This window comes from Aminobacterium sp. EBM-42, assembly GCF_001896635.1.
GTDB lineage: Bacteria > Synergistota > Synergistia > Synergistales > Aminobacteriaceae > Aminobacterium > Aminobacterium colombiense.
The window spans coordinates 1-56,488 of sequence record NZ_MPPC01000017.1; the positions used below are offsets into that span (position 1 = coordinate 1).

The 56,488-nt window shown below is 42.3% G+C and carries 60 protein-coding genes and 2 pseudogenes (1 of these 62 cut by a window edge); 38 read left to right on the forward strand and 24 right to left on the reverse strand.

Annotation, left to right across the window (positions count from 1 at the left end):
• A partial coding sequence (locus BUC50_RS04640; protein ID WP_286677196.1) for a DNA primase family protein occupies positions 1–676 on the forward strand: 676 nt, incomplete at its 5' end.
• Positions 677–752: 76 nt separating this feature from the next.
• On the opposite strand, the gene BUC50_RS04645 is transcribed toward BUC50_RS04640, so the two are convergent.
• Positions 753–1,223: a methylated-DNA--[protein]-cysteine S-methyltransferase gene (locus tag BUC50_RS04645; protein ID WP_273015402.1), complete on the reverse strand. Its 471-nt coding sequence runs from the start codon at positions 1,221–1,223 to the stop codon at positions 753–755.
• A 181-nt stretch (positions 1,224–1,404) separates the two neighbouring features.
• On the opposite strand from BUC50_RS04645, the gene BUC50_RS04650 reads away from it, so the two are divergent.
• Both BUC50_RS04650 and BUC50_RS04655 read left to right on the forward strand, forming a co-directional pair.
• The gene (locus BUC50_RS04650; RefSeq protein ID WP_273015403.1) at positions 1,405–2,199 is read left to right on the forward strand and encodes a mechanosensitive ion channel family protein; all 795 of its coding nucleotides are present in this window, start codon (positions 1,405–1,407) and stop codon (positions 2,197–2,199) included.
• Between the two features lie 200 nt (positions 2,200–2,399).
• Positions 2,400–2,612, forward strand: a complete 213-nt coding sequence (locus tag BUC50_RS04655) for a hypothetical protein (protein ID WP_013047884.1) — start codon at positions 2,400–2,402, stop codon at positions 2,610–2,612.
• Between the two features lie 47 nt (positions 2,613–2,659).
• On the opposite strand, the gene BUC50_RS04660 is transcribed toward BUC50_RS04655, so the two are convergent.
• On the reverse strand, positions 2,660–3,568 hold the full coding sequence (locus tag BUC50_RS04660; protein WP_013047885.1) for a DMT family transporter: 909 nt from the start codon (positions 3,566–3,568) through the stop codon (positions 2,660–2,662).
• A 211-nt stretch (positions 3,569–3,779) separates the two neighbouring features.
• Between BUC50_RS04660 and BUC50_RS04665 the strand changes: the two genes are divergently transcribed.
• The 8 genes from BUC50_RS04665 (at position 3,780) to BUC50_RS04700 (ending at position 10,897) form a co-directional block, all read left to right on the forward strand.
• Positions 3,780–4,472, forward strand: coding sequence for a hypothetical protein (locus BUC50_RS04665; protein ID WP_013047886.1), 693 nt, complete (start codon positions 3,780–3,782; stop codon positions 4,470–4,472).
• A 70-nt stretch (positions 4,473–4,542) separates the two neighbouring features.
• On the forward strand, positions 4,543–5,046 hold the full coding sequence (locus BUC50_RS04670; protein ID WP_013047887.1) for a L,D-transpeptidase: 504 nt from the start codon (positions 4,543–4,545) through the stop codon (positions 5,044–5,046).
• 115 nt (positions 5,047–5,161) lie between these two features.
• On the forward strand, positions 5,162–5,833 hold the full coding sequence (locus tag BUC50_RS04675; protein WP_013047888.1) for a phenylalanine--tRNA ligase beta subunit-related protein: 672 nt from the start codon (positions 5,162–5,164) through the stop codon (positions 5,831–5,833).
• A 220-nt stretch (positions 5,834–6,053) separates the two neighbouring features.
• Positions 6,054–6,383 (forward strand): cupin domain-containing protein, encoded by a 330-nt coding sequence (locus tag BUC50_RS04680; protein WP_013047890.1) that lies wholly within the window; start codon positions 6,054–6,056, stop codon positions 6,381–6,383.
• A 147-nt stretch (positions 6,384–6,530) separates the two neighbouring features.
• Entirely contained in the window at positions 6,531–7,805 is a 1,275-nt protein-coding gene (locus BUC50_RS04685; protein ID WP_013047891.1) for a TolC family protein, read from the forward strand.
• On the forward strand, positions 7,802–9,007 hold the full coding sequence (locus BUC50_RS04690; RefSeq protein WP_013047892.1) for an efflux RND transporter periplasmic adaptor subunit: 1,206 nt from the start codon (positions 7,802–7,804) through the stop codon (positions 9,005–9,007). The genes BUC50_RS04685 and BUC50_RS04690 overlap by 4 nt, the downstream gene beginning before the upstream one ends.
• On the forward strand, positions 8,985–9,680 hold the full coding sequence (locus BUC50_RS04695; protein ID WP_013047893.1) for an ABC transporter ATP-binding protein: 696 nt from the start codon (positions 8,985–8,987) through the stop codon (positions 9,678–9,680). Before BUC50_RS04690 ends, BUC50_RS04695 begins: the two co-directional genes overlap by 23 nt.
• Positions 9,674–10,897, forward strand: a complete 1,224-nt coding sequence (locus BUC50_RS04700; protein WP_013047894.1) for an ABC transporter permease — start codon at positions 9,674–9,676, stop codon at positions 10,895–10,897. Before BUC50_RS04695 ends, BUC50_RS04700 begins: the two co-directional genes overlap by 7 nt.
• 56 nt (positions 10,898–10,953) lie before the next feature.
• Here the strand turns inward: BUC50_RS04700 and BUC50_RS04705 are convergent, their stop codons facing one another.
• The 3 genes from BUC50_RS04705 to dps form a co-directional block, all read right to left on the reverse strand.
• The gene (locus tag BUC50_RS04705; RefSeq protein WP_013047895.1) at positions 10,954–12,210 is read right to left on the reverse strand and encodes a hypothetical protein; all 1,257 of its coding nucleotides are present in this window, start codon (positions 12,208–12,210) and stop codon (positions 10,954–10,956) included.
• A 61-nt stretch (positions 12,211–12,271) separates the two neighbouring features.
• Positions 12,272–13,300: a homoserine dehydrogenase gene (locus BUC50_RS04710; RefSeq protein WP_286677197.1), complete on the reverse strand. Its 1,029-nt coding sequence runs from the start codon at positions 13,298–13,300 to the stop codon at positions 12,272–12,274.
• Positions 13,301–13,615: 315 nt separating this feature from the next.
• Positions 13,616–14,167 carry a DNA protection during starvation protein gene (gene dps / locus BUC50_RS04715; protein ID WP_286677198.1) on the reverse strand — a complete coding sequence of 184 codons (552 nt, stop codon included), beginning with the start codon at positions 14,165–14,167 and terminating at the stop codon, positions 13,616–13,618.
• 234 nt (positions 14,168–14,401) lie between these two features.
• Here dps and BUC50_RS04720 point away from each other — a divergent pair, with 234 nt between their 5' ends.
• The 7 genes from BUC50_RS04720 (at position 14,402) to BUC50_RS04750 (ending at position 19,882) form a co-directional block, all read left to right on the forward strand.
• A complete protein-coding gene (locus BUC50_RS04720; protein WP_013047899.1) occupies positions 14,402–14,602 on the forward strand; it encodes a cold-shock protein in 201 nt (66 codons plus the stop codon).
• Positions 14,603–14,729: 127 nt separating this feature from the next.
• Positions 14,730–15,764: a metallophosphoesterase gene (locus BUC50_RS04725; RefSeq protein WP_273015212.1), complete on the forward strand. Its 1,035-nt coding sequence runs from the start codon at positions 14,730–14,732 to the stop codon at positions 15,762–15,764.
• Positions 15,765–15,785: 21 nt separating this feature from the next.
• On the forward strand, positions 15,786–16,553 hold the full coding sequence (gene pxpB, locus BUC50_RS04730) for a 5-oxoprolinase subunit PxpB (protein WP_273015210.1): 768 nt from the start codon (positions 15,786–15,788) through the stop codon (positions 16,551–16,553).
• Positions 16,550–17,629, forward strand: a complete 1,080-nt coding sequence (locus tag BUC50_RS04735; RefSeq protein ID WP_273015209.1) for a 5-oxoprolinase subunit C family protein — start codon at positions 16,550–16,552, stop codon at positions 17,627–17,629. Before pxpB ends, BUC50_RS04735 begins: the two co-directional genes overlap by 4 nt.
• Positions 17,630–17,652: 23 nt before the next feature.
• Positions 17,653–18,426, forward strand: a complete 774-nt coding sequence (locus BUC50_RS04740) for a LamB/YcsF family protein (RefSeq protein ID WP_273015213.1) — start codon at positions 17,653–17,655, stop codon at positions 18,424–18,426.
• Positions 18,423–19,220, forward strand: coding sequence for a putative hydro-lyase (locus BUC50_RS04745; protein ID WP_273015208.1), 798 nt, complete (start codon positions 18,423–18,425; stop codon positions 19,218–19,220). The genes BUC50_RS04740 and BUC50_RS04745 overlap by 4 nt, the downstream gene beginning before the upstream one ends.
• Before the next feature lie 20 nt (positions 19,221–19,240).
• Entirely contained in the window at positions 19,241–19,882 is a 642-nt protein-coding gene (locus BUC50_RS04750) for an L-fuculose-phosphate aldolase (RefSeq protein WP_273015207.1), read from the forward strand.
• A 43-nt stretch (positions 19,883–19,925) separates the two neighbouring features.
• Here BUC50_RS04750 and BUC50_RS04755 read toward each other — a convergent pair whose 3' ends face one another.
• From BUC50_RS04755 to BUC50_RS04795, 8 genes and pseudogenes are all read right to left on the reverse strand, one after another.
• Positions 19,926–20,279 carry an aldehyde ferredoxin oxidoreductase C-terminal domain-containing protein gene (locus BUC50_RS04755; protein WP_041459314.1) on the reverse strand — a complete coding sequence of 118 codons (354 nt, stop codon included), beginning with the start codon at positions 20,277–20,279 and terminating at the stop codon, positions 19,926–19,928.
• A gap of 8 nt (positions 20,280–20,287) precedes the next feature.
• Entirely contained in the window at positions 20,288–21,007 is a 720-nt protein-coding gene (locus tag BUC50_RS04760) for a maleate cis-trans isomerase family protein (protein WP_013047906.1), read from the reverse strand.
• A 10-nt stretch (positions 21,008–21,017) separates the two neighbouring features.
• The gene (locus tag BUC50_RS04765) at positions 21,018–21,899 is read right to left on the reverse strand and encodes a polysaccharide deacetylase family protein (protein ID WP_013047907.1); all 882 of its coding nucleotides are present in this window, start codon (positions 21,897–21,899) and stop codon (positions 21,018–21,020) included.
• Positions 21,900–21,969: 70 nt separating this feature from the next.
• On the reverse strand, positions 21,970–22,623 hold the full coding sequence (locus BUC50_RS04770) for a lactate utilization protein (RefSeq protein WP_013047908.1): 654 nt from the start codon (positions 22,621–22,623) through the stop codon (positions 21,970–21,972).
• Between the two features lie 53 nt (positions 22,624–22,676).
• Complete coding sequence (locus BUC50_RS04775; RefSeq protein WP_013047909.1) at positions 22,677–23,402, reverse strand: maleate cis-trans isomerase family protein; 726 nt, start codon at positions 23,400–23,402, stop codon at positions 22,677–22,679.
• Between the two features lie 28 nt (positions 23,403–23,430).
• Positions 23,431–25,388, reverse strand: a pseudogene (locus BUC50_RS09645) (TRAP transporter permease).
• A 50-nt stretch (positions 25,389–25,438) separates the two neighbouring features.
• Positions 25,439–26,419 (reverse strand): TAXI family TRAP transporter solute-binding subunit, encoded by a 981-nt coding sequence (locus tag BUC50_RS04790; RefSeq protein WP_273015765.1) that lies wholly within the window; start codon positions 26,417–26,419, stop codon positions 25,439–25,441.
• 40 nt (positions 26,420–26,459) lie between these two features.
• Positions 26,460–27,368, reverse strand: coding sequence for a DUF6282 family protein (locus tag BUC50_RS04795; protein WP_013047912.1), 909 nt, complete (start codon positions 27,366–27,368; stop codon positions 26,460–26,462).
• Positions 27,369–27,954: 586 nt separating this feature from the next.
• Between BUC50_RS04795 and BUC50_RS04800 the strand changes: the two are divergent.
• From BUC50_RS04800 to BUC50_RS04810, 3 genes and pseudogenes are all read left to right on the forward strand, one after another.
• Positions 27,955–28,509 (forward strand): annotated as a pseudogene (locus tag BUC50_RS04800) (IS256 family transposase); the annotation flags it as partial.
• A gap of 4 nt (positions 28,510–28,513) precedes the next feature.
• A complete protein-coding gene (locus BUC50_RS04805) occupies positions 28,514–28,642 on the forward strand; it encodes a hypothetical protein (protein WP_273015766.1) in 129 nt (42 codons plus the stop codon).
• Positions 28,623–29,090 carry a transposase gene (locus BUC50_RS04810; protein WP_273015768.1) on the forward strand — a complete coding sequence of 156 codons (468 nt, stop codon included), beginning with the start codon at positions 28,623–28,625 and terminating at the stop codon, positions 29,088–29,090. The genes BUC50_RS04805 and BUC50_RS04810 overlap by 20 nt, the downstream gene beginning before the upstream one ends.
• A 265-nt stretch (positions 29,091–29,355) precedes the next feature.
• Here BUC50_RS04810 and BUC50_RS04815 read toward each other — a convergent pair whose 3' ends face one another.
• Positions 29,356–30,018, reverse strand: a complete 663-nt coding sequence (locus tag BUC50_RS04815; protein WP_013047914.1) for a GntR family transcriptional regulator — start codon at positions 30,016–30,018, stop codon at positions 29,356–29,358.
• A 236-nt stretch (positions 30,019–30,254) separates the two neighbouring features.
• On the opposite strand from BUC50_RS04815, the gene BUC50_RS04820 reads away from it, so the two are divergent.
• The 8 genes from BUC50_RS04820 to BUC50_RS04850 are packed head-to-tail and all read left to right on the forward strand — an operon-like array spanning position 30,255 to position 36,203.
• A complete protein-coding gene (locus BUC50_RS04820) occupies positions 30,255–31,412 on the forward strand; it encodes a 2-oxoacid:acceptor oxidoreductase subunit alpha (RefSeq protein ID WP_286677201.1) in 1,158 nt (385 codons plus the stop codon).
• Complete coding sequence (locus BUC50_RS04825) at positions 31,412–32,227, forward strand: thiamine pyrophosphate-dependent enzyme (RefSeq protein ID WP_273015367.1); 816 nt, start codon at positions 31,412–31,414, stop codon at positions 32,225–32,227. Before BUC50_RS04820 ends, BUC50_RS04825 begins: the two co-directional genes overlap by 1 nt.
• On the forward strand, positions 32,224–32,502 hold the full coding sequence (locus tag BUC50_RS09700; RefSeq protein WP_273015366.1) for a 2-oxoacid:acceptor oxidoreductase family protein: 279 nt from the start codon (positions 32,224–32,226) through the stop codon (positions 32,500–32,502). The genes BUC50_RS04825 and BUC50_RS09700 overlap by 4 nt, the downstream gene beginning before the upstream one ends.
• Positions 32,496–32,789 (forward strand): 2-oxoacid:acceptor oxidoreductase family protein, encoded by a 294-nt coding sequence (locus tag BUC50_RS09705; protein WP_273015365.1) that lies wholly within the window; start codon positions 32,496–32,498, stop codon positions 32,787–32,789. The genes BUC50_RS09700 and BUC50_RS09705 overlap by 7 nt, the downstream gene beginning before the upstream one ends.
• Positions 32,776–33,909: a succinate--CoA ligase subunit beta gene (locus tag BUC50_RS04835; RefSeq protein ID WP_273015364.1), complete on the forward strand. Its 1,134-nt coding sequence runs from the start codon at positions 32,776–32,778 to the stop codon at positions 33,907–33,909. The genes BUC50_RS09705 and BUC50_RS04835 overlap by 14 nt, the downstream gene beginning before the upstream one ends.
• Before the next feature lie 2 nt (positions 33,910–33,911).
• Entirely contained in the window at positions 33,912–34,778 is an 867-nt protein-coding gene (gene sucD / locus BUC50_RS04840; protein WP_273015363.1) for a succinate--CoA ligase subunit alpha, read from the forward strand.
• Positions 34,779–34,783: 5 nt separating this feature from the next.
• The gene (locus tag BUC50_RS04845; protein WP_013047920.1) at positions 34,784–34,984 is read left to right on the forward strand and encodes a 4Fe-4S dicluster domain-containing protein; all 201 of its coding nucleotides are present in this window, start codon (positions 34,784–34,786) and stop codon (positions 34,982–34,984) included.
• Positions 34,985–35,000: 16 nt separating this feature from the next.
• Complete coding sequence (locus tag BUC50_RS04850; protein WP_286677202.1) at positions 35,001–36,203, forward strand: pyridoxal phosphate-dependent aminotransferase; 1,203 nt, start codon at positions 35,001–35,003, stop codon at positions 36,201–36,203.
• Positions 36,204–36,271: 68 nt separating this feature from the next.
• On the opposite strand, the gene BUC50_RS04855 is transcribed toward BUC50_RS04850, so the two are convergent.
• Entirely contained in the window at positions 36,272–37,303 is a 1,032-nt protein-coding gene (locus tag BUC50_RS04855) for a homoserine dehydrogenase (protein WP_286677203.1), read from the reverse strand.
• Positions 37,304–37,426: 123 nt separating this feature from the next.
• On the opposite strand from BUC50_RS04855, the gene BUC50_RS04860 reads away from it, so the two are divergent.
• From BUC50_RS04860 to BUC50_RS04870, 3 genes are all read left to right on the forward strand, one after another.
• Positions 37,427–37,939: a YeeE/YedE thiosulfate transporter family protein gene (locus BUC50_RS04860; RefSeq protein WP_013047923.1), complete on the forward strand. Its 513-nt coding sequence runs from the start codon at positions 37,427–37,429 to the stop codon at positions 37,937–37,939.
• A gap of 6 nt (positions 37,940–37,945) precedes the next feature.
• The gene (locus tag BUC50_RS04865) at positions 37,946–38,476 is read left to right on the forward strand and encodes a DUF6691 family protein (protein ID WP_013047924.1); all 531 of its coding nucleotides are present in this window, start codon (positions 37,946–37,948) and stop codon (positions 38,474–38,476) included.
• Positions 38,477–38,583: 107 nt separating this feature from the next.
• Positions 38,584–39,498, forward strand: a complete 915-nt coding sequence (locus BUC50_RS04870; protein WP_273312289.1) for a DMT family transporter — start codon at positions 38,584–38,586, stop codon at positions 39,496–39,498.
• 44 nt (positions 39,499–39,542) lie between these two features.
• Here BUC50_RS04870 and BUC50_RS04875 read toward each other — a convergent pair whose 3' ends face one another.
• The gene (locus BUC50_RS04875; RefSeq protein ID WP_273015359.1) at positions 39,543–39,941 is read right to left on the reverse strand and encodes a RidA family protein; all 399 of its coding nucleotides are present in this window, start codon (positions 39,939–39,941) and stop codon (positions 39,543–39,545) included.
• Between the two features lie 386 nt (positions 39,942–40,327).
• A complete protein-coding gene (locus BUC50_RS04880; protein ID WP_041459315.1) occupies positions 40,328–41,266 on the reverse strand; it encodes a YeiH family protein in 939 nt (312 codons plus the stop codon).
• Positions 41,267–41,387: 121 nt separating this feature from the next.
• Between BUC50_RS04880 and BUC50_RS04885 the strand changes: the two genes are divergently transcribed.
• Positions 41,388–42,284: a LysR family transcriptional regulator gene (locus BUC50_RS04885; RefSeq protein WP_273015358.1), complete on the forward strand. Its 897-nt coding sequence runs from the start codon at positions 41,388–41,390 to the stop codon at positions 42,282–42,284.
• A gap of 53 nt (positions 42,285–42,337) precedes the next feature.
• On the opposite strand, the gene trpB is transcribed toward BUC50_RS04885, so the two are convergent.
• From trpB to BUC50_RS04910, 5 genes are all read right to left on the reverse strand, one after another.
• A complete protein-coding gene (trpB, locus tag BUC50_RS04890; protein WP_286677204.1) occupies positions 42,338–43,516 on the reverse strand; it encodes a tryptophan synthase subunit beta in 1,179 nt (392 codons plus the stop codon).
• 392 nt (positions 43,517–43,908) lie between these two features.
• The gene (locus tag BUC50_RS04895) at positions 43,909–44,040 is read right to left on the reverse strand and encodes a hypothetical protein (protein WP_013047930.1); all 132 of its coding nucleotides are present in this window, start codon (positions 44,038–44,040) and stop codon (positions 43,909–43,911) included.
• A gap of 25 nt (positions 44,041–44,065) precedes the next feature.
• Positions 44,066–45,313 carry a phenylacetate--CoA ligase family protein gene (locus tag BUC50_RS04900; protein WP_273015356.1) on the reverse strand — a complete coding sequence of 416 codons (1,248 nt, stop codon included), beginning with the start codon at positions 45,311–45,313 and terminating at the stop codon, positions 44,066–44,068.
• 584 nt (positions 45,314–45,897) lie between these two features.
• Positions 45,898–46,995 (reverse strand): class I SAM-dependent RNA methyltransferase, encoded by a 1,098-nt coding sequence (locus BUC50_RS04905; RefSeq protein ID WP_273015355.1) that lies wholly within the window; start codon positions 46,993–46,995, stop codon positions 45,898–45,900.
• On the reverse strand, positions 46,970–47,134 hold the full coding sequence (locus BUC50_RS04910) for a hypothetical protein (protein ID WP_286677205.1): 165 nt from the start codon (positions 47,132–47,134) through the stop codon (positions 46,970–46,972). Before BUC50_RS04910 ends, BUC50_RS04905 begins: the two co-directional genes overlap by 26 nt.
• 278 nt (positions 47,135–47,412) lie before the next feature.
• On the opposite strand from BUC50_RS04910, the gene BUC50_RS04915 reads away from it, so the two are divergent.
• Together BUC50_RS04915 and BUC50_RS04920 are read left to right on the forward strand one after the other, a co-directional pair.
• Positions 47,413–48,822 (forward strand): HD domain-containing phosphohydrolase, encoded by a 1,410-nt coding sequence (locus tag BUC50_RS04915; RefSeq protein ID WP_286677206.1) that lies wholly within the window; start codon positions 47,413–47,415, stop codon positions 48,820–48,822.
• A gap of 120 nt (positions 48,823–48,942) precedes the next feature.
• Positions 48,943–49,410: a hypothetical protein gene (locus tag BUC50_RS04920; protein WP_013047935.1), complete on the forward strand. Its 468-nt coding sequence runs from the start codon at positions 48,943–48,945 to the stop codon at positions 49,408–49,410.
• Positions 49,411–49,416: 6 nt separating this feature from the next.
• Here the strand turns inward: BUC50_RS04920 and BUC50_RS04925 are convergent, their stop codons facing one another.
• Entirely contained in the window at positions 49,417–52,029 is a 2,613-nt protein-coding gene (locus BUC50_RS04925) for an ABC transporter substrate binding protein (protein ID WP_273015353.1), read from the reverse strand.
• A 16-nt stretch (positions 52,030–52,045) separates the two neighbouring features.
• Positions 52,046–54,202, reverse strand: coding sequence for a Tex family protein (locus BUC50_RS04930; protein WP_013047937.1), 2,157 nt, complete (start codon positions 54,200–54,202; stop codon positions 52,046–52,048).
• 115 nt (positions 54,203–54,317) lie between these two features.
• Between BUC50_RS04930 and BUC50_RS04935 the strand changes: the two genes are divergently transcribed.
• The 3 genes from BUC50_RS04935 to hisS all read left to right on the forward strand — a co-directional run.
• Positions 54,318–54,932 carry a metallophosphoesterase family protein gene (locus BUC50_RS04935; RefSeq protein ID WP_013047938.1) on the forward strand — a complete coding sequence of 205 codons (615 nt, stop codon included), beginning with the start codon at positions 54,318–54,320 and terminating at the stop codon, positions 54,930–54,932.
• A gap of 172 nt (positions 54,933–55,104) precedes the next feature.
• Positions 55,105–55,365, forward strand: coding sequence for a stage V sporulation protein S (locus BUC50_RS04940; protein ID WP_013047939.1), 261 nt, complete (start codon positions 55,105–55,107; stop codon positions 55,363–55,365).
• 219 nt (positions 55,366–55,584) lie between these two features.
• Positions 55,585–56,488: the 5' portion of a histidine--tRNA ligase gene (gene hisS / locus BUC50_RS04945; RefSeq protein WP_013047940.1), read on the forward strand. 359 nt of this gene lie beyond the right edge of the window; only the first 904 of its 1,263 coding nucleotides appear in the window; the start codon lies at positions 55,585–55,587; its stop codon lies beyond the right edge, outside the window.

A 56,488-nucleotide genomic window follows, 5' to 3' on the forward strand; every position in this document is an offset into this window, starting at 1 on the left:
AAGTGAAGATATTGCCCGGCTTGCAGGAGTACGCTTTGTGAATATCTCCGAACCTAGCAGAGGACTTGTCCTAAATGCTGCACAGGTAAAAAGCATGACAGGTGGTGACACCATCAATGCAAGGTTTCTACATGAGAATTCTTTTGACTTTTCACCAAAGTTTAAGCTGTATATCAACACCAATTATCTGCCCGTTATTACGGATATGACGCTGTTTTCCAGTGGCAGAGTGGTAATTATCCCTTTTGAACGACACTTTGATGAAAGCGAGCAGGATAAAAACCTAAAACGTGAATTTGCCAAACCGAAGAATCAGAGTGCTATCCTCAACTGGCTAATTGAAGGCTATCAGTTGTTAAAGAAGGAAGGCTTGACTTTACCTGATTCCGTTAAGACAGCAACGGAGGCTTATAAGCGTGACAGCGATAAAATAGCATTATTTTTCGAGGATGTCTTGGAAGAAAGTCCTAACAGTGAGGTGCGGACATCCGAAGTGTATGCCCGGTATCAGCGTTGGTGCAGTGCCAATGGCTGTTATTCGGAAAATGCAAGAAACTTCAAACAAGCATTAACAGCTATCGCCCGTGTAGAACGGAAACGACCACGTTCTGGTGGTGGAATGACCACAATGCTTATCGGCTATAAACTGACTGAAGAAGAATTTTTTCTTATTTAAACACAGTGTAGCAGCTTGTAGCAAGAAAAACAGGTTATATAAAAAATCACTCTCGTAAGGGGCCCTTTTTGTAGACTTAATTTTTATATTCCATTTCCAGCTTTAAGAGAAAGGATTTTATGTGGAGTCCTCCTCCATACCCAACAAGTTTGCCATTAGCACCGATAACGCGGTGGCAGGGGATAAAAATAGGAATGGGGTTACGATTGTTGGCAAGACCGACTGCCCGTGAGGCCTTTTTGTTTCCGATACTTTCAGCTATTTCCTTATAGCTTCGTGTTTCACCGTAGGGTATGGCACATAAACTTTTCCACACACGAATCATAAATTCAGTGCCGACTGGTGCAAGGGGGAGAGTAAATTCTTTTCGTTTCCCCTCCATATATTCCTTAAGTTGTTTTCCAGCCTCTTTAAGAATTTTAGTTTCATGGATTGTCATGTCTTTAAGAATATCTTTACTTTGAAAGCAGAGGCGGGTTATTACATCGTTTTCTTCAGCTATGGCTATTTCTCCTATAGGGGTTTGGTAAAAAAACAGATGTCTCATTTTTAAAATCACTCCTCTTGGTGAGGGTTTTGTTCCCTTTTCATATTATCAGAAAGATCATATTTTTACTTGAGTTCAGTGACATCTCCAGTGGCTTTATGGGGAGGCAAATTTGTTTAATTGACAATCCATTGTTTTTTTGTTGTTATGGATAGTATCAAAGGAAAAGGGAGAGTGTTTTATGAATAGTTTTATTGATTTGTCCATGCCAGTCATTAAAAGCGTAGCTTTGGCTATTTTAGCGGTGTTAATTGGATTAAAGGTTATTCATTGGATTACCAAAACAGTAGAAAAGATTATTGAAAGATCATCTCTTGATAAGACTTTGAAGCCATTTATTGTTTCTCTTGTCAATGCCTTATTGAAGGTTCTTTTGGTCATATCAATTATTAGTATTCTTGGAATAGATACCACATCCTTTGTAGCTGTTATTGCGGCAGCAGGTTTTGCCGTAGGTTTGGCTTTTCAGGGCTCTTTGTCTAATTTTGCGGGAGGAGTATTGCTTTTGGCCTTGAGGCCTTTTAAGGTGGGGGACTATATAGAAGCAAGCGGATTCAGTGGAACTGTCCAGGCTATACAGATTCTCTATACAGAACTTGTCACCGTTGATAATAAGGTGATTTTCATTCCCAACGGAAGCCTTTCAAATGCCAGCATCGTAAACTACTCTGTTAAGAGCACTCGCCGTGTGGATTTCAAGTTTGGCGTCGGGCATAAGGCAGATTCTCATAAGGTTATTGAGGTGTTGCAGGGAGTTGTGGGGAACCACGCGTTAATTTTAAAAGAGCCAGAAACCTTTGTGAGAATGTCAGAGCATGGGGAAAGCGCAATTTTCTTCACGGTCCGAGTTTGGGTAAACGCCCAGGATTACTGGACCGTCTATTTCGATATCATTGAAACAGTGAAGAGACGTTTTGATGAGGAGAGCATATCAATACCATATCCTCAAATGGACGTGCATTTAAAGCAGCAGTAAGTTATTGATTTCGGCCAAGAGAAGCTTCACCTTTGTCTTCCACCAGCTTGGGACGTAGCTTTAGTGGTGTTGCAAGGAGCAGATACAGCAGAGATAGGAAAAATATTTCATTTCGTTATAAATCTTATTTATTATCTATATTTATCGAATAGCTCAAGTGATATAATCCTTTTTATGTTTTGGAAAGGAGGTTTGTAACGATGAGCAAGGCGCAAGAAATTATCGATAAAATAGAAAAAACTGCGAAAGATCCAAACGTTTCCAATGCTGTCATTGACGGATTGCTCAATGAAATGGTGTCTCTTCTCAATAAGGAGCCTGAGGCATGGGATCTGTGCACAGACAGGGTTCGTTTTTTGCTGAATGAACGTTTCTGCTATACAGGCCCCTCTTCTTACGGATCATATCGTTAAATTCAAGCCCCCCTTGGGGGGCTTATTCTTTTTGCCAACGTCGACTTTCATCTCAAGGCACATGCTTTGAGAGCTAAAAAAGACCCAGCAAGCACGAGAATCCCCCCCAGATATTGAAGAATGGTCAGGTACTCCTTAAAGATTAATAGAGATAAAACTACAGTTACAAGGGGTTCTGCCATGCTGAGAATGGCCGCTATTGACGGGGTTGTTAGTTTCACCCCAAGAAAAAACGCGAGGAAACCAGAAAGGGAAACAAGAGAAATAATGCAAAATAGCAGCCATGTAGAAGTAGTGTGAGGAAGAATAAGATTATGAGTTGCTTTTCCTACTATAAAAAAAGACACGGCTGAAAAGAAACAGACAAAGGCAACAACTACTTGATATGGTGTCTTTTTCATGAGAGAGTTTCCATAAAGGATATAGGATGTGTAAGAAAGAGCAGCAAAACCTGCTAAAAGAACACCTTTCATACTAACCGAAGCGTCAATCTTTCCAGAAAGAAATATAAGACCCACAGTAGAAAGCGTAATAGAAAGAATAATCTTTGTTGTAAGAGGTTCTTTATTGACATACAAGGATCCAATAGCAACAAGAGCTGGATAAGAGTAAAAAATAAGCGCTGCCATGGATGCCGGGATATACTGAAAACTAGAGAAGTAGCTAAAACTTGTGAGAGTGAAAAGAATACCGCCAAGTACAAAAAGCTGTAAAAAGTTCTTCTTGCCCACCATTACTACCTGATGGCCCTTCTGAAAATAAAGCAGGCAGAAAAGAGCAATTGATGCGATGATAAATCGCATGAAGTGAAAAGTCATGACGGTAATGCCTTTTTTATAGGCAGATACTGCTAGAATAGGGATAAAGCCAAACAAAAAAGCTGATAAAAGTGCCGCTGCTGCCCCCTTATAATGATCAGGCAATTTCGATTGTTGAGTATTTGTGGCATTATTCATCTCATCAGCCTCTTATCTTCCATAATATTTTTAGAATATACAAATTTGATAAAATAAACAAGTTTAATTTACATTGATTTTTTCAGTGTTAAAATTTGTTTGAAGAAGGTGGTGGAGAGATGAGTACACTGCATAGCGACCAGATAAGGGAATTTTGTAAATATGAGAGGGGTATGTGGCTTAAGAATTCATATAGAGAGGGGCGCTAGTAATGAAGAATAAGTTTTTTAAGGGAGCAATATTTTTTGTATTGTTTGTAACCTTTATTTTTTGTTATGCCCAAGAAGGGATCTCAAAAGTTACACCCCCAGTAAAATCGGCTCATATAGAGTACGAACTCTCAGGACAGACAGTGGGGAAAAAGACGGTTTTCTTTGATAGTTATGGGAAAAATTATTATGAATTACGAGATGAGGAAACAACTATTTCTTTTGGTGGGACAAAAGAGGTAACGCAAAACAAAACACTTTTTATCCGTACTGATAGCTATACATATAACATTGACCTTTTGACGAACACGGGGACAAGGATGAAAAATAGCGATATGGAAAAAATGGCAGCTATGTATTCAGGTGCCATGACCCCCGAGCAAATGAAAGAAAAAGGGGAGGAAATGTTTAAGGAAATGGGCGGGAAAATCCTGGGAAAAGAGAAGTTACTCGGGTATGAATGCGTGGTAGCAGAGGTTTCAGGCGTGAGAACGTGGGTATATGAGGAACACATCACCTTAAAGTCTGCGATGAGCTTGGGAACTATGGAACAGAAAGAGGAGGCCACTCTTTTCGAGGTGAATCCTTCCATTCCTTCATCCCAGTTTACCCCCCCTGGAAACATAGAGTACGAGGATATAGATTTGAGTTCCATGGGAATGCCTCCTGGGGTGAGCATGCAGCCGCAAGATTGATAATGGTTAAGAAAGCAGCACCCAGACAACGTGGGATATGGAGCATAAATCTAAACTGGAGGACTAGGCAATGAAGATTAAAAACCTTATTCTGTTGACATTTTTCCTTTGCTTTTTCGCAGCGGCCAACAATCCAGCCCTGAGTGGAGAAAAGACTTATGCTCATGAGCCTCCAGACAGGATTGTCGTGGAAAAAAGAAAATTTGTTCTCACCCTCTACAGAGAAGGGAAAGAAGTATTGTCTTTTCCCGTAGCAGTGGGGCGAAATAAGGGTAATAAACAGCGAGTCGGAGATTTGCGAACTCCCGTGGGAACTTTTATGGTAGAAAGAATTCATGACTCAAGCCATTGGGTTCACGATTTCAAGGATGGGAAGGGACCCATTAAGGGGGCATATGGCCCATGGTTTATCCGGTTGAAGACCGGCTGGTCAGGCATAGGCATTCACGGAACCCATGATCCGGGTTCTATTGGACAAAGGGCAACGGAAGGATGCGTTCGGCTAAGAAATGATCATCTTGAACTTTTAGTTAAGCATGTAGAGCCGGGTTTGGTTGTTGTTATTGAGGAATAAAGCCTTTGTTTTTTATTGTTGAATGACAGTTAATTATTAACCTCTTGACATGGCAGCAAACGGTTAGAATTAACAAGGAGGGATTGGGGAAGAGCGTGAAGAGGAGGGAAAGAAAATGATCACAACAACTGATGCTTTTCTAAAGAAGTTTCCGAAAGCCCATATTGGTATTTTAATCATTAAAGAAGTCAGTAACGGGTCATGTCATGATTGCCTTAACCGCGTGAGAGAGAACCTGGAAGAAGATTTACGAAGCAAATTTAGTATGATGTCTCGGGCAGAATTGCGAAATCAACCAGTACTTCGTGTCTATGACCAGTATTTTAAGTTGTATGGTCAGAATTATCCTGTGCTTTACCAGATTGAGTCTGTAGCAATAAAGGGGAGAAGTATCCCCATTGTCAATTGTCTCGTTACCGCTATGTTTATAGCTGAGTTAAAAAATATGCTGCTTACGGCAGGGCATGATTTCGACAAAGTTGAGTTTCCCATAGTTGCAGATATTGGAGATGGTGATAGATACTACACGTTAATAAATGATACGGAGAAACTCGTTTGTGATAACGATATGCTTATCTGTGACGATAAAGGTGTCATATCAAGTGTCATTTATGGCCCTGATAAGCGCACAGCCATTACTGCTGAAACGCAAAACGTTCTTTTTGTAGTGTATGCGCCGGAGAATATAGATAAACAGGACACCTTATCCCACTTGGAAGATATAAAAAATAATGTACTTCTTTTTTCTCCGAGAGCAAAAATCGATTTCATGGCTGTTTCCCCATAATAGTGGAGGGCGCAGTCAGTGGATTCATTGCAAATCAAAGAGGTTCACCTCTCACACAGGCTTTTTATTTTGATAGAGGAAAAATTCAGGGTTCATTCGCAACTGAGCCTTCTCAGCATCAATTTTGATATTTAAAAAACACTAGTAAAGTAGTAGGAATTATGGTAGCATGTCAAAAATACACAGTGCATATTTCTATTACTAGAGGAGGAGTGAAAAAATGAACCACGGGACTTTTGAAAAAGGAGAAAAATTTGAAGCGGGAAAAATGGTTGAGGTTCAAGAGGGCGCGATTGTCAGCCGTACTCTTATAGACTATCCTACAGGAACAGTGACCCTCTTCGCATTTCATAGAGGACAAGGTCTTAGCGAGCACACTGCTCCCTACGATGCGTTGGTACAGGTACTCGAGGGGAAAGCGGAAATAAGCCTTGCTGGAACACCACAAATAGTTGAGAAGGGGGAATGGCTTATTATGCCAGCAAATGTTCCCCATGGGCTGAGGGCTATTGAAGATTTTAAAATGGCCCTAGTAATGATCCGTTCGTAATCTAAAAGAGGCTAGACTTAATAAGGTCAGCCTCTTTTTCATAAATATAAGCATATTCCACGATGATAAGACGGGTTCCTTTTTGTATAAATAGACGGCATGTACCCTATATAAAGATAATAAAGATTATTTTTGAAGGAGCTTGGGATGAAAAAGTACGTCTTTTTGGTTTTGACAGCTTTTCTTTGTATGTGCCATTCTACTGAAGGATTAAGTGAAGAAAAAATAATATTCACTACCCCTCTCAGTCTTGAACAGTGTCTTGCCATAGCGGAGGTACACCACCCGAATCTTAAAGCATCCAGGGCTAAAATTGATGTAGCTGACAGCCAGATGGGGCAAGTTGCTTCAAAAGAACGCCCTCAGGTTGATGTTTCGAGCAGCTACAGCCGTCAGGAGTCTTCTGCTGCTCGGGATGGCGATACTTATTCTACAAGTGCTGGAATTTCACAGTTAATTACAGACGCTGGGAAGACGAAGGCGGAAAAAAGCATCGCTCGTTTGAAGAAAGAGAGTGCTTCTCAAAACTATAAAACCATTGAGTGTCAAGTTCAATATAATGTTAAAAAAACCTATTTTGATGCCCTGGAGGCACAGAAAGATCTCGAAGTAGCCGAAGAAACTTTGAATCTTTATACTCTTCTTCTCACCCAGGCCCAGGCCTTTTATGACGTGGGCTCTGTTCCAAAATATGATGTGACTACTGCGGAAGTGGAACAAAGCAAGGCTAGGCTTGGGGTGGTGACTGCGAAAACAGCAATAAAAAAAGCGAGGGCAGAGCTCAATAATGCCATGGGGGTTACAGAAGCACCGGAATATGTACTCAAAGATGTAGAGGAGCGTGTTTCGTTCTCTATACCTTTCGACGAAGTTTTAAAAACAGCGTTAAGGAAAAGGGCAGACCTTCTGGCCAGTGAGATAGGTGTTAAGGCAGCCAAGGAGAGCATTCGCCTGGCTGCGAAAGGAAATGCACCAGAGGTAAGAGCATCGGGAAAATACGCCATTGGCGGCAGTCATCCTACCGAAGATGATAACTGGTCTGTTGGAGTTACACTTCAGATCCCCCTTTACGATGGAGGACTTGAGGGGGAGAAAATAAACCAGGCCAGGGCGGAGTTGGTTGTGGCCGAAGGGGAGGAAGAGTCTCTTCGATCTGATGTTCGTAAAGAAGTGGAACAGGCTTATATGGAGTTTATCGACTCTGATGAGGTTTTGGCAGTTGCGCAAAAAACGGTGCAGCAGGCAGAAGAGAATCTGACGATTGCGCAAAACAGATATAAAGTAGGCGTAGGCTCTCCAATTGAAGTGGCCGACGCTACAGAAAAATTTAAAGAGGCTAAGCAAGGGTACTGGTCGGCACTCTATTCTCATCACCGGTCCTGGGCTGCTCTTGAAAAGGTGGTAGGGGGAACGGTGGAATGAAAAAGTGGATAGTTGTCCTTCTTTTACTTCTTGCTTTGGGCGGTTATTTTATCATATCCCGTAAAGACGCTTCAAAAGCCATGGTTGTGGAAACAACTCCTATTACTCGTGGCAAGATCATAAAGACAGTTTCCGCAACGGGCAGCCTTCAGGCGGTCAATACTGTAAATGTTGGAACCCAGGTTTCCGGCACGGTCAAAGCTATCTATGCCGATTTCAATTCTATTACAAGAAAAGGAGCGCTCATTGCAGAGATAGACCCTGCTCTTTTGCAGGCCAACCTCGAGACAGCAAAGGCTGACGTTCTTTCCGCTCAGGCAGACCTTGCAAAAGCCGAGGCCACTGTTAAAAACACGAGGAAGAACAGGGATAGAAAAAAAGAGCTCTATTCCAGAGACCTTATCGCAGAAAGTGAGCTTGATGCAGCTCAGACAGAGTACGATACGGCTCTTGCCCAATTAAAGGCCGCTAAAGCAAGTTTGGCCCAGTCTCAAGCTAATTTGAGACATAAGGAGGTAAGTCTTGGCTACACGCGTATAACCTCTCCTATTAATGGAGTCGTTATTGACAGGACAGTGGAGGTTGGACAGACTGTGAATGCGAGCCAGTCTGCTCCCACTCTCTTTACTATCGCAGAAGATCTGACGAAAATGAAAGTGGAAGCGAACATTGATGAAGCTGATATTGGACAGATAGAAGCAGGACAAAGGGTTGAATTTACTGTTGATGCCTATCCTGAGCTCTTTTTTATAGGTAGTATAGAGGAGATCCGCCTTGCTCCTAATGCCGAAGGCAATATAGTTACATACACAGTTATCATTATGGTTCAGAATCCGGATCTTAAACTTATGCCTGGTATGACAGCTAATGTTTCGGTCATTGCCAAAGAAAAGATTGACGTGTTTAAAGTATCTAATGCTGCCTTGCGTTTCAAACCGAGTCCAGATTTTCTCGCTTCCAATGGAAATGGGCAAAATTTTAATTCGGCTAGACGAAACGCTTCTTCAAACCAGAAGACACTTTGGCTTTATGACGGCAAGGAATTCAAGCCCCTTCCCGTATCTATAGGAATATCTGATGGTTTGTACACTGAAATTTCTGGCAATGTTAATGAGGGAATGAATGTGGTTACAAGCATTCTTTCTGGTAAAACCAATAGCAATGGAGGAGGGTCTCCCTTTGTACCTGGTCCGCGTCGATAATATTTACAAGACCTACTCTATGGGAGAGGTAGATGTTACGGCTCTTCAGGGAGTGTCTTTTTCCGTTAAAAAGGGAGAATTCCTTTCGATTATGGGGGCATCGGGGTCTGGAAAATCAACGCTTATGAACATTATAGGATGTCTCGATACCCCAACGGAAGGGCATTATTATCTTGATGGAACAGACGTGAGCACCATCGACGAAAACCAACTTGCGGATATCCGGAAGAATACTATTGGTTTTGTCTTTCAGGGTTTTAACCTTCTTCCCCGTATGACAGCTCTCGAAAATGTAGAACTCCCTATGCTCTATAGCGGCATATCGGCAAGGAAACGTCATGAGCGAGCTCTCCATGCCCTTCAAATTGTGGATTTGGAAGACAGGGCAAATCATCAGCCGCAGCAGCTCTCAGGAGGCCAGCAGCAGCGTGTGGCTATAGCGAGAGCTCTTGCCAATGATGCACCCCTCATTCTGGCTGATGAGCCTACCGGCAATCTCGATAGCAAAACGGGGATAGATGTGATGAAACTCTTCGTGCGACTTAATGTTGAGTCCGGTAAAACTATTATACAGGTTACTCATGAGCGGGATATGGCACTATTCGGCTCCAGAATTATTACGGTAAAAGATGGAACCATAGTGCACGATGAAAGAGTGAACCCGACATGCTGAGTTTGTATGAAACTTCAAAAATATCCTTTAGGTCTCTTCGCGCCAATAAAACCCGTTCGGCTTTGACCATGCTTGGAATCGTCATAGGCGTTATGGCGGTGATCATTATGTTCGCTGTGGGGAGCGGTGCCAATAAAGAGATTGCAGAGCGTTTTTCGAGTCTTGGCAGCAATATGATTGTGGTGCGTCCCGAAACAATTACCTTTGGAGGTTCACGAAGTTACATAGCTCATAATCTTACAATTGATGATGCGATGTCCATTGGAGAGGAATGCAGCGCGGTGGCTTACGTTGCTCCCTATTACGGCGGAACGGCTCAAGCGGTCTATGGAAATGAAAATTACCCGGCCCGGGTGACAGGGACGACCTCTGACTATCTTTTTGTTCGTGATTTGAGCCTTGCCTCAGGGAGAACTTTTACAGATCAGGATGTACGGAGCGCGACAAAGGTTTGTATTGTGGGGCAGACCATTGTAGATAATTTATTCGTGACGGAGGACCCTATTGGTAAGATCCTTCGTCTTAAAGGTGTGCCCATGGTTGTAATCGGCCTTCTGAACAAAATAGGGGAAAGCGCTATGGGGCGGGACGAGGATGATATTGTTCTTGTTCCAATTACTACCGTGCAGCGACGGTTGTTTAGCCCCCAAAGGATGGGTATGGCTTCGTCCATTTCGGTAAAGGCCCTTTCTGAACAGCACCTTGATTTGGCTCAGGAACAGATAGAAGCGCTTCTTGCTCAGCGCCATCGGATAAAACCAGGGGAATCAAATGATTTTACTGTGCGCAACCTGACACAGATGGTGGAAAGCGCCAAAAGTGCGACTCGGGTCATGAGTTTGCTTCTCACTGCAGTGGCAGGGGTGTCCCTTTTAGTGGGGGGCATTGGCATTATGAATATCATGCTTGTCTCGGTTACTGAACGGACACGGGAAATTGGCATTCGAATGGCTATAGGGGCCAAAAGAGCAGATATTCGATTGCAGTTTCTTGTGGAAGCCCTTACTCTCTCTCTTTTAGGGGGAATTACAGGTATTATTCTTGGTATCGCAGGGGCTGAAGTCATTTCGAAGGCGTTGGGATGGACCGTTGATATCTCTCTTCTATCTGTGGTCCTTTCCTTTGGATTTTCTGGCTGTGTGGGCATCTTCTTTGGCTTTTACCCAGCATATAAGGCTTCGTTGCTTAATCCCATCGAAGCGTTAAGATACGAATAATAAAAGAAGGGGCTATCGAAAAATGACAGCCCCTTCTGACTTTCTCGAAAAAAGAATCAAAGGCGGTGAACACCTGCTGCAATGAAGGAAAGACCTGCTTTGGTGAGGGCTTCGGCCGTGGTGTTTACTGCTTTGTGCTTAAGAAGATAATTGCGGGTAAGTGCCTCCCAATCTCCAGTGCCTACTATTTCCTTTTTATCCCTAAAGTAGTCGAGTATATCTGACTGGTGATAAAGCTGCTGTTCGTCTTCTGGATTTCCTCCTTCATGTTTGGCTGAGATGTTAGGAATAGTTTTTGCAAGCTCAAGGAGTTCGTCTCTTCTATCGTATGGCTGGCGAACGATGCTTTTCCACGTTTCTGTAATATGGTGTTCTATGCGAACATCATCTTCTAGACCGAGTTCTCTTCGAATCTCTGCAGATTTTGCGATATGCTCTCCATCAATAGAATTAGATAAGTTAAATCCAGCAAGAGGGGTAGTCCCGTCATCTCTGGCGAAAAGACGGGCAGCCAGCAATGTCCACAGTACAGAATAGGGGTTGTCATTTCCCATGAAAACCGAAATTTTGAATCTGATGTTTACACCGAGACGGTAGAGGAGATATCCTAAAAAAACTGTTCCTGGATTTATATTCAGCACTTCGTCTACTCCATAGTTTACATAGTAATAGAGAAGCTCATCGATCCATTTTAGAGGGTGGCTGTTGGGTTGCCCGATGCCGCCGAAATATCCAGTGATGGTATCTGGCCCTCCCAGATGTATGTTCGATCCGTCTGTTCCTTTAGTATCGAGAGTCTCTACACAACTGGCTCCAAGAATTTTAATGGCTGCTCTTACCGCTGGTAAGTCCCCATTATCGGCTTCCTGCTCTTTCATCTTACGAACTCTAATGAAACGGCCGGGAAGAATTTCACCCTTTTCTTTGGCCTGTTTCGCTTCAGCTATCAGCCAGGGGAAATATTGCATGGCACTGATCTCAAGAGTCACAGCCCTTGTTTCGTCATAACTCCATGCTGGCCGATCCGGATCAATGCGGGAACGATATTCGGATAGGGATATAAAATCCCCACAGTCTTTAGCAGCCTGTAGCCAATCCAGCTCTTTGACATGGGATGGGTTTGCGTGTTTCACTTTCTCTAGAAGACTTTCAACCTTCCCAGCTTCATGGGCTTTTTCGTTGATCTCTGATACAGTACCGTATTTTGAAACGACTCTACGCAGGTCGGTTAGGGTCTTATTTTTGGTATCAGAGAGAAAACAGTTAATGTCCTCCAATGTTTGCGGCATTATGCAAAACTTTTCGTAGCTCATCTCAAAACTCCTCCTCACATCTTTATAATAACTGCCTCTACTATGAAGCCTGTGTTTTTCTCTAAAAGAGAACTTGTTCATGAGCAACAATAGAGAGCATGTCGGACAGAAGAGCCTGCCCCGTTTCTTCTCTTCCTGCTCCAGGGCCTATAATAGTGACATTTTTGATATTGTTTGTGGTGTAAGTTATGGCGTTGGTGGCGCCGTCCACTCCTGCTAAAGGATGGGATAGCGGAAGTTCAACAGGAGCTACTGAGGCTGAAATTCCATTCGAGGTGCGTTGAATATGAGCGAGAAGCTTAATTTTTGCCCCTTTAGATTTAGCTGCTTGTATATTTTTACGGCTCAAGCCAGCAATACCCTTTCGAGTTACCTTAGAGAGAGGAATAGTGTTTCTCATAATAACATTTGCAATGATCTGAGCTTTTACTGCAGCGTCCCACCCGTCCACGTCCCCTTCGGGATTGGTTTCCGCATATCCTAAATCTTGAGCCTCCTTAAGGGCAACATCGTACTCAAGCCCTTCTTCTATCCTGGTCAGAATATAGTTCGTTGTACCATTAACTATACCTTGAATTTCATAAAATTCACACCCTGCCATAGATTCCAATGCCAAATTGATGGCGGGAGTTCCACTCATGACTGTGCCCTCAAATCGGTATTCACATCTTTTGTCAGAAGCTAATTTCTGAAGTTCATGAAATGCCAGAGAAACAGGACCTTTGTTGCTGGAAATGACATGCTTTCCTTCATTCAATGCGGCTCTTGTGATGGATAACCCAGGTTCACCGGTAGTGAGGTTTGTGGGGGTAACGTCAATAACAATATCTACGCCAGAAAGACGAACAGCTTCCAAGGGGGAGATAAGATCTGTGCCTATGGATTCGCCACGATCCAATCTGTTAAGAAGAGCCTGCAGAGAGATACCTTCGGGATTCTTACAGGCACCTTTTGTCCGGCCTACTACAGCTAAAGTTTTAAATTTGAATCCCCACTTGTGATAAAGCTTTTCTTCCTCTCGAACCAAAATACGAGCGAGACCTTGACCAACGTTACCAAAACCAATAAAGCATAGGCCCCAAACCTTCATGTTCTACCATCTCTTTTCTCTCTAGAATAATGACATAAAAAAGGCCGGGAGCCTTCTAAAATCGAAGACCCCCGGCTGAAGTTTCAGTACACGACGTATCAAACGCCGACTGCTCCAGGAGGGTCGACACATGTCGTCATGGTAGTAGTTGTAGTTACATTGATAAGAGAAATTTCATTGATGCTATGGTTTTTTGAAGACACGTAAGGATCCTCCTTTCCTGAATACTTAAATTTTCAAGGAGATTAACATAATGTGCCGATAGTGTCAATTGTTGTTACCGGACAGCGATAATGTAATTCCTAAACAGCCGCTTCAACGCATGAACTTGGAAACAAAGGGAGAAGTTTCACCTCTTCTCAAGAAATGGCCAGAAGGACCTTCTCCAAGAAATTCGGAGAACCACGATTCGTGTTCTATTTCCTCATTTAAAATGGCCAGGGCAAGCTCATAGGTCCGATGATCCTTGCCTGCTGTCAAGTGACATATTTCGGTGTATCCATGGACCGCGCACCGCTCAGCGTTTACGAGAACCATCAAGATTGCTTTTACGTCTGTAGGGTCTTTAGGCAATGATGCGGGAGGACAGGCAGAAATATCATGAAAGGCCTTCATATCGTCAGGAAGTTTGCCCCCTAACTCGTAAATTCTGGGAACGAGTGCTTCAAAGTGGTTTCTGTCCTCAATTCGTGCTGTCTCCGCTATTTCCTTTATTCCTTCTCCTTCGAGGCCAATAAGATTGCATCGAAGTATAGTGTAGTAATAAAAAGTTGTCAGCTCTGCAGCGGCATTGGCCACAAGCAATTTTAGGAGTTTTTCCACATCAACTCCTGCTTTTTCAACCATTTCTCTTGCTACTTTTGCCATTTTCGTGCCTCCTTCCGAATTGAAACATCTTACATGCAGATAAATATATCGCAGCATAATTTGCAATACAATACAGAAAACCCTGATATTAAGATGAGTAAACCCAAAGAGGCGGAACGAAACTCAGGTCCATCTACACAAATTCAAAAAATTTTCTTGACAAAGTTGCTAAAAGTCTGTATGCTAACCAAGCTGCAGAAAAGAAGCAGCAAAAACAATTTAGGAGGCAACATCTTGACACAAGGAACAGTAAAATGGTTTAACGGCACAAAGGGCTATGGGTTTATCACTGGTGAGGACGGAAAAGATTATTTCGTTCATTTTAGCGCGATTCAGGTTGATGGTTTTAAGACTCTCGACGAGGGGCAGAAAGTCTCTTTTGATATCGAGTCTGGTCAGAAAGGACCTCAGGCTGCCAACGTTAAACCTCTGTAAGAATTTACTTTAATTCTAGGCAGATAAAAGGGACTGTCCCATTGGGGCAGTCCCTTTTTGTTCTGGCATTTGCAGTGATTTTCATCCATAATCATAAGTAGCAAATTTGCCCCAAAAGGAGGAGCTTATGGCCCTTTACGTTACCGGCGATAAACACGGAACCGTAGAAATGGATGAGTTGCTGCCTTTTTATTATGCTGTGGGCAAAAATTTGAGTGAGCATGACTTTTTGCTCATTATGGGTGACTTTGGCCTGCTCTTCGCTCCTGAACCTACACAAAAAGAGCTGGAGTGGCTTCAATGGCTTTCCTCTATGCCGTGGACGACACTTTTTATAGACGGTAACCACGAAAATTTTACACGACTAGATGACCTTCCTACAGAAAAACATTTCGGCAACCCCGTAGGTGTGATTACAGATAAAATATTTCACCTAAAGAGAGGGTATGTTTATACTATAGAAAATTATGCTTGCTTCACATTTGGTGGAGCGTTAAGCATCGATAGGTGTTTCCGTCGCCCAGGAATCTCGTGGTGGGAGCGCGAAATTCCATCTGAAGAAGAAATGGTTAGGGGCTGGCAATCTTTAGAGCAGGTGAGATGGAAAGTGGATTATGTGTTTACCCACATGGCTCCTTTTTCCGTTTTGTTAGAGTTGCTTCGTGCAAAATATATTGGCATTACCCTTAATCCCTGCCATGTTCCACGAGATCCAGTAGCTCTTTACTTTGATACCCTTGTTCCCCGTCTTCATTTTCGCCAGTGGTATTTTGGACACCTCCATGTTCAGACTCCGCCCTTTAGTGTGGGGATCGAGGGAGAAGGGGTCTACCAGGCTCTTTATCGCCTGGTTATTCCTGTAGAAGAATCGTTAATGTCTGCAGAACCTCTGGCTGTGAGGGAACATCGGGAAGAAAGTCTTTCACAGATTCTTTTTAAAACTAAATCCCTTCTCTCTCTTATAGAACATCATGGAGAGTTGCTTAATGCGTGGCTGGAGTTTGAGCAAGCCCTACAGGGCCATGACATAATGGCTTTCCACACTTTAATTCGGCGTACAACTCTTGAGGAAGTTGAAGAAGCCATAGAAAGCTGCAAGCGTAAAGGATACTATCACCTTCTGCTTGTGCTTAAGGTAGAATTCAAAGAAATGTCGTGCTAAAAGTTTTAGGAGCTGCCATCTTTGGAGGTGGGCTTGGTTTTGATAGAAAAACAATGGCCAAAAATACGATGTGCTGGAGATAGCTGCGTGGTTATAGAGTATGGCGATGCTATATCTTTAGATGTGAATGGAAGGGTTCAGGCTTTACGACGTACTCTAGAAAGTAAAAAAGTTTCAGGGTTGCGTGAACTTGTTCCCACATACTGTTCTCTTGCAGTATATTTCGACCCTCTTGCCATTGATCCTTTACGATTCTTTCCTCTTATAAATCGTCTAGCTAGTGAGGCCGAATCAGATTTTATAGGAGAAAAGGGAAGAGGTGTCATCATTCCTGTTTGTTATGGTTTCGAGTTTGGGCCGGACCTTCAAAATGTTATTCATCATTCAGGGTTATCAGAGGAAGAAGTGATTAAAAGACATTCTTCTGTGGATTATTACTGTTATATGCTTGGGTTTACTCCTGGATTTTCATATCTCGGCGGGATGGATGAATCTATCTCCACCCCTCGCCTTGTAGAGCCTCGAGAAAAAATCCCTGCAGGAAGTGTGGGAATAGCTGGAAGACAGACGGGGATTTATCCAATAGATAGTCCTGGTGGATGGCAACTTATCGGGCGAACGCCCTTACGAATGTTTGATGCTACACGAGAACCGCCCACATTAACTGATGGGGGGCTATGGATACGATTTCGACCAATTTCCCCTAACGAATATGCCCTTATAGAAGAACAGGTTTCCCATGGAGAATATACTCTCGAAATGTTTGATAAAGGAGAGGTTCCGGCATGAAGATAAAAGTTGCACAGCCGGGAATGCTTACCACAGTACAGGATATGGGCAGGTGGGGATTTCAGGGCAAGGGGATGCCTGTTGCGGGAGCAATGGACCTTTTTGCTTTGAAAAGCGGTAATGTTATGGTGGGGAACGAAGAAGGAGCAGCTTGTCTCGAAGTGACAGTTCTTGGTCCGACATTGACGGTAATAGAAGGAGAAGGTGCTGTTGTGGCAACAGGAGCCGACCTGGGTTTTTCCATTAACGGAATATCCTATCCCTGTAATAATGTTTTGAAAGTTGGCGAAGGGGACACCCTTTCTTTCAGCGGAATGAAAGGTAATGGTTGCCGTGCATATCTGGTTTTTTCAGGGGGTGTAGATGTTCCTGTCGTTATGGGAAGCCGTTCTACATATCTTAGGGCACAAATCGGAGGAGTAGACGGGCGGGCACTCGTAAAAGGTGATATTTTTATTACTGGCGAGCCTCATATCCTTTGGCGCCGTTTTGTAGATTTTCAGTGTCCTGTAGCAGTATTGCCTGAGCGGAGGACAGGTCGGCCATTACGAGTAGTACTTGGTCCTCAAGATGATGCTTTTTCACCTAAGGGGATAGAGACGTTTTTCTCAGAACCCTATAAAATTACCGAATCCGCTGATCGTATGGGATATCGTCTGAAAGGGGCAGTTATTGAACATTCTGGGGGGGCAGATATTATTTCAGATGCCATCCCTCTTGGTGCAGTCCAAGTTCCAGGTGATGGCCAGCCTATAGTGATGTTGGCAGATCGTCAAACAACTGGTGGATATACGAAAATCGCTGTTCTCTGTTCGCCTGACATTGCTGAAATTGCTCAATATCTTCCAGGCCAGGAAATCCGCTTTAAGCAGGTGTCTTTTGAAGAAGCTGTTTCTTTAGCAAAACAAGAATCTGACCAAATAATAAAACTTAGACAGTCTGTTGCTGCATGGATTACACGGATTGTTCCCCCGATGTCTGAGTGCGAAACAGAAATATTAATGACGTCTGGGACGTGGGAGCTTTCAGTGGATGGAGAAACTCATACAGTGAGTTGGGAGAGTCTTGATTGCTAATTTTTGAGAGAAGGGATGATTCCATGTTCTCTGTAGACTTAAACAGCGATTTGGGAGAAAGCTTTGGTGTGTATGTTCTGGGGCATGATGAAGATGTTATGAAAAGCATCACTTCCGCTAATATTGCATGCGGATTCCATGCTGGTGATCCTCAAGTGATGTTAAAGACAGTCCAGGAGGCTGTAGTAAAAGGCGTAGCAGTGGGAGCTCATCCAGGTTATCCGGATCTTATGGGATTTGGACGGAGAGAAATGGCTTGTTCTCCAGATGAAGTGTATGCCTATTGTCTTTATCAGATAGGGGCAATACAAGCTGCATGCAAGGTCTATGGAATACCTCTTCAGCATGTTAAGCCTCATGGCGCCATGTACAATCAGTCAGCTAAGAATCCAGCCCTGGCTGAAGCCGTAGCTCGTGCTGTTCGGGACGGAGGGGAAGGGCTAATACTTCTCGGTCTAGCTGGCACTTGTTTTGAAAAAGCAGCCAGTGAAGCAGAAATCCCCTTCGCTGTCGAAGCCTTTGCAGACAGGGCCTACCAGTCAGATGGCACTCTTGTTCCACGGAAGCAGCCAGGGGCGGTTATTCATGATATTGAACTGGCAGCAAGCCGGGTTGTCCGGATGGTTAAAGAAGGTGTTGTGGAGGCTATTGATGGAACACTTGTTCCCCTAAGGCCTCATTCTATATGTCTTCATGGAGACACTCAAGGGGCAGTGGCCATGGCTGCTGCTATTTGGGAGATTCTTGTTCAAGAGGGCATTTCGATTCAAAATATCAAGGAGGTTCTTGGGATATGAAAGGGGCAGATTTCTGCAGCTGCACTCCACAGGAAGTTCGCGAGCTGATTCGACAGGGGAAATATAACCTGCCAACTCCTGGTATGGCCAAGGGACATGTTCAGGCTAACCTCGTTATTTTACCGAAAGACTGGGCCTATGACTTTCTCGTTTTTGCTCAGCGTAATCCAAAACCTTGCCCAGTACTTGATGTGACAGAGCCAGGGGATCCGGAACCAAAGATGATCGCTCCAGGTGCCGATATCAGAACAGACATTCCTAAGTATAAGGTTTGGATCGATGGTCAGTGTGTTGATGAGCCAACAGACATAATAAAATACTGGAGAGACGACCTCGTGGGGTTTCTTCTAGGTTGCTCTTTTACGTTTGAAAGTGCACTGCTTGGTGCAGGCATTCCTGTTCGGCACATTGAGATAGGTTCGAATGTGCCGATGTATGTTACAAATATTCAGTGTAAATCAGCTGGGCGTTTGTCAGGCCCAATGGTGGTGAGTATGCGCCCAATTCCATATACACAGGTTCCCAAGGCTGTGCTGTCAACAGGTCGATTCCCTGCTGTGCATGGGGCGCCAGTTCATATAGGCAATCCAGCGGCTATTGGTATTAAAGACATTCATTCTCCAGAGTTTGGGGATGCTGTTCCTATATATGATAACGAAGTTCCAGTATTTTGGGCATGTGGAGTGACCCCTCAGGCAGCGCTTATGGCGAGCAAGCCTCCCTTTGCCATAACCCACGCGCCTGGTTATATGTTTGTTGCAGATTCGCTGGATTCATCCTATGCGGTGTTTTAAGTGAGAAACGGGGTATTACGATGAAACTTCAAGAAGAGCGGGAAGCGATAGTGGCATATTGTCAGAAAATGATTACTTCCAGACTGACAACTGGCACAGGGGGGAACATTAGTATTTGTAACAGGGCCAGGGGAGAAGTGGCCATGACCCCCACAGGTATTGATTATTTCGAAATGAAAGCTGCTGATGTTGTAATAATGAGCCTTTCCGGAGAGATAATAGAAGGAAATGTAAAACCTTCCAGCGAAGCGGAGATGCATCTTGCTTTGTATAAGAGAAGAGATGACATATCAGCTGTTGTTCACACCCATTCAGTGTTTGCCACAACAATTGCGTGTTTACGATGGGAACTTCCCCCAGTTCATTACCTTATTGGTTTTTCGGGTAAAAAAGTGCCTTTAGCATCCTATGCTACTTACGGAACTCCTGAACTTGCTCAAAATGTTGCGAAGGCTATCGGTAACTATAATGCTGTTCTTCTTGCCAATCACGGGCTGGTCGCAGTGGGAGAAACCCTTTCTCGAGCTTTTTCAACAGCAGAGGAAATAGAGCTTGTTTCAGAAATTTACTATCGGACGAAAAGTATTGGCGAACCAGTGATTCTTTCTGAAGAAGAGATGGAGAATGTTCTGCGCAAGTTTGGCAGTTATGGAAAACAATAGGGCGCCTCGTTAATAGCAGTTCTTTCTCTCTTTAATAATCTTATTAGTTGAACATTTTTGATGCGATTTGAGTTAACCCTAGTTCTTCCAGTTTTCCTTTCGTTGGTATCCCTTGTTCATCCCAGCCTTTAGCAGTGTAGATAAGATTTAGAAGACGACCTTGATCCACTACCTGTCCTTTTCCTGGGCCATTCATTGCAGGTTCTTTGCTGAATCTTTCGGGGAGATAGTCATCTTTCCTGGTGAAACCTTCTCGGATGTTAAAGAGCCTTTCTAAATTAAGAACCCGTTCGCTGACTTTAAAAAGATCTCTATATGAGTATTCAAGACCTGTAGCGCTGCAATGGTATAAACGGTCTCTCTCAATATTATTGACTTTGATCAGATCATTTAACAAGAGATAATTTATTTAATACCCTTCAACAAACTTCCGTGACCTAAAATCATCTCAGTTATATTAAGAGAGCGCAATGCATTCCATAAAAGAGCTTGATTAGAGCTTATTACGGGAATATTTAGATCAGTCTCAAGTTTTTCAATTATATTTAATGTTCTAAAATTAGTGCAACTTAGCACTAAAACATCTGGGCTTGTCCCAGTCAAAACTTGCTTGGCAAAATCATATATGGATTCAGATTCTATATATCCAGAACCGCCATGTTCGATTATGTTCATTCCTTCTATTTTGAGGACATTAAACCCGCATTCTTGAAAAAAAGATCGTTGCTTCTCGTTAACTTCTGGAATGTAAGGAGTAGCTACTACTATATTTTTAGCAGAAAAAACATGTAATGCATATACTAAGGATTGCATCGCAGTGACAGCTTTCTTTTTAGTTTTCATATATATACGATGTTGTAGCTCATTATCCCAAGTTAGACCTTTAATAAAACTACCACTTGTACAAGCGTAAAGGAAAATATCGGTTATATCTATAAGAGATTCTAAACATAAATCAAGGCTACTTTCCATGGAAGAAAGTTTCTCAAGTTTAGAACTACCTTTCATTAGCATTCTCGTAGTGAAAAAATCAATACCTATTGGCAAAATATGACGAAATTCCGGCTCCAACACTGTGTTAATACACGGAACCAACAACCCTAATCTAGCCCTCCATCCAAACATTATTTCACTCCTATCCTTTTTTAGAAAACCTTTTAACGAGTTTTGTTGGCGTTAAAGCCTTACCGTGAACGAGTGCAGTTTCTGTGAAATAGCGATAACGTTCTAACATTTCCCTGTTGCTCATGGAGTTGGTATGAAAAAGTGTATGCACAAATTGCGGCGTATTCTTTTTTTGTGCGCGGTCTAAAATAGCGTTCCATATCGAGAGGATAGATTTTAATGTGGAGAGGTCATAATCTATATAAAGATAGTCAGTGTTATCCGTTCCGCTACCGCTTGCACCTAAAGGGATAGAAAGTACAGAGCTTGTCTCTATTTCATTTTTAGGAGATACAAGATCATCTCCTTTTCCAAGATAGAAAGCAGAGAAAGGACAATTGCTCCAACTCGCATTCCGTTCTTTATTTTGAAAGCCTGGTGCTGGGGTCAAGTCAACATTAAGTCCGAGCTCTTCAAGATATGAAGTCAGAAAAGGAGCAAATCCATAAAGTCCTCCGCGATATCCCACTGGGTGCAGGTTTGCAGATTTAAGTCTATCAAATTGCCTATAAATAACCTTTTTCATATGTTGTTCGTTACTATTAAGTGTTCCTTTGGCGGCGATTTCTTCATGCGTGTGGATTAAGAGTTCACCACCTATTCTTTCCACTTGGTGCCAAATAGATAAGAAAGGTTCTTCTGTAAAAGAATCACGACAGTAGGTTCCTGTATGAATTGCTACAGCGAAATTTCCATTGTAAAGCTTTACCATCAGATCCAACATAACCTCTAATTCTTTTACACATAAATTAAGAGGCGGAGATTCATGGCTATAGTTTTTACGTGGATTCAATGGGCCAAATGCATTCCAACTTACATCTATGACAGGAATAAAATAAACCTTCTTTTGCATTAAACCGCCTCCTAGTTTATTAAAAGTATATATTAAACAAATTAAAATCTTTTTTACTTTATTGTTTCTACTAACAACCTAAAGTTTGGCCAACAAGAATTACATTGGCTTTCCTTCCTGTAGGAGGGGCTTCTTGTATGAGAAAAGCCTTGCATACTTTTTGTGAAGTCATACAGTTTACGCAATAGCCAACCTGTGCACAAGGAGAGTCTACGCCACGGCGAAGTGCACTTAAAACACAAGAACGATTACGAATTAAACTAAAAGCTGCTTCTAGATTATCAGCTACCTTGTTCATACTTATTACATAAATAAGTTCACCTATTCCCCATGACATTCCACTTATTCTGTTGCCAACCCCATCAACGTTAACAAGAATTCCGTTTCGTGTTACGGCGTTTGAGCTTGTCAAAAAATAATCGGCGCTGTTCTCTCTTATAAAAATCTTATTTTTCTCTTCAATAGTCAAAGGCATGTTCCAGTGTTCATAAATGGTACATCCCTTCTCTTTTAAAGCAGCTATTGCCCCAATTTCTCGTATAGTCACGCTTCCAGGAATTCCAACAGATGATCCATCTTGTATTAAATCACATATTAGTCGTAGGGCTTCCTCTTTTTGGTTAACATAAGTGGCGAGAAACCCTCTTTTTTTTAGAGAATTTACTACTGTTTCTCCAAGAATATGTAAAAACTTAAAACGAATATCATTGTATTTATTATTCATTTTTTTCTCCTGTTTTTTATTAACATAATCGCAAGTGAGTTTGAGAATAGAAACTAGATTATTTTTCGGTCAAACAAGGATCCAAAATCTTTATTATTTACGTTTATTTTAAGTTCATTTAAGACATTCCATAAAAGAGATTGATTTGTACTAATAACAGGAATTCCAAGATCTTTTTCTAATGTGTTAATTATCTTTACTGAAGGGATATCTGTAGCTAAAATGCAAAGCATCTTTGCCTCCTTAAGATCCATAGACCGTGCCGAACGATATATATCTATATTCGTAATGTTTGATAGTGTGGAAAAGTTAGAGATGCCTAAGCTGTGAACAGACACTACGTTAATTTTATCAGCTGCAAAGCGATTCAACCCTAACCTTAACATTTCACTTTCATAAGAGCAGAGAAGAGCTATATCATCTGTATTAAAACTACGAATAGCGCTAATAGTGGCACTCATGGCAGTTATGGCAGGTGATTTACTCCTTTTTCTAATATGGCTAGCATAACTTGCTTCCCAATCAGGATGTACAAAACTTGTTGACAAACAACCGTATAAAAAAGCGTTTACTCCGGTGATTGAAAGCTCTTCTGTTGCTCTTTCTACATTTGAAACAATATGTTGCAAGCCACTCACACTGGCGTAACCAGATCGGCTAGAAATCATTCTAGTGGTGTAGAGTGCGACTCCTGAAGGGGTTAGTAGGGCTAACTCAGGTTCTATTACAGTGTTATTTGTTGGTATCATTAAACCTAACCTTGCTCTCCAACCAAACATATTTAATTCACCTCTTTTGGTATCCTCGTTAATCCTTAAGAGACCTGCTTTTTGTATGAACTCGTATTTGAGGTAAGCTTGCTACTACAATTACAATGAAACCGATAATATCTGTTTGTAGACCAGGGAATATTAAAAGAACAGAGCCAGCGAAAAATAAAAGTCTAGGAATTGGCGAGATAGTTTTTATAAAGTACCCAGTACCAGCGATTGCCATAAAAACCACTCCAATTAAAGCTGTAAATACAGACAAAAGAAAGAAGAATGAGATACAACCTTTTGCGCAAAGTAAAACAGGGTTATATGTAAATAAGAAGGGAATTAGAAATCCAGGAGCTGCTATTAAAACCGATTTCCATGCTACGCCAAATGGTTTTGCGTTGGCGATTCCAGCGGCTGTATAGCATGCAATAGCTACCGGGGGAGTTATGTTAGAAAGACAAGAAAAATAAAAAACAAACATATGAGCAGCAAGAGGAATTGCTCCCATTTTTACTAGGGCAGGAGCTACTATCGTTCCAACGACAATATAGCAAGCAGTAGCGGGCAAACCCATACTTAATATAAGGGATGCGCAGGCAGTAAGTAGTAATGCAAAGAACAAATTGTTTCCTGCTAAACCGACTATATTATAAGTGATTACTTGTCCTATTCCTGTCATGGCAGAAACTCCAACAATGATTCCTGCGGCAATACATGCGATGATAGCGTTTATAGAAGAAAAAGCTCCATCCCTCAGACCATTAGTAAGGTTGGCTAAAGTAAACTTCTTTTTTTGGATAATAGCTGCAATGACAGTGGCAATCATCCCATAAAAGGCGGCATAGATAGGGGTATATCCGGAAAAAAGAGCCCAAATTATAACTCCTAATGGTAATAACAGTGTAAGTTTACGAGTGAAATTTTCAATAGGAGGTATTTCGCTTCTTTTTAACCCATATATGTTATGTTTTCTTGCATAAAAATGAACCCAAGAAAAAACAGAGACATAATAAAGAATTGCAGGAACCAACGCTGCTATCATGATAGTGTTATATGATGTTCCAAGATATTGGGCCATAATAAATGCTGCTGCTCCCATAATAGGGGGCATAACCATCCCCCAGTAGAGGCTACTGCTTCCACTGCGCCGGCAAACTCTGGGTTAAAACCAATTTTTTTCATCATCGGAATAGTAAAAGCTCCTGTAGTTGCTACATTTGCTGCTGCACTCCCGCTTATTGTTCCCATTAGTCCGCTTGAAATAGTTGCAACTTTTGCGGGGCCTCCCGCTGAAGCTCCTGCGATTTTATTTGCAAGATCCGTAAAAAATTCCCCAACGCCGCTTTCTGCTAGTAGAGAACCAAAAAGGATAAAAAGAAAAATGTAGCTTGAGGCTATTTGTGTAGTAATTCCATATATACCTTCATCAACAAGGTATATTCGTAAAAGGAATCTTTTTAAAGTAAAACCATAATGACCTAAAGGGCCAGGAATAAGGTGTCCCAAAAGAGCATAAAGAGCAAAAAAAGAGGGGATAACGACCATCCAGATACCTAAAGTTCTTCGCGCAGCTTCTAAGACAAGAAAAAAAGCTATCCCAGCCATTATATAATCACGAGTTTCTGCAGCAAGCATATTTATAGCAAATTGCTTCGCAGTAAAAGTAGTATAAAAACCCACTATAATCCCTAATATTGCAAGAAACCAGTCAAGGTAGTGCAGGTTTTTCTGTTTAAATTTTAAAGGTTTTGAAAGAAAAATTATAAAAAGAGTAAAAGCAAGAAAAACTCCGCTTTTTTCAATAGACGAAAGCATCCACCAACTATTTGTTAGGATTCCGAAAGCAGCGAATGCAATACAAGACCATTCAATTACTTTTTTTTCAATTAACTCAAGCGGATGTTTCCGTATAATGCTTAAATTGTTTCCAGCATTCTTAATCATGTAAAATGCCCCCATCCTCTTGTATGGAAGATTAGTGACTAGCTGAGATGTTTTTAACATATCATCTTCCACATACCAGCGGTATGTGGAAGATGATATTAAAGAGAGCGTTATTTTAAAAGCCCAACTTCCTTGTAATATCTAAGGGCTCCCGGATGGACAGGCACAGGCATACGATTAATGACGGTTGCAGGTTGTAGAAAAGAAGGATTATCATATCCGGAATACGCTGTTTTAAGCCAATCTGCGTTTTCGTGCATCGCTTTCACAAGGTTGTAAGCTACATCCTCTGGGAAATCATCACGAACAATCCAAAAACCAACATGTCCTATTGTTTCAACGTCGTGATCTAGCCCTTTATAAGATCCAGCGGGGATAGTCATAGGGGACATCCAAACATTTTGTTCCAGTATAGATTGAATTTCTTTCTCATTTAAAGAGTAAATTGTGACATCAGAACCAGGAGCTGCTAGAGCGTCTGATATAGGGGCTAGAGGTACTATCCCTATGCATATAGCAGCATCTGCAAGGCCGTTTCGTATTGCATCTATACCTTCGCTTTGTCCGATGTTGTTTGCTTTTATATCAGAGATATTTATTCCAAATACCTTGAAAATTCTTTCATGTGTAACGAATGTTCCACTTCCTACTCGACCGACAACAATTTTTTTGCCTTTCCACCCAGAAATACTTTCAAGGTTTGAGCTTTTTTTTACAACAAATTGATATGGCTGAGAAAAATTAGGAGAGAGAATCCTTAACTGGGGGTGGGGTTTACCTTGATAAGTTTCAATGCCTTCATAAGCATATTGAAGTATGTTACTTTGACAAGCAACGACGTTAGCTTCATTGCCCATAAGTAATGATACATTTTCTACTGATCCTGAGCTAGTAGATGCGGATGCGTTAGCCACGTCTTTTTCAGACCATAATTGAGCAAGAGCTATTCCGCCTGGATAATAGCTGCCACCGGTAGTGGCTGTGGCTATGTTTATTCTCATATTAGCGTTTGAGCGTAATGGGGTGATAAAAACAAACAACATGACAAGGAAGAAAAGAGTGACGGTGAATTTTGTTTTCACTTTACACATACAGTTCATCTCCTTATTTTGTTTTTAGCTTTTATAAAAATTAGTCTAATCCTAGAATCCTAGCAGGGTTTTTCTTAAGCATAATGTTAATAGACTCAACGGAAGCCCCAGCCTCAAGCAGTGCTTTTACATATCCTTTTAGACCACTAGTTGGGGTTGGAACTTTGAGTTGGCCGCAATCAGACCCAAAGACGACATTTTCTGGGCCAACAACATTTATGAGGTCCAGGTTTTCTTTGGGTGATATCAAATAACGTCCTTCATAAATATAAAGAGAGACATGCTCAATCAAAACTCCAAGATCTACAAGTTCCTTTTGTTCCGTAGGACTCCATGTCCAAAGTTCATTCAATTGGACATGTTGTAAAACAAGTTTATCGAGACCCATATCGTGTGCTTTTTTAAAAAGGGTAACTATTTCATTCTTAGACAAATGACCTGAGGCTATTGCGGCGTTATGTTCCTTTGCTAGAGTAAGCACTTCCATTGTTTCGTCCGTGAGAGTGCCATCTTCTTTTAATATATAAATTCCTTTTGTAGTTGCGTTTTCTTTCCCGTATTGGATTTGAATTTTCATGTGAAAATATTCGGGGCGGCCATATGTGTCAATATGATGTTGGGCCCATTGAGTAGGAAACCAAATATACTTCCCTCCCATGCGCATTGCAGCTTCCACAGAATAAGGATTTATTCCCCCTGAATATCTGTTCATACATATACCGCCGTAACATTCCATTCCAGTTGCCTTAGCAACTAAGGTTGCTCTATCCGATGTAATACCCTGATGATTTTTGAAACAAATTGCGCGCATGCCAGCTTCTTTTGCTTCAAGGGCGCTTTCTATAGAATCGCAGGTACGTGCAAAAAGACTTGGCCCCGTGTGTTGGTGGCAATCAATGGCTCCTTGAAAAATTTCATTGACAAACTCTTGACTGATTTCTTTGGTCATAATAACCCCTCCTGTTTTAGTTAGTTTGTATGATCTTTACATGCGTTTGAGCTTGTTTATAAAAACCCAAAAGGGTGTTTTAAGGAGAAGTCAAAATAATCATAAATATAAAATATTATATCTTATATACATTGCATTATACACGTATACATTGCATTATACACGAAGCAAAATATATTTACATTTTATTTTATGGGGATTATATCATCTCTAAAAAGATTTTCAAGAAAGATTTTTCTAAAATGAGTACTAACTTGCTTATGCTTTTCTGTATTAAATTTAATCCTATGGAGGGAATTCTGAATAGTTTATTACGATATAAGTAGTGCTTGAAATGATTGAGTCTCTATAATGCTGTAAATTTCACTGAGCTAAAGTGGGATGGAAAGAAAGGTTGGAAAAAGCCATCGGTTTTCGGTTAAAGTAAAGTCACCAACCAAACCGAAGGAGTGAATCACCGATGGCCGAAGTAAAGATAAACCTAAATAACCCGCTTGTCCAATCTCTTTTAACAGGAGATCTATCCGGGCTGGAGAATCTTGTTGGCAAAGTGCTTAATGCAGCTCTCTAAGAAAAGGCAAAAGAACTTATCGGCGCTGACAGATACGAAAGGACCGAAGACCGGAAAGCTTACAGGAATGGGTATCGCAGCAGATGGATAACCACACGGCTTGGTAAGATCCAGATACGGGTACCTCAGTTAAGGGGTGGTGAAATAGACATGGAGTCATTGAAACTTATGCCCAAGATGGAAAGATCCCTGGTCCTGTGCCTTATGGAGATGTACATAAACGGAGTAAGCACTCGCAAGGTCCGTAAAATAATGGAACCCCTGTGCGGAGAGAACATATCCAAAACAATGGTAAGCAGGCTCTGCAAGGAACTGGACCATGATATGCGGACCTGGAACGAGAGGGATCTTTCAGAAAGCGCCTACCCCTTCCTTCTTGCTGCCGCCCTTTACGTTTACGTAAGGGTGAGGTTCGGACATCAGGTCATAAAGCGCGTTCTTCTTGTAGCCGTTGGAATAGATGAAAGAGGTTACAGGCATATCCTTGGACTCACCGTGGCCGCGAAGGAAAGCGAGGATACGTGGTATGAGTTCTTCTCATCCCTGAGGGAGGAGGGAGCGTGGGCTTAACGGCGTGAAGTTCGTCATCTCCGATAAACACGAAGGACTGGTATCCGCAGCGGACAGGTCCTTTCCCCACCAGCAGCTGGCAGAGATGCCAGGTCCATTTCAGGAGGAACGTCATGGCCCATGTTCCGCCTAAAAGGATGAAGGAGGTGTCGGAAGACATAGATCGCATCTTCAATGCCTCCAATAGCAAGGATGCGCGAATCATCATAGAAGATGTGATGGATAAATACGAAGAAGACATTCCTGACGTTACCAGAATGCTTGACGAAGGAAGAGAGAACATTCTTGCCATTTACGTACTTCCAAAGAAATACTGGAAAAGATTCAGGAGCACCAACATGATAGAAAGGCTCAACGAGGAGATTCGTCGAAGGGAAAAGGTTGTTCGCATATTCCCTGACGATGGATCTGTTATGAGGCTTATAGGCTCGTTGCTCCTTGAAAAAGACGAGGAATGGAGTCCTGGAAGAATGTATCTGGACACGAGGGAATACAGGGAGAACATTCCGTTCCTGGAGAAAGCTCAGCGAAACAGTTGTCAAGCTACAGGCAAAGATTCCCCGATGATTCGGGGCGTATGAAACCATATTTAACCGAAAATAAATTTACAGCAGTATTGAGTCTTGACTCTTGAAACAAAAAAGGTTCTTAATATATGCAATAATTTCTTTAATAATTTTATGGAAGTAAGTTTTGTGGGATGCCTTATTTGTTAATGTAAATAATTTTAAAATCTTTTTTGTCTTTGTCTAAAATTCAAACATTCTGTATGCGGGTTGTGGAACAGCAAAATAATAAAGCTCGTACGAGCTTTATTATTTTGCTGCATTAAAAAGGTTGGATAGGCTACTCATTGTCAAAGAAAGGGGATTTCATAGTTCGCTTTTCGGCATTTTCAAGGTGCATTTTTACCCTTTGTTCTACAAGGTCAGGATTGTGATATTTTAGTGCTTCCACAATCGATAAATGTTCATAAGTAACGGGGACGATAACTTCTTCTGGGAAGGGCCCCTCTTCTGCGAAATATCGAATTCGCCTTGCGTTAATGCTCAGGTTATTTAGAGAGTTAATAATAAGATAGTTTTCTGTGTATTTCGAAAGAAGCGCATGAATAGCTAGGTCTGATTTTTTATATAATTCAAAATCACTTGGGTGTGCGAGTACTGTTTGCAAGGTAGACTCAAGAGCTTCAAGTTCTGCGTCTGAGCAATGGATAGCTGCATCTCGAGATGTATGGGCTTCAAGAAGTCTGCGAAACTCCCATGTATATTGGGCTAGTTTTTTACTGACTTGTGTTACAACCGCTCCTTTGTTTCTTTCGATACACACAAGCCCCATGCTTTCTAAGCGAAGTAGAGCTTCTCGCACAGGGGTTGTACTTACCCCCAGCTCACTTGCGAGTTTGTCTATTTGCATAAGTTCTCCAGGTTTGTATTCGTTGTTGACGATTTTTTCTTTAAGAGTTTCAAAAACTTGATCTCCAAGGGATTGAAATACTTTTATACCCATATTTTCCATCCTTCCATAGCATAATGATTTCACTAGGTGAACTTTTAATATACTTTCGTCTTTTTTGCAGTTGCTGTCAAGGGTAAGGAGGAAGGAAATGCAAAGTGCTTAAAATATTATCTGCAATGTATGTAATATATTTGACATTCAGCATTGCGCATGTTATTACTTATTTTACGTTATTTAAAAAAAAGGAAAATATTGTTTGCCAATATAAGTTGAAAGGAGCTTTGTCTATGGGAACTTCTGATGAAAATAAGCAGAGCAGAGTTTTATCAGGTGTCCACTTTATGCTAGGCAATTATGCGTGTGTAGAAGGCGCCTTGGCTGCAGGATGTGATTTTTTTGCTGGATATCCGATTACACCGGCCAATGAGATTTCGGAGAGAATGTCACAGCGTTTGCCGGCAGTTGGAGGGCACTTTCTGCAAGGGGAAGATGAATTATGCTCCATATATGCAATTTCAGGAGCCTCTTTAGCGGGCGCGAAGGCCATGACAGCCACTGCAAGTGCTGGCTACAACTATATGCAAGAGGGTATTGGGTATGCCGTAGCTATAGAAGCTCCTATTGTTATTGTAGATGTGCAGCGTTGCCGAGGAGAAAATTTTGCAACACAGGCAGATGTAATGCAGATGAGATGGGGTGTAAGCGGCGATCACGAAATGATCGTTCTTGCACCATCTTCAGTACAGGAACTTTTCGACTACACAGTTCGGGCCTTTAATTTAGCAGAACAGTACCGCACTCCAGTTGTTGTTATGTCAGAAACAACCATAGCTTTAATGAGAGAACGCCTTTCTATCCCTGAAGCGTCCGATATTCCCATAGTTCATAGAAAGAGAACAACTGCTTCCCCAGAAGAATATATGCCATTTAAAGCCGACCCCTTTGGAGTGCCAGATTTCGCCGAGCTGGGAGAAGGTTATCATACCATTTATTCTTTAAACCCCCATGATGAAAAAGGAAGTATCGATTGGGATCCAGATGTGTTCGAAAGACTTTACAAGAGAATCACTGGAAAAATCTGGGAGAACAGGCACTCTATATCTACAACTCAGACCTTTAATATGGGCGATGCTGATGTAGCCCTTATCGCTTACGGAAGTGAAGTTCGACCATGTCTCGATGCTATGGATCTTGCTCGTGAAAAAGGGATAAAGGTCGGTGTTCTTAAACTTGATGCTGTTTGGCCTGTTCCGGAAGAAGCGATACGGGATGTTGCCCAAAATGTGGGCACGGTTATTTCTGTTGAGATGAATATAGGTAAATATGCGAAGGAAATAGAGCGAGTGTGCGGCGGTCTTTGTAAAACAGCAAGAGCTACACGCAATAGGGGACTTATTCATTCTCCCCAGGAAATATTAGCCGTGATAGAGGAGGTCTGGGCATAATGCAGAAAAATCCTTTAAGAAAATACCTGCGCGAAGAAAAGCTGCCCCATATGTTTTGTCCAGGCTGTGGGTGTGGTCAAGTTCTGAATACTTTTCTGCAGGTAGTAGACGAGATGCAGATTGACCTTGACTCCACAGTTGCCATAGGTGGCGTTGGGTGTACTGCTCGCATTCCGGTTTATATTAAAACAGATATGCTGCATGGCGTTCATGGGAGGACGTTAGCCTGGGCAACGGGCATTAAACTACACAAACCTCAGACTCGTGTCATTATCTTTGCTGGTGATGGCGATGCAGCGGCAATCGGAGGCAATCATTTTATCCAGGCTGCTCGTAGAAACCTTGACGTTACAATGATTGTGGTAAACAACTTTAATTTTGCCATGACTGGAGGGCAAGTGGCTCCCATGACTCCAGCAGCAGCTGTCACGATGACGACCCCCTATGGAAGCGGAGAGCCACCCTTTGATTTGTGCAAGGTAGCGGAGGCCGCCGGGGCAACCTATGTGGCCCGTTCTGCAACCCCATTTCAGCCTCAAATGAAAAGTCTAATGAAATCAGCCCTTTCCCATAAAGGATTTGCCGTTCTTGAAATCTTATCTCAATGTCCTACCCACTTTGGTCGCTATGCGCTAAACACCGGTCAGCCTCAAAAAATATTCGAGTGGATACGATCTATTTGTGTCATGGCCAAAAAGGCAGAAAATATGAGTGAAGAAGAGCTGGAAGGAAAAACTGTTTTAGGGGAATTTGTAAATAAGCAGCGGCCTGTTTTTGAGGGAAGCTCTGTTTATCGAGAGGGGGTTCAGGCATGAAGCCTTTGAGCATCCGTTTATGCGGTTACGGCGGGCAGGGCATTATTCTTTCTGCCATTATTCTTGGAGAAACGGCGGTTACAAAACAGGGGCTCTATGCTGTCCAGACCCAATCTTATGGTTCTGAGGCGAGAGGGGGACAATGCCAATCAGAGTTAATTATTTCTGACACCCCTATTCGTACGCCCATTCAGGAAAAAAACGACATTCTTGTTGCACTCTTTCAAACAGCTTTTCTTTGTATGTGCCGGGGCTTAAGAAAGATGGTTTGCTAATTGTAGATAGTGAACTTGTACCAGATCTTTCAGGTGTTGGTTCTGAAGTATCTATCTATAAGATCCCCGCTACTGAGATAGCTATTGGCCTAGGTAATAAAATGGCAGCGAATATGGTGGTGCTAGGTTATCTTCAGGCTAAAACAAATCTTTTCACGAAAGAGCACCTTTTAGATGTGGTGAGAGATACTGTAAAACCGCGCTTTTGGGATCTTAACAAAAGAGCCGTAGAGGCTGGCGTTCAGTTTGCTTTAGATCCGGAGGACAAGGCTGATGAAACTCTATGAATTTCAGGGAAAAGAGCTTTTTGCCCGTTGTGGCATCCCTGTTCCTAAAAGAAGGCTCGTGCGATCTTTCGAAGATCTAGAAACCCTTGACGCTCCTCTCGTATTAAAATCTCAGGTTCTTTCTGGAGGACGAGGAAAAGCTGGTGGAGTGGTAGTATGTGATGACATTGCTTCTCTTGTCCAGGAAGGGAAAAGATTAATAGGATCAAGCCTCAAGGGAGAGAGAGTATTAGCTCTTCTTGCGGAGGAAAAGGTAGACATTTTACAAGAATACTACCTTTCATTCGTTATAGATGGAGAACTTAAGAAACCACTGATCATTGCCAGTGCCACTGGAGGCATGGAAATAGAGAAGGTAGCTGAAGAAGAGCCAGAAAAAATTTTGAAATTGTCTTTTGACCCTCTTGCGGGGCCTTCTGATTATCATTTCAGAAGAATTGCAGATTTCCTGAGTCTTCGTAACGAACTCAAGGATTTGCGTAAAGTCTTACGAGCCATGTATGCCCTGTTCAATCAGTATGATGCAAGTTTAATTGAGATTAATCCATTAGTGAAAACCTCCGCAGGACTTATTGCCCTCGACTCAAAGATCAATCTAGATGACGATGCTGAATTTCGTCAAAAAGAAATTTTCCAAGAGTTTCAGGAACAGCAAAATGTAATCCAACAAAACAACGCAAAAGCGAAAGATGAGGGTACCATTACCTATGTTCCTCTTGATGGGAATATCGGTATGATTTCAGACGGAGCTGGTACGGGGATGCTTTCTCTTGACCTTATTCGTGATTTTGGCGGGGAAGCCGCTGATTTTTGCGAAATGGGAGGCTTGACTAGCCCTGATGTGATGTATCAGGCTATGGAAACAGTGTTTAACAGGGCTACGAAAGAGCTAAAAAGTTTGCTGGTTATACTCATCGGTGGATTTAACAGAATGGATGAAATGGCAGAAGGCATTATTCGCTACAAAAATGATCATGGTCTTTCAGTGCCTCTTTTTGTGAGGTTATGTGGAACTATGGAGACAGAGGGTAAGAAAATGATGATAGACTCAGGCCTTCCAGTGTTTGATGACCTTGAAGAAGCTGTTGAAAAAGCTGTTATGGCAGCGGAGGGTGAATAGCCATGTCCGTTCTTATTAATGCAGATACTAAAGTGCTCGTTCAGGGAATAACAGGTCGCTCAGGAGCCCTTCAAACTCAAACTCTTATTGAATATGGGACCCGCATTGTGGCAGGAGTTACGCCAGGTAAAGGTGGAATGATAGTACACGATATACCTGTTTTTGATTTTGTCAGTGAAGCAGTTTCAAGGTATGGTGCCGACGCAGCTATTAGTTTTGTCCCGCCTGCTCTTGCCAAAGATGCTGCTTTTGAAATTATTGACAGCGCTATCCCTTTGCTTGTTCTTACGATGGAAGGTATTCCTCAAAAAGATGTGCTTGCAATTATCAGTTATGCATCAGCCCATAATACACGGATTATAGGCCCTGGAGCTGCCGGGTTGATCGCTCCAGGGAAGTGTAAGCTTGGCGCTCATCCTGCGCGAATGTTTAAAGAAGGACATGTAGGAGTTGTTTCTAAGAGTGGCGCCCTTTCGTATGAAATGGGGAAAACGTTGACAGAAGCGGGAATAGGACAGTCTACAGTGGTTGCTCTTGGTGGTGGCCCTATCTGGGGAACAACTCAAAAAGAAATAGTTGAGCTTTTTGAAAAGGATCCTGAAACAGAAATTATTTTGCTTCTAGGAGAAATTGGCGGGGCTACGGAGATTAAAGCAGCGGAATATATTGCTGAACACGTAACGAAACCGGTTGTTTCTCTTATTGTGGGAAGATCGGCTCCAGAAGGGAAATCTTTAGGCCACGCGGGGGCTATCATCAGAGGCAATAAAGGAACAGCTGCTTCAAAAATGAAAGCTCTTGCAAAGTCTGGCGTATATGTGGCACAAAATCCAAGAGAAGTTATTGAGATTATTCGCAAATTGAGGTGAAGCTTATGACCATACATATCGATAAAGATTTATGTAAGGGTTGCGGACTTTGTGTAGAGGCCTGCCCGACGAATGTTTATGCAATTACTGGCGAAACAAACCGTAAAGGCTTTGCTGTTGTAACGGCTGTTAATGCTGAGAAGTGCGTCAAATGCAGAATATGTGAGAAGACATGTCCCGACCTGGCTCTATATATTGAAGAATAGATGGAGGGGTAGAATAATGAGTAGAAAAGTTTTATCGGATCTTGTCGCTGGCATAGAACCATCTCCCACCGAAGAAACGTCTTTTCTGGCGAATAGCTTAAAACGCCAGGGTGTTGATGTTATCAGCTTTGCTCAGGGAGAGCCAGATTTTGATACCCCCGATTATATTAAGAATGCCGCTATAGAAGCTGTTCAAGAGGGATTCACCAAATATACTGATGTTCCAGGGATTCTTGAACTTAGAGAGGCTGTGGTGCAAAAACTAAAACGTCAGAATAATCTTGATTATGATGTTTTAGAAGTTCTTATAGGTAATGGTGGGAAACAGCTTCTTTACGAAGTTTTTGCTACATTGTGCGATCCAGGGGATGAAGTGGTTATACCTACACCTTGTTATGTGAGCTATGTAGATCAAATACGTTTAACAGGGGCCAACGCTGTTTTTATGCCTACTCAGGAAGAGAATAAGTTTCGCCCTCGCTTAGAAGAAGTACAAAAGATTTGGAACCCGAAGGTTAAAGTTTTTGTTTTGAACTCGCCTTGTAATCCCACAGGTGCTGTGTTTGAAGAAGAAGAGATGAGAAAAATAATGGATTTTCTCGTGGAAAAAGAAACTTTTGTAGTTACAGATGAAGTATATGAGTATTTACTTTATAACGGAGCGAAGCATACTAGCCCTGCGGCCTTGGATATACGGTATAAACCATGGTGCGTTCTTGTTAATAGTGTTTCTAAAACTTATGCAATGACTGGTTGGCGAGTAGGGTATGCGGCTGGGCCAAAAGAAATTATCAAGGGAATGAATGCTCTTCAGGGCCATGTAACAGGAAATGTGAACTCTATTGCCCAAAAGGCAGTGGTAGAGGCTCTTTCTGGCCCTCAGGAAGATATTGTTCTTATGGTAGGGGAATATGCGCAGCGTAAAGATTATATAGTTAATAGAATTAATTCTATCAATGGACTCTCATGTATCGACCCAGACGGTGCTTTTTATATTTTTGCCAATGTAAAAAAACTGATAGGCAAAACCTTTGGGAGGGAAAGAATCAAGAACGATAAAGATGTGGCAAAATTCTTTCTCAATGTCGCTCATGTGGCGGTAGTGCCAGGGGTAGCCTTTGGTTACGAAGGGTATGTGCGTTTTGTTTTTGCGAAGTCTCTCGACACCATTAAAGAAGGCCTCGATAGAATAGAAAAAGCCATACTCCGTCTTGAATAGCCCAGTGAAACACTCCTCTTACGAAGGAGGGAAACGTATTGTTTCCCTCCACTTTCTTTCTCTTAGTTTTAAACAAACGGGTATCCTTTATAAATATTAATAATATCTCGTAAAATAGAAGCAGCTGCGGGCTTAGTTCCCGATGCTCCTCCTATAACCGTAAGGTCTCCAAGAGTGTCGGTTATATAACGTACGGCCTTATTAGTACTATTCACGTTAAAGAGGGGGTGATCCTGGCTTAAAGCTTCAATTCCCACTGTAAGCGCTGTTCGGTTATTTCCTTTTTCAGCCTTTCCTATTAATTTAAGACGTTTTCCTTCTTTTTTCGCTTCCTGAATATGTTGGGGTGAAAGACGGGTTATTCCCTCAATGCGAATTTCTCTTAGTTTATGTTCTTCTTCCATAAGAATGTTGGTAAGTATGAGAAGTTTTGTTGCAGTATCCCAGCCTTCCACATCCAGTGAAGGGTCTGTTTCTGCTATGCCCATTTGTTGGGCCTGTTTCAATGCCTCTTCATAGCTGCAATCTCGTTCTTCCATTTCGCTGAGGATATAATTACTTGTTCCGTTAAGAATTCCTTCAATGGAAAGAATTTGGGCTCCTGCAAGATCAAAACGTCCTGCGTTAATAGTGGGCAAAGCTCCACCTGTTGTACAGCCTATCCCTAATTGCACGTGGCTTTTGGCGGCAAGGGTGCATAATTGTTTATAAGCTAAAAGAACGGGTCCCTTGTTGGCCGTTACTACATGAAAACCTCTTTCCAATGCTTTGCTGATATGGGTCAGTCCAGGCTCTCCCGTTTTATTGTTTGTGGGTGTCGTTTCTATTAATAAATCCACATCTCGCCGCATAATAAGGTTCTGAAAGGTTTCTTTACGAATACCTTCATCGGGAAACTCACAAAGCTCTCCTCCTTGGTGGACGTGTTCAATAAGACGCAGGGGGTCAATTCCCATAGGATTATAGATACCCCCCCTGCTGTTCATTACAGACTTAAGGATAAGTGTAAGGCCCATGCTCTTTAATATTTCATGCTTATCGTGTAAGAGCTCTATAAAAGCTTTTCCTACTCCTCCAAAACCAATAAGGGCAATGCGCATTTTAAACCTCCTTGGGAAAAAGTACTTTAAGATTAACACAAATACATACAATTTTCTTTTGATTATTTAGGAGATTATATTAAAATACATTGCAAGAGTAGAATAGAGAAGGGGGTAAATTAAATGCAGCGCAAAATGAGACCTATGAATCCTTATGTTGCAGGAAGTCTGGCAGGCCTTCTTTCAGTAGCTTCTACGTGGTTATCTGGGAAGTACTTTGGGGCTTCAACGTCCTTTGTCCGATCTGCTGGTTTTGTGGAGAAGACACTTGCATCAGAACACTTTTCTACAGTTGGCTATTTAGTTAAAAATGCTCCTAAGATTGACTGGCAGCTGATGTTTGTGGCAGGTATCTTTTTGGGAGCCCTTGTGAGTTCTTTAGTTTCGGGTACCTTTCGATTTCAATGGGTTCCAGATTCCTGGGAAGATCGCTTCGGGAAACGCATTTTCCCCCGGGCTATAATAGCTTTCTTTGGAGGTATTGTCGCTATGTTTGGGGCCCGACTGGCTGATGGGTGACCGAGTGGGCACGGGCTAAGCGGTTCGCTTCAGCTGGCGGTAAGCGGATTTATTGCTCTGGTTCTCTTTTTTGGCGCAGGAATGCTTGTGGCCCGCATCCTGTACGGAAGGGAGTGAAAATTCATGGAGCTGGATCTAATTTTTGGGCTTGTTACAGGTATCATATTTGGTATTTTGCTTCAGCGATCTGAAACTATTCGCTATGACAGGCAGCTTGGTGCTCTTCGCCTCCTCGATTTCACTATTCTTAAGTTCATGCTTTCTACGATTATTGTAGCCATGATTGGGACATATTTCCTTAGAGATTTAGGGGTTGTAAAGCTTTCAATAAAACCAACAATTTTAGGAGGAGTCATCCCTGGCGGTATTCTGTTTGGCATAGGCTGGGGGTTGTTGGGATATTGTCCGGGAACATCTTTAGGAGCTTTGGGGGAGGGGCGTTTTGATGCTCTATGGGGTATTTTAGGGATGGTAGCAGGCGCTGCCCTTTATGCCGAAGCCTACCCCTATATGGAGCAGACGCTTTTGACATGGGGTAACCTTGGGAAAATTACCGTTCCAGAAGTTATAGGTATTAACCATTGGATTGTAATTACGGTATTTCTATTAGGAGTTCTTTTATTTTTTCAGTGGAGTGAAAAGAAGGGGCTTTAAGCCCCTTCTTTTTTTATACCTTTCTGTTGATGATTCTCCATGATAGTGTATATTGTGATCATCGAAGGAATATTCTTCATTCTTAACATCGAATCAGAGGAGATCTCATGAAAAGGAATCCGGAAATACCATCCCCAACATCCATTACCTACTATAAAGGCTCTTTCTCAGTGCTTGCTTCCGCATCTCTTTTAGGATCAGTTGCTATTTTAGCCTTATTTGCCTACAAGGAAAATGTAAATGTGATGACCATGTTGTTGCTTCGTTTTTCTCTTTCCACGCTTTTTTTATTTCTCTTCTCAATTTGTAAAAAGGGTTATCAATGTGTTTGTGTTGAAAGAAAACAATTTTTACGTCTTTTCCTTTTAGGCGGAGTATTTTACGCCTTTTTCTGTTTTAGTTATTTTTCATCTATTCAGTACATCCCAGCGTCCTTAGCTGTCCTCATTTTTTATACATATCCAACGTTAGTTGCGATAGTTTCCTCTTTTATCAACAAGGAAAGAATTACTCGCATTGTTGTAATGTCTATTTTCCTGTCTTTTTTCGGGCTGTACTTTGTTTCGGGGCCTGGCTTGGCATCCGCGAATATAAAGGGACTTCTTTTAGCAGTATGCGCCTCTGTGTTTTATGCTGCCTATGTAATTTATGGTCATTCAGTAATGAAGGTAACTCCTTTTCATATAACAGTAGCTTATGTTTACCTGTGTGCCACTATTTTTTATGGCATTGGTGGATTATTGGCACAGAATGTGGTTTTGCCACGTACTTTTTCTGCCTGGTTTTATGTTTTTCTTGTGTCTTTCATTTCTGTTTGTGGATTTATTACTTTCTTCATAGGAGTTAAGCTTACTACTCCTACTGTTGCTTCTATTCTTAGCATGGTCGAACCCCTTGTGACTGTGCTTCTTTCAGTGATATTTTTTCAAGATCGACTGTCCCTTATGCAGGGCATAGGAGGGGGCCTTGTTCTTTTAGGGGCACTCCTCATCATTTTGAAAAATCGCATTGAAAAAAGATAGGTCTCAGAGAATCTTTTCCAAGACCTATCCCTTTTTATTGGTTTTTATTCTTCTGGCTCCGCTATGGCCGCTACGACTTCCATTTCAATATCAAGCCCATACTTAATGTCTAAGCCGCAGTAAATACCCCGTGCTGGTGGAGTGGTGTTTTCAAAATAGCGAGAATATACTTTGTTTACAGCGTCCCATTGATCGGTGCTGCGTATGAAAATAGTGGATTTCACTACATGCTCAAGGGAGGAGCCATTCGTTTCGAGAAGGGCCTTTATGTTGCGAATAACTAAATCTGTTTGTTCTTCCACAGAGCCTCTGAGGCATTCTCCTGTTTTAGGGTCTAAAGGAAGCTGCCCTGCTGTGAAAATGAGGTTGCCAATACGAACAGCTGGAGAATAAAAACCTTTTGGTGCAGGTGCATCTGGAGCATGTAAACGGACAGGTCTCATTGTGCATTCCTCCTTTATGCTAAAAAGTACCCCCATTTTATAAAATTTTTTTACGTTTATATAGCCCTGGCATGTATTGCAAAATCTGTCAAAAGGCGATGTGGGCAGTGTTTGTTAAAATTTGAATAGAGACCGCAAAGAGGAGTCATCAAGAAATTGTATGGAAAAAGTAACATTTTTAAAGAAAAGTATTGACAAGAACGGATATACTTTGTAAAGTGTTAAGTGTAGTAATTTTATAGGGTATAAGAGGTGTTTTTATGTCATTAGTCATTGTGGTTACGAGTTTCATGGTAATGCTTTTTTTAGGACTGGCTCTTGGACATCCAGAGAAAATGTAAAAAATAAGCCGGGCAGATTGGCCCGGCTTTTTATGTATTTGGAGATTAGAGACCAAGATGGATAAAACCTAATTTTATTACTGTAAGAGAAAGTAACGAGACGAGAACCCAGAGAGTAACAGCTTTCAACAAAGCACCTTTACCTATCTTTTTTAGGTCTTCTTTTGTTAATCCGGCGCCTACAAAAAAAAGGGTTCCCACCATGAGTTTTTTCCCTCCTAGTGCCAGCATATTCCAGCATCCATCTGCTTCTGGCATGAGAGAACGAATAAGTGCTGTGAGCAGAAAACCAAAAAGAAACCAGGGTATTGTAGCCTTACTCTGGTTTTTGTTGAGTTTGGCTCCCAAAAATGAAAGGGGAAGAATCCAAAGAGCGCGAGTAAGTTTTACCGTTGTTCCAATGACCAGGGCTTCGGTTCCATAGATGGCGGAAGCTCCAACCACACTGCTTGTATCGTGGATAGCAAGGGCGGCCCAAATACCAAAGTCGGTCTGGCTTAATTCCATAAAGTGTCCCGCATAGGGAAAGATCAGTAACGCAATTCCATTCAGTAAAAAGACAACAGCCATAGCCACGGCAGTCTGGGCCTGAGAAGCGCCAATTGCGGGAGACATGGCTGCGATTGCGCTTCCGCCGCATATGGCAGTTCCACTATTAATAAGTAAAGAAACATTATGTTCTACCTTGTAGAGTTTTCCAAGAAGCCATCCAAGCAACATGGTCGTAGAAATACTAAAAAATGTGATTCCCAGGGAAGTATAACCTACTTTTAGAATAACATTGAGTTGCAGCCCAAATCCCAAAAGGATGACGGCGAGCTGAAGTAAGTATTTTGAAAGTTTTCCCGTTATATTCTTCAAAGGGTTTCCCCAAATGAGAGCAATAATGCTGCCTACGCAGAGGGCTAGGGCAGGAGAGTTGAAAGTAAAAGTGAGAATGAGGCCGGTTGCAATCCAGAAAAATGGTGACTGAAGGACCATCATGAACTCCTTTGTTTAAATTTGTTGCAATGCAGTGTAATACTATAACCATGATTGGTTGTTGATTCCAGCTTATTATTATGATAATTTCAATCAATAAAATTGATAACGGTGGAGGCCTTTAATGGAATCAGTAACGTTGAGGCAGCTTGAAATATTTGTTTATATTGCTCAGTTTGAGAATATGACAGCGGCATCCAAAAAGCTTTTTTTAACACAATCTGCTGTGAGTATGTCACTGAAAGAGCTAGAGAAAACGCTCGGGGGATCTGTTTTTCATAGAGTGGGAAGAGGGTTGATCCTCAACGATCGTGGGCGTGCTCTCTTGCCAAAGGCAAAAAATATTTTAGCATCGGTAAAAGATTTAGTGGATATGGCTCACAATACGGAAAAAGCTCTTATGGGAGAACTTATGATCGGGTGCAGTACGACTATAGGAAATTATTTTTTCCCCACACGCTTAAAATTATTCTGCGATGAACATCCGCAGGTAAGAATTACATTAAATGTAGGCAACACGCGAGAGATTGCCAAGCTTGTGCGAGAAGGAATTCTTGATATCGGTCTCGTCGAAGGGATTGTAGAAGAAAGGAATCTTGATGAAAAAGAGTGGGTTAAGGATGTGTTGGTAGTTATAGCATCTCCAGAACATCCTTTTGCTTGTCGCTCCATGGTTCCAATGGCAGAAATGATAGAGGAGCAATGGGTATTGAGAGAGCGTGGGTCTGGGACGCTTAGCTCTTTCGAAGCACTTCTTGCCAGTAAAAACTTGCGTTTCCCCTATGTGCAGGAGATTGGGCATACCGAAGCCATTAAGCGAGTGGTGGAAGCTGGTATGGGGATGAGCTGCCTTTCCCGTTTGGCAGTTGAACAGGAATTGCGAGAGGGGAGTCTTGTTGAAATCCCAACAGATATAGAGATTTCTCGGTGGTTCAGAATAATTTCGCTGCCTGAAGAACATAGAAGCAGGTTATTTAACTATATGATGAAATGGCTCTTTTCTTTTGCCTCCGTAAAGTAAGGAAAAAGCGGCGCCTTTTATAGAAGGGAAAAAAGGCGCCGCTTCTGTTTCTTTCACACTAAAAGAGGTAGTACAGTATCCATATCTTTATCTCCCCGTCCAGAAAGGTTTACAAGCACGGTCTGGTCTTTCGCCAATGCAGGAAGAAGTTTAAATGCATAGGCAAGGGCATGAGAGCTTTCTAGGGCAGGAATAATTCCTTCCTTATTGCTGAGGAGTTTGAAAGCATCGATAGCTTCTTCATCTGTCACAGATTTATAGTCTACCCGTCCAATATCCTTAAGATAGGCATGCTCCGGTCCGACCCCTGGATAATCAAGGCCCGCCGATATGGAATAAACTTCGGCTGATTCTCCGTTTTCTTTTGAAAGGACGTAACTTTTGAAACCATGGATAATGTTTGGCTGACCAACAGAAAGAGTTGCGGCATGTTCTCCAGTAGCAAGGCCTTTTCCAGCAGGTTCCACTCCTATAATTTTAACTTCAGAGTCATCCAGGAATCCACTGAAAAGCCCGATGGCGTTGCTTCCTCCGCCAACACAGGCAATGGCGTAATCCGGGAGTTTTTGTTCCCGCTCTAAGAATTGAGAGCGAGCTTCTTTGCCTATGATACTTTGAAAATCACGGGCCATAGTGGGGTAGGGATGGGGTCCCACTGCCGAACCGAGTAGATAAAAAGTATCAGGCTGTTCTGCAAAGGCTTTTAATGCAGCGTCTACTGCTTCTTTCAGAGTCTTTTGTCCATCCTGCACGGCAACTATTTCAGTTCCGAGAACTTTCATTCGTGCCACATTTGGTGCCTGTCTTGCTACATCGACGGCTCCCATATAGACTGTGCATTTCATTCCCATAAGGGCTGCCACTGTGGCACTGGCGGTGCCATGCATTCCAGCCCCTGTTTCTGCTATGAGTTCATTTTTACCCATGCGGCGAGCTAGAAGAGCCTGTCCTAAGGCATTGTTGATTTTATGGGCCCCTGTATGATTTAGATCTTCACGTTTAAGAAACAGACGGCCTCCTCCAAAGTGACGGGAGATATTCTTACACTCTGTTAAGGCCGATGGCCTCCCCACATACTCCTTTAGAACAGTAATGAATTCATTGCTGAACGAAGGATCTTTTTTTGCCTCTTCATATGCTTCCTCAAGCTCATCAAGGCGTACTTGAAGTGCTTCCGGAACGAAACTGCCGCCGTACTCTCCAAAATATCCTTTTCTGTTTTTCTGTATCATGAGTAATTCCTCCTTAAACTGTATGTTTTATGGGTCTGTTTATAAAAAGTGGGCTTCTCTCAACGTTGAGAGAAGCCCACTTTTTCTTTTCGTTAATAGTGTAACTGAACTAGGTAAAGAAAAAGGGGCTGGGGGTTTTAGGCCCCGCAGCCCCTGAAAGGTCAGGTCAAACCTGCGGCGGCGCTAGCTGCGCCACCACCAGAACATACCCGTTAAATTTAAGCCGGTGAGATTATCATCATATTTTTTCATGAGTGAACCATACCAATTGGAAGGTGTTTTTGTCAAGAGGGCAATAAGTAGTTATTGTAGGTGGGCTAGAGCTGAAAACAAGAAAGGCCGCTCGAAAAGCTAAAGGCAGCTTATCGGGCGGCCAACGATAGGAGTAACCGCTATCGTCGTTCATTGTTCAACGCATCTTCATAAGCAAAGGGGAGGCCCTCAAGATCAAATTCATTTTCTTGAGGATCATAAACGTTCTTTCTTGTACGGATGTTCTTTTCAGTACTTGCCTCTTTTAGCATGTTTTGTTCCTCCTTGTATTTTTTATCAGGCTACATGAAGTACTCGAAGAGCCTTGCCTTCGTTTCTGCCGAGAGCTTCAGGGGCTTCTATGCGCACGTCCACTCGAATTCCTAAATGTTCTTTTAAGCAATGGGATGTTCTTGTTCTCAGCTTTTCCATCTCAGATGCTGAAAGAAGAGAGACAGATTCGCATACTACAGTTAAATCGGGCATGCCTTGTTTGTGATCCACATCTAATCGGTAATGAAGAGAAATGCCTTTAACGTAGGCCAACGCCGCTTCTACTTGTGAAGGAAAAATATTTACTCCGCGAATAATTAGCATGTCATCATTACGACCAGTCACTCTGGCTATTCTTTTTCCGTGTCGGCCACAAGGACATGGCTCAGATATGAGAGAGGTTAAGTCGCGAGTTCTGTATCGGATTAAAGGAAAGGCTTCTTTTGTCATGGTAGTGATGACAAGTTCTCCGAACTCACCATCAAGAAGGGCTTTACCATTCTCAGCATTAACAGTTTCAGCGAAAAAATGGGTTTCATTAAAGTGCATGCCTCGCTTCGCTCCACATTCCATGGCAACTCCCGGGCCTAAAATCTCAGAAAGGCCATATGAGTTGATTACAGTAACGCCGAGCATTTCTTCTATCTGACTTCCCATATCTTCTGTCCATGCTTCCCCACCCAAGATAGCGAGACGAAGATGAAGGCGGGATTTTAAGCTTTCCTTTGCCACTCTTTCTGCAAGGTAGAGGGCATAAGATGGAGTGCTTGTAAAGACTGTTGTATGTGCGTCTTCCATCAGCATAAGCTGTCTATCTGTGAAACCTCCTCCCGATGGGATAACCATAGCTCCCAGCTTTTCAGCCCCATAATGGAACCCCAATGCTCCAGTAAATAGACCGTAGCCGAGGATAATTTGAAATACGTCATTGGGGGCAACTCCTGCTGTGGCGAGACATTCTGCCATACACTCTTTCCAGATATCAATATCTTTTTGTGTATAGGGAACGAAGGTAGGTTTGCCTGTTGTACCTGAGGATGCATGAAGTCGAACTACCTGTTCGCGTGGACATGCGAGCATGCCTAAGGGATAAGAATCCCTGAGGTCTTGTTTTGTAGTAAAAGGCAGTTTTTTAAAATCATCAATAGATTGAATGTCATCTGGAGAAATCCCAGCCACTTCCATTTTTTGTCTGTAAGAGCCTTGTGCATTCCAGACACGATGTACCATATTTTGAAGTCTTAAGAGTGTTGCCTGTTCATGAGAACCCATAACAATCTCCACCTTTCTAGTTTTAGGGAATAAAAAATAAAAAAAGGGCCGGGCTCCCTAAGAAGGGGAACCCGGCCCTGTAAAGGCCACAGACGCCTAAGCGCTGGCCCTCCAGTGGGGTCCCTCGCTGGCGTAATAATACTCAAAGAAACAGTTGGAAGAAGCGATAACATCTAAGAACATCCTAATAGCCTCCAAGCTGTCCAAATTTTGCAATACTTATATCACGATGGGAGAGGGAAGTCAAATTTAGCGCGAGTCCTTGTCATTGAGCCGCAAATTTTACATTTAGATGAGCCGTTCTGTGCTCTTGATATGAAAGGGGGGGAAAGAATGCGCAACTGCATGATGAGCCTGAGAAAAAACTGGGGATAACAGTTTTGCATGTAACTCACGATATAGAAGATGTCCGAACCTTAGCGACGACCCATGTTGTTGTTATTCATGACGGATAGATTTTTCAAATGGGGAAGTCTGACGGCAAAGTTCTACGACCAGACACTATCCCCTGACTGTTTCGGTCAACGTAACGGAAAATACAGGTTAGTTTGTGGATTTGGAGGGTTCTGCCAGAGGAGTGTTTTTTATTTTAAAGAAAGACATGCCAAAGTTTCTACATGGTATGTGTTTGGAAAGAAGTCGTAAGGGGTAATATGCTTTATTTTATACCCTTCTTTTTCCATATACAGAAGGTCACGGCCTAATGTTCCTGCGCTGCATGAGAGATAGGCTATACGTGAAGGGCGCGCGTTTAAGGCGAGCCATTGTCGAACGTCAGATTCTATACCTGTTCGAGGTGGGTTGAGGTAGGCTAGCCTTTCATAGCCCTCTATGGTTTCGATCCATTGAGCCAGTTGAGGTATTCGTTGGCTGCATGTTCCTCGCAAAAGGAGAGCTCCCGGAGCGTTGCTACCAGCGCTTTCAATGGCCTCTGCAGATGTTTCGACTCCAACTGTGTGACATCCCTTGCCAATCCATCGTTTGAGACTTGCCCCACTGCCGCAATAAAGGTCTATGACCCCCTCTTTTTCTTTTGGAGAAAGAAAAGCTTCAGCCTCGTCAAGAGAACGGGCGTATAGATCTGGAATAAGTTGTTGGAAGGCCGTTGGCCCGTATATAAGCCCCAGTTCATTATATGAACGAGGTTTTCCCCAAAGCAGCTGCCAGGGTCCACGTCCGAAGAGCCTTCGCCCTGCACTTGGATGCATATGGAGCCACAATCCTTCCAGTCCTGTTTGAGCCAGTGCCTCCTGTTTGTATTTTAACCAGTTGAGGTCAGGTGTTTCGTGAGTTTTTAGAATAAGGGTTCCTTGCCTGCCAGCCTGTACGTAGATTGAAAGTGGGAAAAGAGGGAGGGGGGGCAAGTATTGCTCAAGCCACGAGAGAGTCAGGCGAACCCTTTCAGAATGAATAGGACACTCCTTCAACGAGATGATCTCGTCTTTTACCTTCATTCCGAAGACCCAGTCTGAAGAATTCCATTGAGCTGCAAGACTCACTTTATTTCGATATCCCCAGCGCTGTTCTGGGGCAGGAGAAAGAATGGGGTTAATAAGATGACTCCATTGATGAAGGCTTTGTTTTAACCAGGCTTCTTTTTGTTTCTCGCTTTCTTCATGGGTCATCCATCGATGGGCACAAGCTCTGCATTTTTCATTACAACCGATAGGAAGCTTTTTCATAGGTTTGACCTCTTTCTTTTTCTGAATCAGAACAATTATAGCCTGTCCCTTTTATTTCGCTGTCATTTTTTACTTCTCTAGTAAGCGTGAATGGCGGCGGGGTGTTTTCTATTGTCGATCTTGCTATTTGTTTTCTCATTTGCACCCCTCTTTTTTTGCCCAGATGAGTGCCCATTATTGGTTGGCTGGATGTTAGCATATTTTGATATAAAAGCCTCATAAACTCTAGTTCACAAGGCTTTCTAAATGAAAATTCGTTGAATTTCCTAGTTATTGTTTTTGGGTGATGGTATACTTAAAAAAATAAATAAAAAGTCTATGCTCAAGAATTTGCTCTTCTGATTGACGCATATTTGATGGCGCTCCTAAATATACACGAGAGAAGGAGATAAAAATGAATCCCACCGTAACTTGGTCATGGACAGCAAGGTATTTAGAGAAAGAAGTAAAATAATGGAAATAAAACAAGATTTAGACAAGGTGCATTTACAGTATTTATTCGATAATGCGCTAGATGTGGCCGTGTTGGTCGATCCTTCAGGAAATGTGTGTAGGGTCAATTCCTATTTTGAAAGGTTATTCGCTTTAAAAGAAGAAGAGATTATAGGAAAATCTATCATAGATATAGCATTTCCCCCCCATTCCCGAAATAGGGCGAAACAGGCAATTTTAGAACTTCAAAAAGGAGAAAAAATAGAGCTTTCTGAAGTTCAGTGTATGAGGAAAGATGAAACGACTTTCCCTTGTCGTGTAGTTGTTTTCCCCATTCTGTTTAATTCAAAGGTTGCAAGCATATATGTTGTTTTTTATGATTTAACTCAGAAGAATGAGAGAGAAAAACAGCTTCTTTATGCTTCTGCTGTGGTAAAAGAAAGCCCAGTAGTTTTTTTCCGTTTGAAGGCTGATGAGGGCTGGCCTATTATTTATGCTTCAGAGAATGTTAGTCGATGGGGCTATACCTCAGAATTATTGGTAAGAAATGAGAATTCTTATCTTGGCATTATTTATGAGGAAGACAGGGAAAAAATAATTCGTCAGGTTCGATTTTATGAAGAAGCCGGACGTGAAGAGTACGAACTTGAATATCGAATTCTAACTGGTAAAGGCGATATTATCTGGGTAAATGAAATGGCATCTGTATTGAGAGACGACTATGGGCGAGCCCTTTACTACCAGTGCGCTGTAAAAAATGTTACAGCTCGCAAAGAAGCTGAAATAGCTCTGTCCCTGAATTATCACAAAATGAGTCGGGCATGGGATCAAACTATTGAGGTTATGGCTATTACTACTGAAATGAAAGACCCTTTTGCAGTGGGACATCAGAAAAGGGTGGCCTCTTTATCTTGTGCCATAGCAGTGAAACTTGGTCTAAAAAAAGAAGAGGTTCACAACCTGGAAAAAGCGGCCCTTGTCCATGATATTGGAAGGGTGGAAATACCATCGGAACTCTTAAGTAAACCAGGTCCCCTGACAGATGCAGAGTTTGAACTTGTACAGACCCATTCAGAAATTGGTTTCGCCATTTTGAGCCGTATCGATCTCCCATGGCCTTTGGCTGAAATTGTGCATCAGCATCATGAACGCAGTGATGGGTCGGGATATCCCAGAGGTTTGAAGGGTGACAAAATTTTACTGCCTGCCAAGATCATTAGTGTGGCGGACATCGTTGAAGCCATGACTTCCCATCGTCCATATCGTCCAGCTTTAGGCATCGATGCAGCTCTTGATGAGATAGAGAAACTGAAGGGTGTTGCTCTAGATGAAACTGTGGTAGATTCTTGCGTGAAGCTTTTTAGAGAGAATGAATTTAGCTTTATTGATGAGTAATATATAAAGATAAGAATAAAAAGCTGGCTTACAACATAATAAATACTGTTGCTTTGTTTCCCTTAACATTTCAAGATTATAAACTTAAACGGCATTGAGTAAAAGAAAGGAGGGGTGAAAGTGTCGCTATTTAAAAAAAGGTTCTTTTTACTAGGGATACTCTTTGTTGGCAGCATTCTTTTCATGGCTCAGCCTCTTTTGGCGGAGGCGAGAGATGTTCGGGTTGACCTTGGAGCGGACGAAAACAAGCTTAGGTGGTACATGGTCAAGGTTGATGAGGTAGAGGGGATGCCCGTGGTTACATTGCGTGTTTATTATGCAGTAGCCCAGGAGAAAAAAAAGATGGCCCAAGCTCTTGTCTCAGAGGCAGAAGTTGATGAAGCCAAGGCCGAAAGACTCTATTTCACTGAATATGACTATGTATTTCATAGCACAGATAATACCTATGCCATATATGCTGCCCGGCATTACGATATGGGCGGGCACGAAATTTTTTCCGCTGGCGTAAACTTTCACGATATGCAGTGGATGGAAATTATAGAAAAATCCATCCCCTTCAAAGCGAAAGCAGCCTATAATAAACTTTAATTATTTTTAGTCAATACGAAAAGTAAACTCATTTTTTTCGAAAAGATGAACACAACACGTGACGATAGAGGGGTCAAAAGCAGTGCCGGCCCCTTTTTTTATTTCTTCCAGGGCTTCTTCAATAGAATACGCAGGTCGGTAAGGTCGCGGAGAAACCATTGCTTCCACCACATCCGCAACAGCTAAGATTTTGGCTTCCTGTAAAATTTCCCTGCTTTTTAACCCCTTGGGATAACCAGTCCCATCAATGCGTTCATGATGTTGTAACACTATTTCTGCCACAGGCCATGGGAAATGCACATTTCGCAGAACTTCATATCCAAAACGAGAATGTTGCTTGACGATGTTGTATTCTATGGCCGAAAGAGACTGTGGTTTAATTAGTATCTCTGAAGGAATATAGAGCTTTCCCAGATCGTGAACGAGGGCTGTATTGTATACGGCTTCTCTTGCTGAGTCTGAGAGCTTCATTTTTTTTGCTATAGCTAGACAAAGCTGAGCGACCCTGTTCTGATGGCCGTAAGTTGAATGGTCCTTCATCTCTATAACCCGCCCAATTGTTGAAATAGTGGAATGAAATGTTTGTTCTAATTGTTGAATGGTTCTTAAAAGATCTTCTTGCTGTTGCTTGCGTTCAAAGGCTCGTCCTATTGTTTCTGCCAGTATCTTGAGGCTGGCATCATTAATAAGTTGCTGTGGGGTAGAAGACTTCCTTTGGGCCAGAAGAAGAACCCCGGGCTTATTAAATCCTGCAGAGAAAGGCAAGAAAGTCACCTTTATTTTTTCATCAGCATTATTGCCCTTTTCTATGGTCAAAGGCTCAAGGTTCACTAAAAGATCTTGTTGCAATAATTCGGTGGAAAATGAGAGAGACTCTTTTAGCAATTCAATTGATTCGAAGTCTGTAGATTGCCACATGCTTTTCAAGTTAAATTCGGGATTGTCCTTTTGAGAGGTATATAGGGCGCACCCAAGAAGTCCAAGCCTTGTCCCAATTTCATGGAGAACATCCTTTAAGGTGTTTTCAAAAGGGCCGGAGAAAACAAGACGTGATGACACAGCGGAGAGCAGGGCTTCAAAATGAAATCTTTGGGCTAAGGCATTTTGTTGGGCTTTTTGACGGGTTATATCCCTGAAAAGAAGAAAAGCTTCCTTTTTCTTTCCTGTGAACATAACAGGGAAGCCGCTGATAGACACGGCTAAAGATGTGCCGTCGCTTTTGTTGCGATATCGAGAAATATCTTTTATGGGATAGGACAGGGCTTTTTTCAAAAGAGACTTGCCATCTTCACATTGGCCTTTCGATAGGCAAATGATCTTATTGAGATCCGCACCTTTCACTTCGTGCTTAGAATAACCAAACATGCGGCAGAACTCGTTATTAGCTCGTAAAATGCGGCCCATCTCATCTAGCGCTATTATTCCTTCAGGGGCTCCTTCCATAAGACCTCCGAGATAATTCTGCTCCCTCTTTAGAGCGTTGTTTATCTGGCGGCGTCGGTATAGTTTAATCAGAAGCAAAATACTTAATGCTAAAAGAACTGTGATCACCGCAACGTTTGTTATAATAAAACGAAAATTCTCCCTCACATCTTTGTAAGGGTCTTCCATAACGCGGCTTCCAGCAGGTAGTCTTTCCATTAAAATGCCGTGTTTTTTGAGTTCGTGATAATTAAACACCCATTGGACAGGTTCGTTTTCGTTAAAAGGGATCTTTTCAGGTGGTGTTCCCTTTATTATGTCTAATGCTATTTCAGCAGCAATGTTTCCAAGTCGCTCTCCAGCATAGATTGCCCCTCCGATTATGCCATCGAGTTCCACTGCCTCTGCAACATTGGTATATATGGCAAAATCTCCAGAACGATGAATGCTTTTTATAGTGTCTGGGAGACTTAGATAATATCCATCAGAGGTAGATAGAGCGGAGGTAAGGAGTATAACTGTATTTCTAGGTTCCTGCAATTCTAAAAACGAGCTAACTTCTTGCTGGGGGAAAGAGGTTAGCAAGATTATCTCTACGTAGTCTTTTCTTTCTTTTGCTATGTTCAAGAGTTGGCTGATGTTTTGGATTCCTGTCAGGGACGTGTCTCCTATGACGACTATTTTCTGAAGAGCTGGATGGAGGCGTGTCATCATTTCAACCATTTTTTTATAAGGAGCGGCCTGCACTGTACCTGTAAAACGTTTTCGCAGCGAGTTGGGCAATATGGAGACATCGCTAACTCCAGTGAAAACAACAGGAACGGTGGGAAAAACAGTTGCCCCCTGACGAACTAAAAAACGGAAGGCATGATCTCCCTCACAAATAATGACCCTGAGATGTGAGGGAAAATATTTCATAAAATAAAGTTCTTGTAACGATCTATTTATTGTGTGATCGGGTAGACGTTGAACATCTAGGTATTCTATGAAGGGCTCAGTCCGCACGTCAGCTTTTTGCAAAGAGGATAAAATACCCTGAGAAATAGATTCTGTTCTCTTATTATTTTCGTCGTAGGAAAAAAGAATAAGAAGGGGAACTTTAGGTTCGTAAGAAAACACATCTTTGGGGCGGAGTATAAGCAACCCCGCTATAATAAATAAAAATATTTTTAGTATGATGCGCCTTCTCGTTCCCATGGCATCCCCCGGTTTGCTATTTTTCTTCCAGATCGCTTGTTTTCATTGAAAGAGAGATCCTTTTCCTATCCATGTCTATGTCCATCACTATTACTTTTACTTGTTGTCCTGGCGAAACCACAGCATGAGGAGATGAAATATATTTATCTGAAAGAGCGCTGATATGTACGAGCCCGTCCTGATGTACTCCAATGTCAACAAAAGCTCCAAAGGCTGTGACATTAGTAATAATTCCAGGAAGCACCATCCCTTTTTTTAAGTGAGATATATCTGTAATCCCATCAACAAAAGAAAATTCTTCGAAAATACAGCGTGGATCCCGTCCCGGTTTTTCTAGTTCTTCCATTATGTCCTTTAATGTGGGAAGGCCTATCTCTCCTTTAACGTATCGAGTAATGTCAATGCGCTGGCGTATTTCGGCTTTTCCCATAAGTTCTTTAACGGTAGTGTTCAGATCTGACGCCATGTTTTTTACCAGAGCATAGTTTTCCGGGTGAACGGCGCTGCTGTCCAGTGGGTTAACTCCTCCTTGAATGCGTAAAAAACCAGCGCATTGCTGAAAAGATTTGGGCCCCAGGCGGGGGACCTTTTTAAGATCGTTGCGAGTATTAAAAAGACCGTTCTCTTCTCTGTATTTTACTATATTGGCTGCAAGTTGGGGACCAACTCCTGATACAAAAGTTAACAACTCTCGGCTGGCAGTATTAATATCAACCCCTACAGCATTAACACAACTCATCACTGCATCATCAAGGGCGCGTTTCAAGGCTTTTTGGTCAACATCGTGCTGATATTGCCCCACACCAAGAGATCTGGGATCTATTTTAATAAGCTCTGCCAGAGGATCCATAAGGCGGCGTCCTATAGAAACAGCTCCCCGTACAGTCACGTCATGGTCAGGAAATTCTTTGCGCGCTATTTCTGATGCTGAATAGACAGAAGCTCCGCTTTCGTTGACCATAGTGGTAATTATATTCTGAGGGAGGTTAAGTGTTTTTATAAAGGTTTCTGTTTCCCTTCCCGCCGTTCCATTTCCTATAGCAATCGCTTCTATAGAAAACTTATTTACTGTCTCGCGAATCTTTTTAGCTGACTCTTCCTGTCTGTTTATAGGTGGGTGAGGGTAAATAGTGTCTGTAAATATAAGGCTTCCTTGTCTGTTTAGGCAGACAACTTTACATCCTGTTCTAAAACCTGGATCAACAGCAAGTATGTTTTTATATCCAAGTGGCGGTGTCATAAGGATTTCGCGGATGTTTTGGGCAAAGACAGAGATAGCTTCTTCATCTGCTCTTTTTTTCAATGCGTTTCTTAATTCTGTTTCCATGGATGGGGAAAGAAGTCGCTTATAACCGTCAGTAATAGCTTCTTCAAAGAGATCGGCTTCTTCTCCCTTTGTCTTTATAAAAAGCTTTTTTAGAGCTGAGAGACACAACATTTCGTCTGGCTGGATTTTAAGAGAAAGCATGCCCTCATTTTCTCCTCTGAAAAGAGCTAAAATTCGATGGGACGGGGCCTCTATCGCTCGCTCTTTCCAACTGAAGTAGTCTTTATATTTTGCCGCCTCATTCTCCTTTTCAGAAACAAGAGCAGACGTAATATAGCTATGTCTTGCAAATATCCTGCGGCATACATTGCGAGCCTCACTGTTTTCACTTACCCTCTCGGCAATAATATCCAATGCGCCTTTAAGAGCTTCTTCTATGCTCTCTACCCCTTTCTCAACATCGATGAAGGCTTTAGCCTCATGGCGAGGATTACAGCCGTCCTGGGCCATAATGTTTTCCGCTAAGAGGGCGAGACCCTTTTCCAGAGCCATGCTCGCCCTTGTCTTCCTTTTAGGGCGATAGGGAAGGTATGTATCTTCTAAAGTTGTAAGATTTGCTGCCCCATTTATTGCTTGTGCAAGTTCATCGGTAAGAATTTCCCGATCTTCCAAAGATTTTAAAATGGCCAGTCTGCGCTTCTCCAGCTCTAAAAGCTCTTCCCGCCTGTCTCGAATGCGGGCAATAGAAACTTCGTCAAGGCTGCCTGTGGCCTCTTTTCGATATCTGGCAATAAATGGTATTGTGCATCCTTCATCAAGAAGGGAGAATACGGCCTCAATTTGGGCGGAGGAAATTTTCATTTCTGTAGAAATAGCTAAAACGAGGTTGAGCTTCTGCTGAACCATGTACTATGAACCCTCCTAGGTTAATCTTTCACTCTTAAGTATAGTACCATGTTTTTTTGTTTACGCATTTGATGAAAAAATGGTAAAATTGAAAATAATTTAGAGGTGATTCGTTATGGAATCTTGGAAAGAATTAATCTATAAGACATTGGACATGCTTTATATACCTGACAGCTTAATTGAGATGAGAGGGCGTGCTGTTTTGCATATATCGGATACGCCGTCTTCCTTTTATCCGTGTCTTAAGAAATTGATTAACCTGCTTGAGCCTTTAGCAGTGATTCATACAGGTGACCTTGTTGATGAAATAAAGCTTGCTATCCAGCCTAATAGGTTGCAACATTACATTAAAAGGCTTCGACCTCTTGCCCAGATACTGGAAGGAGGAAGAAAAAGAGACGTAATTGTTATAATAGGGAATCATGACAATGAAGACGCGGCAAGGCAGGTGTTTCATAAGAGTCTTATTGTAAACAAGAGCGGCTCTTTTAATGTGTGTGGCGTTTCGTTAAACGTGAGTCATCATTTTGAAGGGCTTCCTATCTCGCCGGGGGCGCTGAATTTATTTGGACATAATCAATTCATGCCAGAGCAAGGTGGCGGAGAAGTATATTTAAATGGGTTGCTTTCGATGCATCTTATTGATCCAGATAATGGGACCATTCACCCACTGTCCTATCCGCGATTTGTAGATCAAAACAGGCTTTTGAAGAGAAAGTTTGGGTTATAGGGTCAACTTTAACGAATTAAAAGTGTTATTTTTGAAGTTTGCTTTGCAAAACACTTGTCAAATGACTAATGAACCTACTATACTTAACTTGTTTCAGAGAGCGAAACACATTGATCTATAAAAGTTCCTGTTTTTTATTACTTGCGGCGCTATTCAAGGGAGGTCGAATTTCATGGAAGTGCTCAAAGTCTCTGCAAAGTCGCAACCCAAATCCGTCGCTGGAGCTATCGCAGCAGTTCTTCGGGAAAAAGGGGCAGTTGAGGTCCAGGCAGTTGGGGCTGGTGCTGTAAACCAGTCCGTGAAGTCAATTGCCATAGCACGGGGATATGTGGCTCCCAATGGAATTGATCTTGTGTGTATTCCTGCTTTTGCCAAGATCGAGATTGATGACGAAGAAAGAACGGCTATCAAGTTTCAGCTTGAGTCTCGTTAGAAATTAGACGTTTTTGCCGTAAGGGAACAGGCAGGCGTAACGGTATTTTCACCGTTGCGCTTTTCTTTTATGTCCTCTCAATTTCCCACTGGAGAATTTCGTCGCAAATGTTTATACTTACCTGCATAATGTATAAAAAGATAGAATGCTTGTTATAGGCATCTATATATGTGTTATGTTTCTCGTAAATTGTTCCTCATATCAATGGGAGGGAGTTTTATGGCAGATATTAAGGCACCGCGAGGTGTGAGGGATATTCTCCCTGAAGAATCCTGGAAATGGTCCTATGTGCTGAAAATTGCAGCGGAAGTGGCAAAAAACTTTGGCTATTCCGAGGTCCATTTGCCTGTTTTTGAGCACACAGAGCTTTTCTCTCGCGGTATCGGTGAAACAACGGATGTTGTGGAAAAAGAGATGTATACTTTTGAAGATCGAGGTGGTCGCAGTCTCACCCTTCGGCCAGAAGCGACAGCATCAATGGTTCGCTGTTATTTAGAGAACAAGCTGAACAGCCATGCGCAACCGGTGAAATTGTGGTGCGCAGGCCCCATGTTCCGCTACGAGCGTCCCCAGAAGGGGCGATATCGTCAATTTTGGCAGCTGGATTTTGAGAGCCTTGGGACAAAGAATCCCATGGTAGATGTGGAGGTTATTGCTCTTTCTCTTGAACTATATCGGCGTCTTGGCCTTCAGAATCTTGAAGTGGTGATCAATTCTGTGGGGTGTCCTGAGTGTCGGCCAGCGTATAAAGAGAAGCTCAAAGAGTATTTTAAGCCACGGTATGAAGAGCTTTGTAAAACATGTCAGAGTCGCTTTGAAAGGAATCCTCTCCGAATTCTCGATTGCAAGAATCCTGAGTGTAAAGAAATTACGGATGGGGCCCCGGATATCTACACGAGCCTTTGCGATGATTGCCGTTGCCATTTCGATAAGGTACAAGAGGGATTAAGCAGAATTGGGGCTCATTATCATATAGACAAACGCCTTGTTCGCGGTCTTGATTATTACACAAAAACGGCTTATGAGGTTTTGTCTGGAGCTCTTGGCGCTCAGAATGCCGTGTGTGGCGGCGGTCGTTACGACAATTTAGCAGAGACAATTGGCGGTCCTTTCACTCCAAGCG

Bases quoted from the DNA above. Each gene is read 5' to 3' on its own strand.
- BUC50_RS04790 (WP_273015765.1), bottom strand. From the start codon at position 26,419: ATGTGTAAAGTGAAAACAAAATTCACCGTCACTCTTTTCTTCCTTGTC.
- BUC50_RS04850 (WP_286677202.1), top strand. From the start codon at position 35,001: ATGAGTAGAAAAGTTTTATCGGATCTTGTCGCTGGCATAGAACCATCT.
- BUC50_RS04885 (WP_273015358.1), top strand. From the start codon at position 41,388: ATGGAATCAGTAACGTTGAGGCAGCTTGAAATATTTGTTTATATTGCT.
- BUC50_RS04900 (WP_273015356.1), bottom strand. From the start codon at position 45,313: ATGGGTTCTCATGAACAGGCAACACTCTTAAGACTTCAAAATATGGTA.
- BUC50_RS04735 (WP_273015209.1), top strand. From the start codon at position 16,550: ATGAAGATAAAAGTTGCACAGCCGGGAATGCTTACCACAGTACAGGAT.
- BUC50_RS04895 (WP_013047930.1), bottom strand. From the start codon at position 44,040: ATGCTAAAAGAGGCAAGTACTGAAAAGAACATCCGTACAAGAAAGAAC.
- BUC50_RS04940 (WP_013047939.1), top strand. From the start codon at position 55,105: ATGGAAGTGCTCAAAGTCTCTGCAAAGTCGCAACCCAAATCCGTCGCT.
- BUC50_RS04670 (WP_013047887.1), top strand. From the start codon at position 4,543: ATGAAGATTAAAAACCTTATTCTGTTGACATTTTTCCTTTGCTTTTTC.
- BUC50_RS04935 (WP_013047938.1), top strand. From the start codon at position 54,318: ATGGAATCTTGGAAAGAATTAATCTATAAGACATTGGACATGCTTTAT.
- BUC50_RS04910 (WP_286677205.1), bottom strand. From the start codon at position 47,134: ATGAGAAAACAAATAGCAAGATCGACAATAGAAAACACCCCGCCGCCA.
- BUC50_RS04775 (WP_013047909.1), bottom strand. From the start codon at position 23,402: ATGTTTGGTTGGAGAGCAAGGTTAGGTTTAATGATACCAACAAATAAC.
- BUC50_RS04875 (WP_273015359.1), bottom strand. From the start codon at position 39,941: ATGAGACCTGTCCGTTTACATGCTCCAGATGCACCTGCACCAAAAGGT.
- BUC50_RS04665 (WP_013047886.1), top strand. From the start codon at position 3,780: ATGAAGAATAAGTTTTTTAAGGGAGCAATATTTTTTGTATTGTTTGTA.
- BUC50_RS04645 (WP_273015402.1), bottom strand. From the start codon at position 1,223: ATGAGACATCTGTTTTTTTACCAAACCCCTATAGGAGAAATAGCCATA.
- BUC50_RS04705 (WP_013047895.1), bottom strand. From the start codon at position 12,210: ATGAGCTACGAAAAGTTTTGCATAATGCCGCAAACATTGGAGGACATT.
- dps (WP_286677198.1), bottom strand. From the start codon at position 14,167: ATGGCAAAAGTAGCAAGAGAAATGGTTGAAAAAGCAGGAGTTGATGTG.
- BUC50_RS04905 (WP_273015355.1), bottom strand. From the start codon at position 46,995: ATGAAAAAGCTTCCTATCGGTTGTAATGAAAAATGCAGAGCTTGTGCC.
- BUC50_RS04930 (WP_013047937.1), bottom strand. From the start codon at position 54,202: ATGGTTCAGCAGAAGCTCAACCTCGTTTTAGCTATTTCTACAGAAATG.
- BUC50_RS04815 (WP_013047914.1), bottom strand. From the start codon at position 30,018: ATGGGTATAAAAGTATTTCAATCCCTTGGAGATCAAGTTTTTGAAACT.
- BUC50_RS04810 (WP_273015768.1), top strand. From the start codon at position 28,623: ATGGCCCATGTTCCGCCTAAAAGGATGAAGGAGGTGTCGGAAGACATA.
- BUC50_RS04765 (WP_013047907.1), bottom strand. From the start codon at position 21,899: ATGCAAAAGAAGGTTTATTTTATTCCTGTCATAGATGTAAGTTGGAAT.
- BUC50_RS04825 (WP_273015367.1), top strand. From the start codon at position 31,412: ATGCAGAAAAATCCTTTAAGAAAATACCTGCGCGAAGAAAAGCTGCCC.
- BUC50_RS04925 (WP_273015353.1), bottom strand. From the start codon at position 52,029: ATGGGAACGAGAAGGCGCATCATACTAAAAATATTTTTATTTATTATA.
- BUC50_RS04700 (WP_013047894.1), top strand. From the start codon at position 9,674: ATGCTGAGTTTGTATGAAACTTCAAAAATATCCTTTAGGTCTCTTCGC.
- BUC50_RS04680 (WP_013047890.1), top strand. From the start codon at position 6,054: ATGAACCACGGGACTTTTGAAAAAGGAGAAAAATTTGAAGCGGGAAAA.
- BUC50_RS04650 (WP_273015403.1), top strand. From the start codon at position 1,405: ATGAATAGTTTTATTGATTTGTCCATGCCAGTCATTAAAAGCGTAGCT.
- BUC50_RS04690 (WP_013047892.1), top strand. From the start codon at position 7,802: ATGAAAAAGTGGATAGTTGTCCTTCTTTTACTTCTTGCTTTGGGCGGT.
- BUC50_RS04845 (WP_013047920.1), top strand. From the start codon at position 34,784: ATGACCATACATATCGATAAAGATTTATGTAAGGGTTGCGGACTTTGT.
- BUC50_RS04770 (WP_013047908.1), bottom strand. From the start codon at position 22,623: ATGAATAATAAATACAATGATATTCGTTTTAAGTTTTTACATATTCTT.
- BUC50_RS04660 (WP_013047885.1), bottom strand. From the start codon at position 3,568: ATGAATAATGCCACAAATACTCAACAATCGAAATTGCCTGATCATTAT.
- BUC50_RS04745 (WP_273015208.1), top strand. From the start codon at position 18,423: ATGAAAGGGGCAGATTTCTGCAGCTGCACTCCACAGGAAGTTCGCGAG.
- BUC50_RS04760 (WP_013047906.1), bottom strand. From the start codon at position 21,007: ATGTTTGGATGGAGGGCTAGATTAGGGTTGTTGGTTCCGTGTATTAAC.
- BUC50_RS04675 (WP_013047888.1), top strand. From the start codon at position 5,162: ATGATCACAACAACTGATGCTTTTCTAAAGAAGTTTCCGAAAGCCCAT.
- BUC50_RS04655 (WP_013047884.1), top strand. From the start codon at position 2,400: ATGAGCAAGGCGCAAGAAATTATCGATAAAATAGAAAAAACTGCGAAA.
- BUC50_RS04750 (WP_273015207.1), top strand. From the start codon at position 19,241: ATGAAACTTCAAGAAGAGCGGGAAGCGATAGTGGCATATTGTCAGAAA.
- BUC50_RS04795 (WP_013047912.1), bottom strand. From the start codon at position 27,368: ATGACCAAAGAAATCAGTCAAGAGTTTGTCAATGAAATTTTTCAAGGA.
- BUC50_RS09700 (WP_273015366.1), top strand. From the start codon at position 32,224: ATGAAGCCTTTGAGCATCCGTTTATGCGGTTACGGCGGGCAGGGCATT.
- BUC50_RS04820 (WP_286677201.1), top strand. From the start codon at position 30,255: ATGGGAACTTCTGATGAAAATAAGCAGAGCAGAGTTTTATCAGGTGTC.
- BUC50_RS04710 (WP_286677197.1), bottom strand. From the start codon at position 13,300: ATGAAGGTTTGGGGCCTATGCTTTATTGGTTTTGGTAACGTTGGTCAA.
- BUC50_RS04915 (WP_286677206.1), top strand. From the start codon at position 47,413: ATGGACAGCAAGGTATTTAGAGAAAGAAGTAAAATAATGGAAATAAAA.
- trpB (WP_286677204.1), bottom strand. From the start codon at position 43,516: ATGATACAGAAAAACAGAAAAGGATATTTTGGAGAGTACGGCGGCAGT.
- BUC50_RS04740 (WP_273015213.1), top strand. From the start codon at position 17,653: ATGTTCTCTGTAGACTTAAACAGCGATTTGGGAGAAAGCTTTGGTGTG.
- BUC50_RS04870 (WP_273312289.1), top strand. From the start codon at position 38,584: ATGAAAAGGAATCCGGAAATACCATCCCCAACATCCATTACCTACTAT.
- BUC50_RS04880 (WP_041459315.1), bottom strand. From the start codon at position 41,266: ATGATGGTCCTTCAGTCACCATTTTTCTGGATTGCAACCGGCCTCATT.
- BUC50_RS04855 (WP_286677203.1), bottom strand. From the start codon at position 37,303: ATGCGCATTGCCCTTATTGGTTTTGGAGGAGTAGGAAAAGCTTTTATA.
- sucD (WP_273015363.1), top strand. From the start codon at position 33,912: ATGTCCGTTCTTATTAATGCAGATACTAAAGTGCTCGTTCAGGGAATA.
- BUC50_RS04865 (WP_013047924.1), top strand. From the start codon at position 37,946: ATGGAGCTGGATCTAATTTTTGGGCTTGTTACAGGTATCATATTTGGT.
- BUC50_RS04685 (WP_013047891.1), top strand. From the start codon at position 6,531: ATGAAAAAGTACGTCTTTTTGGTTTTGACAGCTTTTCTTTGTATGTGC.
- BUC50_RS04835 (WP_273015364.1), top strand. From the start codon at position 32,776: ATGAAACTCTATGAATTTCAGGGAAAAGAGCTTTTTGCCCGTTGTGGC.
- BUC50_RS04725 (WP_273015212.1), top strand. From the start codon at position 14,730: ATGGCCCTTTACGTTACCGGCGATAAACACGGAACCGTAGAAATGGAT.